At 67.1% G+C, this 57,671-nt stretch carries 50 protein-coding genes, 1 pseudogene and 1 riboswitch (2 of these 52 running past the window's edge); of the genes and pseudogenes, 36 read left to right on the top strand and 15 right to left on the bottom strand.

Going from position 1 to position 57,671, the window contains the following annotated elements:
* The 17 genes from AC20117_RS16035 to AC20117_RS16115 form a co-directional block, all read left to right on the top strand.
* Positions 1–360, top strand: the final stretch of a protein-coding gene (locus AC20117_RS16035; protein WP_236777343.1) for an Ig-like domain-containing protein. The gene continues 5,724 nt to the left of window position 1, outside the view; 360 of the gene's 6,084 nt are visible here — the last part of the coding sequence; the start codon falls outside the window, past its left edge; the stop codon is at positions 358–360.
* Between the two features lie 69 nt (positions 361–429).
* Positions 430–1,404 (top strand): AAA family ATPase, encoded by a 975-nt coding sequence (locus AC20117_RS16040; protein ID WP_074698644.1) that lies wholly within the window; start codon positions 430–432, stop codon positions 1,402–1,404.
* The gene (locus AC20117_RS16045) at positions 1,404–2,747 is read left to right on the top strand and encodes a DUF58 domain-containing protein (protein ID WP_074698642.1); all 1,344 of its coding nucleotides are present in this window, start codon (positions 1,404–1,406) and stop codon (positions 2,745–2,747) included. The genes AC20117_RS16040 and AC20117_RS16045 overlap by 1 nt, the downstream gene beginning before the upstream one ends.
* Positions 2,744–5,362 (top strand): transglutaminase TgpA family protein, encoded by a 2,619-nt coding sequence (locus AC20117_RS16050; RefSeq protein ID WP_074698640.1) that lies wholly within the window; start codon positions 2,744–2,746, stop codon positions 5,360–5,362. Before AC20117_RS16045 ends, AC20117_RS16050 begins: the two co-directional genes overlap by 4 nt.
* A complete protein-coding gene (locus AC20117_RS16055; protein ID WP_101632621.1) occupies positions 5,347–6,693 on the top strand; it encodes an RDD family protein in 1,347 nt (448 codons plus the stop codon). The genes AC20117_RS16050 and AC20117_RS16055 overlap by 16 nt, the downstream gene beginning before the upstream one ends.
* Complete coding sequence (locus AC20117_RS16060; RefSeq protein ID WP_074698634.1) at positions 6,690–7,544, top strand: PP2C family protein-serine/threonine phosphatase; 855 nt, start codon at positions 6,690–6,692, stop codon at positions 7,542–7,544. Before AC20117_RS16055 ends, AC20117_RS16060 begins: the two co-directional genes overlap by 4 nt.
* Positions 7,544–9,106, top strand: coding sequence for an FHA domain-containing protein (locus tag AC20117_RS16065; RefSeq protein WP_074698632.1), 1,563 nt, complete (start codon positions 7,544–7,546; stop codon positions 9,104–9,106). Before AC20117_RS16060 ends, AC20117_RS16065 begins: the two co-directional genes overlap by 1 nt.
* Positions 9,103–10,716, top strand: a complete 1,614-nt coding sequence (locus AC20117_RS16070; RefSeq protein WP_074698630.1) for a serine/threonine-protein kinase — start codon at positions 9,103–9,105, stop codon at positions 10,714–10,716. The genes AC20117_RS16065 and AC20117_RS16070 overlap by 4 nt, the downstream gene beginning before the upstream one ends.
* Before the next feature lie 98 nt (positions 10,717–10,814).
* The gene (locus tag AC20117_RS16075; protein ID WP_074698628.1) at positions 10,815–11,516 is read left to right on the top strand and encodes a hypothetical protein; all 702 of its coding nucleotides are present in this window, start codon (positions 10,815–10,817) and stop codon (positions 11,514–11,516) included.
* A 56-nt stretch (positions 11,517–11,572) separates the two neighbouring features.
* On the top strand, positions 11,573–13,834 hold the full coding sequence (gene ligA / locus AC20117_RS16080) for an NAD-dependent DNA ligase LigA (RefSeq protein WP_236777344.1): 2,262 nt from the start codon (positions 11,573–11,575) through the stop codon (positions 13,832–13,834).
* 69 nt (positions 13,835–13,903) lie between these two features.
* The gene (locus tag AC20117_RS16085; RefSeq protein ID WP_074698624.1) at positions 13,904–14,392 is read left to right on the top strand and encodes a DUF2087 domain-containing protein; all 489 of its coding nucleotides are present in this window, start codon (positions 13,904–13,906) and stop codon (positions 14,390–14,392) included.
* A 71-nt stretch (positions 14,393–14,463) separates the two neighbouring features.
* Positions 14,464–15,165, top strand: a complete 702-nt coding sequence (locus AC20117_RS16090) for a hypothetical protein (RefSeq protein ID WP_074698622.1) — start codon at positions 14,464–14,466, stop codon at positions 15,163–15,165.
* Positions 15,166–15,250: 85 nt separating this feature from the next.
* Positions 15,251–15,745, top strand: a complete 495-nt coding sequence (locus AC20117_RS16095) for a GNAT family N-acetyltransferase (protein WP_074698620.1) — start codon at positions 15,251–15,253, stop codon at positions 15,743–15,745.
* A gap of 59 nt (positions 15,746–15,804) precedes the next feature.
* A complete protein-coding gene (gatC, locus tag AC20117_RS16100) occupies positions 15,805–16,101 on the top strand; it encodes an Asp-tRNA(Asn)/Glu-tRNA(Gln) amidotransferase subunit GatC (protein ID WP_074698618.1) in 297 nt (98 codons plus the stop codon).
* A 4-nt stretch (positions 16,102–16,105) separates the two neighbouring features.
* Entirely contained in the window at positions 16,106–17,635 is a 1,530-nt protein-coding gene (gene gatA, locus AC20117_RS16105) for an Asp-tRNA(Asn)/Glu-tRNA(Gln) amidotransferase subunit GatA (protein WP_101632623.1), read from the top strand.
* Positions 17,635–19,149 (top strand): Asp-tRNA(Asn)/Glu-tRNA(Gln) amidotransferase subunit GatB, encoded by a 1,515-nt coding sequence (gatB, locus tag AC20117_RS16110; RefSeq protein ID WP_074698616.1) that lies wholly within the window; start codon positions 17,635–17,637, stop codon positions 19,147–19,149. The genes gatA and gatB overlap by 1 nt, the downstream gene beginning before the upstream one ends.
* A gap of 90 nt (positions 19,150–19,239) precedes the next feature.
* On the top strand, positions 19,240–20,202 hold the full coding sequence (locus AC20117_RS16115; RefSeq protein ID WP_236777345.1) for an aminoglycoside phosphotransferase family protein: 963 nt from the start codon (positions 19,240–19,242) through the stop codon (positions 20,200–20,202).
* Here the strand turns inward: AC20117_RS16115 and AC20117_RS16120 are convergent.
* From AC20117_RS16120 to AC20117_RS16150, 7 genes are all read right to left on the bottom strand, one after another.
* Positions 20,141–21,196, bottom strand: a complete 1,056-nt coding sequence (locus tag AC20117_RS16120) for a glycosyltransferase family 4 protein (protein WP_074698614.1) — start codon at positions 21,194–21,196, stop codon at positions 20,141–20,143. The genes AC20117_RS16115 and AC20117_RS16120 overlap by 62 nt on opposite strands.
* Before the next feature lie 14 nt (positions 21,197–21,210).
* Entirely contained in the window at positions 21,211–23,367 is a 2,157-nt protein-coding gene (locus AC20117_RS16125; RefSeq protein ID WP_074698612.1) for an amylo-alpha-1,6-glucosidase, read from the bottom strand.
* Between the two features lie 259 nt (positions 23,368–23,626).
* Positions 23,627–24,028, bottom strand: a complete 402-nt coding sequence (locus AC20117_RS16130; RefSeq protein ID WP_074698610.1) for a DUF779 domain-containing protein — start codon at positions 24,026–24,028, stop codon at positions 23,627–23,629.
* Positions 24,029–24,030: 2 nt separating this feature from the next.
* Positions 24,031–25,554, bottom strand: coding sequence for an acetaldehyde dehydrogenase ExaC (gene exaC / locus AC20117_RS16135; RefSeq protein WP_074698608.1), 1,524 nt, complete (start codon positions 25,552–25,554; stop codon positions 24,031–24,033).
* Positions 25,555–25,718: 164 nt separating this feature from the next.
* On the bottom strand, positions 25,719–27,248 hold the full coding sequence (locus tag AC20117_RS16140) for a DHA2 family efflux MFS transporter permease subunit (protein WP_074698606.1): 1,530 nt from the start codon (positions 27,246–27,248) through the stop codon (positions 25,719–25,721).
* Between the two features lie 19 nt (positions 27,249–27,267).
* Positions 27,268–28,614 carry a GAF domain-containing protein gene (locus AC20117_RS16145; protein ID WP_074698604.1) on the bottom strand — a complete coding sequence of 449 codons (1,347 nt, stop codon included), beginning with the start codon at positions 28,612–28,614 and terminating at the stop codon, positions 27,268–27,270.
* 149 nt (positions 28,615–28,763) lie between these two features.
* Positions 28,764–29,972, bottom strand: a complete 1,209-nt coding sequence (locus AC20117_RS16150) for a cytochrome P450 (protein ID WP_236777346.1) — start codon at positions 29,970–29,972, stop codon at positions 28,764–28,766.
* A 272-nt stretch (positions 29,973–30,244) separates the two neighbouring features.
* Here AC20117_RS16150 and tdh point away from each other — a divergent pair, with 272 nt between their 5' ends.
* Genes tdh through AC20117_RS16165 form a run of 3 tightly spaced genes read left to right on the top strand, consistent with a single transcriptional unit; the run spans position 30,245 to position 33,534 of the window.
* Positions 30,245–31,291 (top strand): L-threonine 3-dehydrogenase, encoded by a 1,047-nt coding sequence (gene tdh / locus AC20117_RS16155; RefSeq protein ID WP_074698602.1) that lies wholly within the window; start codon positions 30,245–30,247, stop codon positions 31,289–31,291.
* Between the two features lie 10 nt (positions 31,292–31,301).
* Positions 31,302–32,516 carry a glycine C-acetyltransferase gene (locus tag AC20117_RS16160; RefSeq protein ID WP_074698601.1) on the top strand — a complete coding sequence of 405 codons (1,215 nt, stop codon included), beginning with the start codon at positions 31,302–31,304 and terminating at the stop codon, positions 32,514–32,516.
* A 10-nt stretch (positions 32,517–32,526) separates the two neighbouring features.
* Positions 32,527–33,534 (top strand): DUF695 domain-containing protein, encoded by a 1,008-nt coding sequence (locus AC20117_RS16165; RefSeq protein WP_074702786.1) that lies wholly within the window; start codon positions 32,527–32,529, stop codon positions 33,532–33,534.
* Positions 33,535–33,605: 71 nt separating this feature from the next.
* On the opposite strand, the gene AC20117_RS16170 is transcribed toward AC20117_RS16165, so the two are convergent.
* From AC20117_RS16170 to AC20117_RS16180, 3 genes are all read right to left on the bottom strand, one after another.
* Entirely contained in the window at positions 33,606–34,718 is a 1,113-nt protein-coding gene (locus tag AC20117_RS16170) for a sialate O-acetylesterase (protein WP_074702785.1), read from the bottom strand.
* A 64-nt stretch (positions 34,719–34,782) separates the two neighbouring features.
* Positions 34,783–36,363, bottom strand: a complete 1,581-nt coding sequence (hutH, locus tag AC20117_RS16175; RefSeq protein WP_074702784.1) for a histidine ammonia-lyase — start codon at positions 36,361–36,363, stop codon at positions 34,783–34,785.
* 49 nt (positions 36,364–36,412) lie between these two features.
* Positions 36,413–37,441 carry an ABC transporter substrate-binding protein gene (locus AC20117_RS16180; RefSeq protein WP_074702783.1) on the bottom strand — a complete coding sequence of 343 codons (1,029 nt, stop codon included), beginning with the start codon at positions 37,439–37,441 and terminating at the stop codon, positions 36,413–36,415.
* A 198-nt stretch (positions 37,442–37,639) separates the two neighbouring features.
* On the opposite strand from AC20117_RS16180, the gene AC20117_RS16185 reads away from it, so the two are divergent.
* From AC20117_RS16185 to hutI, 5 genes are all read left to right on the top strand, one after another.
* Positions 37,640–38,347: an IclR family transcriptional regulator gene (locus AC20117_RS16185; RefSeq protein ID WP_074702782.1), complete on the top strand. Its 708-nt coding sequence runs from the start codon at positions 37,640–37,642 to the stop codon at positions 38,345–38,347.
* A gap of 61 nt (positions 38,348–38,408) precedes the next feature.
* Entirely contained in the window at positions 38,409–40,091 is a 1,683-nt protein-coding gene (gene hutU, locus AC20117_RS16190) for a urocanate hydratase (RefSeq protein WP_074702781.1), read from the top strand.
* A gap of 68 nt (positions 40,092–40,159) precedes the next feature.
* Positions 40,160–41,359 carry an allantoate amidohydrolase gene (locus AC20117_RS16195; protein ID WP_074702780.1) on the top strand — a complete coding sequence of 400 codons (1,200 nt, stop codon included), beginning with the start codon at positions 40,160–40,162 and terminating at the stop codon, positions 41,357–41,359.
* Complete coding sequence (locus AC20117_RS16200) at positions 41,356–42,849, top strand: amidohydrolase family protein (protein ID WP_074702779.1); 1,494 nt, start codon at positions 41,356–41,358, stop codon at positions 42,847–42,849. The genes AC20117_RS16195 and AC20117_RS16200 overlap by 4 nt, the downstream gene beginning before the upstream one ends.
* Positions 42,846–44,078, top strand: a complete 1,233-nt coding sequence (gene hutI / locus AC20117_RS16205) for an imidazolonepropionase (RefSeq protein WP_074702778.1) — start codon at positions 42,846–42,848, stop codon at positions 44,076–44,078. The genes AC20117_RS16200 and hutI overlap by 4 nt, the downstream gene beginning before the upstream one ends.
* Positions 44,079–44,138: 60 nt before the next feature.
* Here the strand turns inward: hutI and AC20117_RS16210 are convergent, their stop codons facing one another.
* Positions 44,139–44,738, bottom strand: a complete 600-nt coding sequence (locus AC20117_RS16210; protein WP_074702777.1) for a TIGR03086 family metal-binding protein — start codon at positions 44,736–44,738, stop codon at positions 44,139–44,141.
* 142 nt (positions 44,739–44,880) lie between these two features.
* Between AC20117_RS16210 and AC20117_RS16215 the strand changes: the two genes are divergently transcribed.
* On the top strand, positions 44,881–45,669 hold the full coding sequence (locus AC20117_RS16215) for a CPBP family intramembrane glutamic endopeptidase (protein ID WP_074702776.1): 789 nt from the start codon (positions 44,881–44,883) through the stop codon (positions 45,667–45,669).
* 112 nt (positions 45,670–45,781) lie between these two features.
* Here AC20117_RS16215 and AC20117_RS16220 read toward each other — a convergent pair whose 3' ends face one another.
* Positions 45,782–46,423: a VOC family protein gene (locus tag AC20117_RS16220; protein WP_074702775.1), complete on the bottom strand. Its 642-nt coding sequence runs from the start codon at positions 46,421–46,423 to the stop codon at positions 45,782–45,784.
* Between the two features lie 110 nt (positions 46,424–46,533).
* A riboswitch (SAM riboswitch) is annotated at positions 46,534–46,648 on the top strand.
* Positions 46,649–46,714: 66 nt separating this feature from the next.
* Here AC20117_RS16220 and AC20117_RS16225 point away from each other — a divergent pair.
* Positions 46,715–48,034 (top strand): bifunctional o-acetylhomoserine/o-acetylserine sulfhydrylase, encoded by a 1,320-nt coding sequence (locus AC20117_RS16225; protein ID WP_074702774.1) that lies wholly within the window; start codon positions 46,715–46,717, stop codon positions 48,032–48,034.
* A 33-nt stretch (positions 48,035–48,067) separates the two neighbouring features.
* Positions 48,068–49,195, top strand: a complete 1,128-nt coding sequence (metX, locus tag AC20117_RS16230) for a homoserine O-acetyltransferase MetX (RefSeq protein ID WP_074702773.1) — start codon at positions 48,068–48,070, stop codon at positions 49,193–49,195.
* Positions 49,196–49,207: 12 nt separating this feature from the next.
* Here metX and AC20117_RS16235 read toward each other — a convergent pair whose 3' ends face one another.
* Positions 49,208–50,503: a winged helix DNA-binding domain-containing protein gene (locus AC20117_RS16235; protein ID WP_236777347.1), complete on the bottom strand. Its 1,296-nt coding sequence runs from the start codon at positions 50,501–50,503 to the stop codon at positions 49,208–49,210.
* A 13-nt stretch (positions 50,504–50,516) separates the two neighbouring features.
* Positions 50,517–51,356 (bottom strand): SGNH/GDSL hydrolase family protein, encoded by an 840-nt coding sequence (locus AC20117_RS16240; RefSeq protein WP_074703463.1) that lies wholly within the window; start codon positions 51,354–51,356, stop codon positions 50,517–50,519.
* 88 nt (positions 51,357–51,444) lie between these two features.
* On the opposite strand from AC20117_RS16240, the gene AC20117_RS16245 reads away from it, so the two are divergent.
* A complete protein-coding gene (locus AC20117_RS16245) occupies positions 51,445–52,095 on the top strand; it encodes an alpha/beta hydrolase (RefSeq protein WP_074702772.1) in 651 nt (216 codons plus the stop codon).
* A 184-nt stretch (positions 52,096–52,279) separates the two neighbouring features.
* Here the strand turns inward: AC20117_RS16245 and AC20117_RS16250 are convergent, their stop codons facing one another.
* On the bottom strand, positions 52,280–52,507 hold the full coding sequence (locus AC20117_RS16250; protein WP_074702771.1) for an RNA-binding S4 domain-containing protein: 228 nt from the start codon (positions 52,505–52,507) through the stop codon (positions 52,280–52,282).
* Positions 52,508–52,610: 103 nt separating this feature from the next.
* Here AC20117_RS16250 and AC20117_RS16255 point away from each other — a divergent pair, with 103 nt between their 5' ends.
* From AC20117_RS16255 to AC20117_RS16275, 7 genes and pseudogenes are all read left to right on the top strand, one after another.
* Complete coding sequence (locus AC20117_RS16255) at positions 52,611–53,618, top strand: DMT family transporter (RefSeq protein ID WP_101632624.1); 1,008 nt, start codon at positions 52,611–52,613, stop codon at positions 53,616–53,618.
* Positions 53,615–54,745: a hypothetical protein gene (locus AC20117_RS16260; protein ID WP_074702769.1), complete on the top strand. Its 1,131-nt coding sequence runs from the start codon at positions 53,615–53,617 to the stop codon at positions 54,743–54,745. Before AC20117_RS16255 ends, AC20117_RS16260 begins: the two co-directional genes overlap by 4 nt.
* Before the next feature lie 165 nt (positions 54,746–54,910).
* Positions 54,911–55,876: a hypothetical protein gene (locus AC20117_RS16265; RefSeq protein WP_074702768.1), complete on the top strand. Its 966-nt coding sequence runs from the start codon at positions 54,911–54,913 to the stop codon at positions 55,874–55,876.
* A 56-nt stretch (positions 55,877–55,932) separates the two neighbouring features.
* A pseudogene (locus AC20117_RS24375) lies at positions 55,933–56,025 on the top strand (hypothetical protein); the annotation flags it as partial.
* Positions 56,026–56,094: 69 nt separating this feature from the next.
* Entirely contained in the window at positions 56,095–56,421 is a 327-nt protein-coding gene (locus tag AC20117_RS23745) for a helix-turn-helix domain-containing protein (RefSeq protein ID WP_236777348.1), read from the top strand.
* Positions 56,418–57,272: an IS3 family transposase gene (locus AC20117_RS16270; protein WP_074700308.1), complete on the top strand. Its 855-nt coding sequence runs from the start codon at positions 56,418–56,420 to the stop codon at positions 57,270–57,272. Before AC20117_RS23745 ends, AC20117_RS16270 begins: the two co-directional genes overlap by 4 nt.
* A 61-nt stretch (positions 57,273–57,333) precedes the next feature.
* A protein-coding gene (locus AC20117_RS16275) for an HNH endonuclease signature motif containing protein (protein WP_074702767.1) crosses the window boundary here: on the top strand, positions 57,334–57,671 show its beginning. Its footprint extends 727 nt past the window's final position; only the first 338 of its 1,065 coding nucleotides appear in the window; it begins with the start codon at positions 57,334–57,336; its stop codon lies off the right edge, out of view.

Genomic DNA, 57,671 nt, shown 5'->3' on the forward strand with positions numbered 1-57,671 from the left:
ACCATCACGGTGACCGTGAGCCGGTCCGACGGCAGCAGGAGCTTCAGCCGGACCCAGGTTGTCCCGCCGGCCGAGATCACCGGGATCTACCGCGGCGATAGGGTGAATGTGGACGGGACCTCCGGCTGGCATTACGTGATTGTGGACTACCGGAACTTCCCGCAAGGCACCCGGGATGTCTGGTGCCGGGCAAACGGCAGCAACCTGGATCCGAACTACGGACGGGCACCGATAGGATTTGCCCATAGCGGCAGGGTCCAGACCAAGTGCATCGCGAAAATCGATTCCTCCGAACCAGGTGCCATCACCATGTCCGTGGAAGGACTGGGAGATTTTGCCTTCTCCAACTGGAGCGGCTGACGGCCGGCTCCGCACATTTTGCCCCAACAGATTCATTTCCGCCCTGTACAAGAGAAAGACACAATCCCCATGACGATGACAGCAGAGCAGGCCGAATGGTTCGCCGAAACCTTCGAGAAGCTGGTCGGCAACGTCGGCCAGGCCGTGTTGGGAAAGCCGCACGTGGTCAAGCTGATCCTGACCGCGATGCTCGCCGAAGGGCACGTGTTGCTCGAGGACGCGCCGGGCACGGGCAAGACCATGCTGGCGCGTTCGCTGGCGGCCACGGTGCAGGGCACGAACTCCCGCATCCAGTTCACGCCAGACCTGCTGCCCTCGGACGTCACCGGCATCACCATCTATGACCAGAAGAGGCAGAACTTCGAGTTCCACAAGGGCCCGATCTTCGCGAACGTGGTGCTGGCGGACGAGATCAACCGCGCCTCGCCCAAGACCCAGTCCGCGCTGCTGGAGGTCATGGAGGAATCCCGCGTCACCGTGGACGGCGTCACATACGAGGCCGGCCGGCCGTTCATGGTCATAGCCACCCAGAACCCCATCGAGCAGGCCGGTACCTACCGCCTGCCCGAGGCCCAGCTGGACCGCTTCCTGATCAAGACCTCCATCGGCTACCCGGACCTGGCCTCCACCGTGGAGCTGCTCGGCGGCAGCACCACGCGGGACCGTTCGCTGGCGCTGAAGCCGATCATCACCACCGCGGCCGTGACCGATATGGCGGACCTGGCCACCACCAACCACACCGATACCGCGGTGCTGGAGTACGTCTCGCACCTCTGCGACGCCACCCGCACGGCCGAGGAAACGCGGCTGGGCGTGTCCGTCCGCGGCGCCCTGGCGATGGTCCGCGCGGCCAAGGTGTGGGCCGCCGTCCATGGCCGCAACTACGTGCTGCCGGACGACATCAAGGAACTGGCCCCAGTGGTCTGGACGCACCGTTTCGTGATGGATCCCGAGGCCGAATTCGCCGGCGCCACCCCCGAGGCCGTGCTTAAGCGTGTGCTGGCCGAGGTGGCCGCACCGCAGCAGCGCAGCGTCGCGGTTTAATGTCCGCCACCAAAGCGGGTGCCGGCCGCGTCCGGCTCAAACGCCTGCTGCGCAAGGCCACCCCGGAACGCAGCAGCAAACTGCACCCGGCGTCGTTGCTGAAGCTGGCCAGGGAAACGTCCGCGTTGGCCGGCGAGTTTTTGGCACCGCATTGGCAAAGAACGACGGCGGTGCTCGCCAAATACGTTCAGCCGGCGGTTTCCATCGTCTCGCCGCTGGGCTGGATCGTGCTCGGCACTGCCGTGCTGTTGTTCGGCCTCGGCGCCGCCTACGGCTGGGCGGAGGCCAAGGCCGGCGGGCTGATGGCGGTGCTGCTGCTGCTGATCGCCATCGGCTTTGTGCTCGGGCGCTCCTCCTATGGCGTGAAACTGGACCTCGCCCGCACCCGGGTGGCGGTGGGGGACCACGCCATCGGCAGCGTGGAAGTCACCAACACGGACCCCAAGCCGCTGCTGCCAGCCGCGCTGGAACTGCCGGTGGGCGCCTCCACCGCGGTGTTCCACCTGCCGCGGATGAGGCCGGGCCAGGTGCACGAGGACCTCTTCACCATCCCCACCCAGCGCCGCGCCGTCATCGTCGTGGGCCCGGTGCGCTCCGTGCGGGCGGATCCGCTGGGGCTGCTGCGCCGGCAGATGCTGTGGACCGAGCCGACCGACCTGTTTGTGCACCCGAAGACCACCGCACTGATCGGCTCCGCCTCCGGTTTCATCCGCGACCTGGAGGGGCTGCCCACCAAAGACCTCTCCAGCGCGGACGTGTCCTTCCACGCGCTGCGCGACTACGTTCCCGGCGATGACCGCCGGCATATCCACTGGAAGACCACCGCCCGCACCAACGAGCTGATGGTCCGCCAGTTCGAGGAAACCCGCCGCGCCCATCTGGCCGTCGCCGTTTCCACGAATACCGAGGAGTACACCAGCGAGCATGACTTCGAGCTCGCCGTCTCGGTCGCCGCCTCGATCGGGCTGCAGGCCATCCGGGAGCAGCGCAACCTCTCGGTGCTCACGCAGCAGGGGCCGCTGCGGACCGAGACCGGGCGCAACCTGCTGGACGAAATGACCCGGATCGAAGGCCGGCCCCAGCGCGCGACGGCGGTAGACCTGGCACGGACCGCGGCCGACACGGTACCGAATGCGTCCGTCTTCTTCCTGGTGGTCGGCGAACACGTCACCGCCACGCAGCTGCGCCGTGCCGCGGCAGCCGTCCCGCCCGGCATCCGGGCCTTCGCCATCCGCTGTGCCCACGGACTGGACGCGGGCAAAGCCTCCATCGGGGACCTCACCGTCCTCTCGCTGGGCAACCTGGACGACCTCGCCATCATTCTGCGAAAGGCTGCCGCATGAGCGCCCCCGACAGCCCCGGGAACGAATCCAGGCGCAGCCGCCGCCGGGTTGCATCTGGAGGCCGTGCTGCCTCACGCCGGGAAGGCGCCGCCTTCCGCGGGGAGCGGGCCGCCGCACCCCGGGAACGGGCCGCACCGCGCGACCGCGGGCTGCCCCCGCAGGAGCGCGGGCTGGTGCTGCCGCGTTCCTGGCAGCACCTCGGCATCGATGCCGCCCTGCTCACCTTGCTGCTGGGGATGGGCGTGCTCGGCTTCCACAACGTCTTCGCGGGCGAACCGCGCTATCTGGTCGCCGGGTTCGGCGGCATCGTGGCCGGGCTCGGCCTGGCCCTGGCGTGCGCCTGGTACCGGCTGGGCCTGCTGGCCACCGCGACCGCCGGGCTGCTGACATATGTGCTGCTCGGCAGCGCCTTTGCCGCGCCCACCCAGGCGATTGCCGGCGTCGTGCCTTCGCTGGAATCCCTGCGCACCGTCCTGACCGGGTTCATCTTCGCCTGGAAAGACATCCTCACCGTCGCCGCGCCGGTGGGCGTCAACGGCGGCATGCTGGTGGTCCCGTTCCTGGGCTCGCTTGCCGCGGCGCTGCTCGCCGGCACGCTGGCCTGGCGGGTCAAGACCCCGTACTGGACCGTCCTGCCCGTGACGGCGATGTTCATCCTGGGCATCGCGTTCGGTACCAATGCGCCCACCCTGCCGCTGCTGCGCGGCGTGCTGCTGGTGGCCGGGGCCGTATCGTGGCTGGCCTGGCGCCGGCACATCTCCCGTACCGACAGCACCGCGCACGTCTCCGCCAACCCGCAGGCCGCCGACGCCGCCGCCCACCGGACCGGCGTGCTCCGGCGGCTGGGCCTGGGTGCCGGAGTGCTGCTGCTGGCGACGGCGGTCACCGCGCTGGCCGGCCCCGCGCTCACCGCAGGGGGTGAGCGCAAGGTGCTGCGCGACGTCGTTGTTCCCCCGGTGGAGCTGTACGACTACCCGTCGCCGCTGATGGACTTCCGCCAGTTTGTGAAGGACAAGTCCGAGGACACGCTCTTCACCGTGCAGGGCCTGCCGCCGGGGGAGCGGGTGCGGCTGGCGGCGCTGGATACTTACGACGGCGTGGTCTACAACGTGAACCCGCGAAGCGGCGGCAACTACGCGCCCGTGGGCGATGCGCAGTCGCTGGGCAACGTGGACGGCGACGGCGGAAACCCGAACTCAAACACCGCGCAGATGACGTTCAGCATCGCCGACTACAACGGCGTCTGGCTGCCGGCCGGCGGGCAGCTTAACGGGGTGGCGATGGACGGGCCGCGGGCGGACGAGGTGGCCGGATCCCTCTACTACAACGAGGACTCCGAAACCGCGCTCTCCACCCGGTACATCCGGCCCGGAGACAACTACTCGGTCAACGTGTCCTTCCCGGCCAAGCCCGAGGACGGGCAACTGGCCCAGTACGATTTCGCGCCGCTGAACCTGCCTGAACCGGAGCAGGTGCCCAACATCATCGGGACCAAGGCCAGCGAACTGGTGGGCGATGAAACCGTGCCGATCGAGCAGGTCCGCCAGCTGGAGCGGAGCCTGCACGAGAACGGCTTCTTCTCCAACGGCAAGGAGGACGAGGCGCGCAGCCTCTCCGGGCACAGCGCCAGCCGCATGACCACGCTGCTGGACGCCGAGCAGACGATCGGCGACGACGAGCAGTACGCGGTGGCGATGGCGCTGATGGCCCGGCACCTGGGCATGCCCGCCCGCGTGGTGATGGGTTTCTACCCGGATCCCAGCATCGAGCGCACTGCCGGAGAGCCGGTGGAGATCAAGGGCAAGGACGTCCACGCCTGGGTGGAGATCGCGTTCACCAACGCCGGCTGGGTGGCCTTCGACCCGACGCCGGACAAGGACAACGAGCCGACCCCGCCGCAGCAGCAGCCGAAGTCGACGCCGAAGCCGCAGGTGCTCCAGCCGCCGCCACCGCCGCAGGAACCGGCCGAGCTGCCGCCGGACTCTGCGCCCGAACCGCAGGACGCTGAGCAGAACGAGAAGGGCTTCTGGGAGCAGTGGGGCTGGCTGGTGACGGCCATCGGCGTGGCCATGATTCCGTTGGCCATCCTGCTGATCCCGCTGCTGCTGATCGCCTGGCTGAAGCTGCGCCGCCGCAAGCGCCGCGCCGCCGAAGGCTTGCCCAGCACCCGTGTCAGCGGCGGCTGGAGCGAGGTCATGTCGCTGGCCACGGACATGGGCGCCAGCGCCAATGCCAAGGCCACCCGGCGCGAGCATGCCAGCGAGCTGGCGGACGCGTTCCCCGCGGCCTCCGGCACGACGACGGCGCTGGCGCACCGGGCGGATGCGGCCGTGTTCGGCGGTGTCGAGCCCACTGAGGTGCAGGTGCGCGAGTACTGGGACATGGTGGAGAAATCGCTCGACGAGATCGGCTCGTCGGTGGGCTTCTGGAAGCGCCAGCGGGCGCGGTTCTCGCCCCGCTCGCTGGTGGCCGAGGCACGCTTCAGACTGTCACAAAAGCTCGGCAAGGGCGTTTCCGGCCGGTCCTTTGGCACCGCCGAGAGCACAAACCGTAAAGTAGAGTCACCGACCGAGGAACAACACAAGGGAGTGAGCCATACGTGGCAGCAAGACTGAACCTCGTCAGCGCTTCAGCTGGCAAGCGGGTCGGCGCGTGGCTGATCGACAAACTCCCTCCCGCCGTGCTGGTGGGTATCGGCTACGGGGTCGGCATGGCCGGGCTGCTGGGTGCAGCCGGTGCCGGCACTGAAGAGGCCGTGGCCTCCGCCGCCGCGGGCCTGTTCCTCTGGCTGGGCATCACCTCGCTGCTCGCCGTGGCCTACGGCATCTGGAAGTGGGGCTGGGAAGCGCGGACGGGCAAGACCCCGGGCAACGTCCTGCTGGGGCTGCGGACCTCCAACGAGGACGGCAACGCCCCCGGCTGGGCCGCCATCTTCATCCGCGGACTGATCATCGCCGTGGGCGGACTGGTCCCGGTTGTCGGTGCGGTCATCGTGGTCATTTCCAACCTCTGGGACGCCAACCACCAGCGGCAGGGCTGGCACGACAAGGTAGCCAAGACCCTGGCCCTGGACGTGAATGCCGGGCGCGACCCGCTGACCACCGGCGGCCTCTACGGCCACAGCACCTTCACCCCGGACGGCGGGCAGGCTGGCGTTCCGCAGGCAAGTTATGCCGGGGCAGCCGGTGCAAATGCCCCCGCTGGCGTTCACGGTGCCGGCCTGATGGGAGAGCCGGCCGGCAACGGCGGTAGCCCCGCCGGCGGTCCCGGTCCCGGTTCCGACCAGAGCCCGCAGTGGCCGCCTTTCGACGACAATGCTGCCCGTTCGGGCGGCATCATCTCCGGCATCCCGGGCTTCAGCGGCACTCCCGCAGCCGGCACGAACGCTGGTAACACTGCCGCCGGCGCCACTGCAGATGGATCGGCCGCACCTGCGGATACGTCGGCCGCCCCCGCCGCCGTGGCACCAGCCGCCCCGGACGTATCCGAAAGTCCGCCAGGAGGCTCCGCGCCCACGCAAGCACCGCCGTCGCACGTTGATGACGAGTTCGCGTACACGCGCATCCGCGACGCCGCACCAGCACCCGCGGAGGCAGCCGGCTCCGGGCAGGAACCGGCCGGCATCAACATCCGCTTCGACGACGGCCGCGAAGTCGCCATCGGAACCAGCGCGCTGATCGGCCGGAACCCGGCCGCCGCGGCGGGTGAAGAAGTGGACCAGCTGATCGACTTCGCCGATCTGGACCGCTCCGTTTCCAAGACGCATCTGGAACTGCGCGTCGAGGGCGACACTATCTGGGTCAATGACCGTAATTCAACCAATGGCACCGCCGTGACCGGATCGGACGGCGTGCGCCAGCAGCTTGTCCCCGGTGCTCCGGTAGCGGCCAAGTCAGGAGCAACCGTGGAATTCGGCGACCGAAGCTTCGTCATTGGTCACGCATGACCGGGGACAAACCGAGCCACATCGAGAACATCAGGCTCACCGTCGGAGCGGGCACGGACCGCGGACTGCGGCGTGAGCTGAACGAGGACTCCTTCACCACCGCGTCACCGCTGTTCGCCGTGGCCGACGGCATGGGCGGCCACGAGGCCGGCGAAGTGGCCAGCAGGATTTGTGTGGAGACGATGACGGAGTACGTCCGCCGCCACGAGCTGGGCGCGGCCGAGTTGCAGCAGCTCATTGCGGATGCCGACCGGCGGATCCGGGCCGCTGCGGGCTCGCGCGCCGGCACCACGGTCACCGGCGCGGCGCTGGTTGAGGAACGCGGCGTGCCGTACTGGCTGGTGTTCAACGTGGGGGATTCGCGGACCTACCGGCTGAACCAGGGCATGCTGGAGCAGATCAGCGTTGACCACTCGGAAGTCCAGGAACTGCTGGAGGCCGGCCGGATCACCGCGCAGGAAGCGCTGGTCCATCCGCGCCGGCACGTGGTGACCCGCGCCCTGGGCACCGGCGACGATTCAGAACCGGATTTCTGGATGCTTCCGGTCGAGGCCGGGGACCGCATGCTGATTTGTTCCGACGGACTCACCTCAGAAGTCAGCGACGAGCACATCCACGCCATCCTCAGCTCCACAGTGCGCCCGCAGGATGCTGTCCAGGCGCTGATCCAGGCGGCGCTGTGCTCAGGCGGCCGGGACAACATCACGGCGATCGTCGTCGATGCGGCCGATGTGGCGCAGGACGCCGCGCAGGCAGCGACCGCGCCGCGTACGGAGGACGAAGAGACGGATACGCTGCCGCGGCTGGAGCCCGGCGGATCGGGGCCGGCGGGACAGCAGGGGCAGATCTGATGGCAGCAATTACCTACTGCCCGGGCCCCTGGCTCGGGCTGGTCCGCGGTGGCACCATCGTGCTGCTGGAACAAAGCGCCCGCGAAGACGTGGTCATGGCCGTGTGGGACGTGCTCGGTACGCAACCGGCACCAGAATCCGTGCTCGGTTCCGTGGTGAGCGGCTATGGCATGGACCTGGCTTCAATACCGCAGTTCGCCATCGTGTCCTTCCGGGACAAGCTGCACGCGATCCTGCGCGGCGACGTTGTCCTTAATAGCGACGGCGTGGGGACATCGGCCGAACTTTCCGGCGCGGGTGTGACCACCTGGACGGAGCGGCTGCTGCCTGCCCAGGAGCTGTTTGACCTGGTGATCAATGACGGGCGCGACGGCGAGGGCCGCTGGCTTCCGCTGGCCGAAGGCATCGTCCAGCTGGGCGGCATCCGTGTCGGCGTGGACACAACAGTTGGCGCGGTTGAAGAACCGGAGCCAAAGGCCGAACTCATGCCGGAGCCCGTTACCGCTCCTGTTGCAGAGCCAGCGTCAGCGCCGGAGACAGGGAGCCAGTCAGAACCGGTTGACGCTCCTGCCTCGGACCAACCCGGATCGGCTGAACCTGCCGAACGCATATCGATGCATGAGGAACTCAACGTCCCGGAGGGCATCGAGGTCACCGGTATCTACGATCCCGATGCCCTGGACGAGGTGGGAGACCTCGAAGACACGGTCATCCATACCAAGGCCCGGCGGGCCAACCTGCCGCCATCGGCGGCCGTTCCGCCGGCAGAGAACAACGTGCCTGCGAGTCCGGCCCTGTCTCCGGCAGCTGCGGCGCAGCCGGCAGCCCCCGCTCAGCAAGCCGCCCCGGCACCGCAGTCCGCGCCGGCAAGCCTGATCGATTCCGTGCCGTGGCTGACACCGTCGGCTTCCGCGCGGGCACGGGCGGCGGAATCAGCCGCGGCTGAAGCTGCCCGCGATCTGCGCCCGGTGAAGCCGGTGGACCGAATAACCGAAGCACCCGAGGGCGACCATGACGGGCAGACCCTGCTGCGCCGCGACCTGCCGAAGGCGCCCAAAACCGCGCCCGCTCCCGTGCCGGATCCGGCACAGCGGCCGGCCACCGGCCCGATGGTGCTGGCCCGCGTCTGCCCGCAGGGGCATGCCAACCCGCCCACCAGTTCCAACTGCAGCATCTGCGCCGCCGGGCTGGCCGACGACGCCAGCCAGGTGCAGCGCCCCATCCTGGGCCGCATGCGGCTTTCCACCGGGGAAGTCATCGAGCTTGACCGCGCGGTGATCGTCGGACGCCAGCCGTCGGCCTCGCGCGTGCAGGGCAACGGCATGCCTCGCCTGGTCCAGGTGCGCAGCGTCAGCGGCGACATTTCGCGCTCCCATCTGGAGGTGCGGCTGGAAGGCTGGCACGTCATGCTGCGCGATCTGAAAGCGACCAACGGCACCATGCTGATCCGCGAAGGCCAGCCGCCGCGACGGCTGGGACAGGGCGAATCTATGATCCTGCTCGACGGCGACATCGCGGACCTGGGCGACGGCATCTCGCTGCGGTTCGAGGACCTGCCGTGAGTTCCAAGCGTCCCCCCGCACCACCGCCCGCGATCGAGGGCTACCGGTACGTCAGCCTGCTCGGTTCCGGTGGCTTTTCCGACGTCTATCTCTACGAACAGGACCGGCCTAAGCGCAAGGTCGCCGTCAAGGTCCTCGTCGCCGACCTGAAGACCGAGGGTGCGCGCCGCCGCTTCGAGTCCGAGGCGAACCTGATGGCGCAGCTGTCCACCCATCCGTTCATCGTGACCATCTACGAGGCGGACATCACCGGGGACGGCCACTCCTACCTGGCCATGGAGTACTGCTCGCGCCCGAGTCTGGACGTGCGCTACCGCAGCGGCCCGCTCGGTGTAGATGAAGTGCTCTCGCTCGGCATCCAGGTGGCCTCCGCGGTGGAAACCGCGCACCGGGCCGGGATTGTGCACCGGGACATCAAGCCGGCCAACATCTTGGTCACGGACTACAACCGGCCCGCGCTGACCGACTTCGGCATCTCCGGCACCACGGACAGCATCGACGACGACGCCGGCATGTCCATCCCGTGGTCCCCGCCCGAAGCGTTCCAGGGCGAGGGTGCCGACGGCATCAAGATCGACATTTGGGCTCTCGGCGCCACGCTCTACACCCTGCTGGCCGGCCGTTCGCCCTTCGTCCGGCCCGGCGGGGACAATTCGCAGCGCGAACTGATGAACCGGATCGCCACGTCACCGGTCCCGCCGTTGCGCCGCGCCGACGTGCCCGAATCCCTCGAACAGGCGCTGGCCACGGCCATGGCGAAGGCGCCGTCCTCGAGGTTTCCGACGGCCCACGCCTTCGCGCTGGCGCTGCAGCGGATCCAGGCGGAGCTGAACCTTTCGGTCACACCGTTCGAAGTGCTGGAGGAGGCCCATCCCGGGGATGAACCGCCGCAGGACGACGGCGGGGAAGCCACCCGGGTGCGCCAGGTGGTCTCGATCGATCCGAACGCGACGACCAATTCGCCCACGGTTTTCCGCCCGCGCTTCCCCGAGCGCACCAACACCGCGCAGCAGCCCGATGACCGGACGGTCCTGCGAGCAGCGCACAGCGGGACGGAGCCGACTACCGGCTGGGTTCCGTCGCCGCCGGCTGGCGCGGAAAACACTGCGTACGACGGCGAATCCGCCACCCAGCCCACCGCCGGCTTTGGTGACACTCACTACGAAGGCGGGGACACCGCCGTCGTACCTCGGCGCCGCAAGAATCTGGTCGGGATTATCGGCGGCGCCGCCGCTGTGGTTGTCCTGGCCGTGGCAGCCGTGCTGGTGGTCACTGCGCCGGAACCGGAAGCGGCCGAATCGCAGCCGCCGGTCAGCCAGCCGCCGGCGAACGCCATCGAGGGCCTGTCCGGAAACGTGGTGCCGCCGGAAGAACTGGCGGGCAAGGTGGACGGGGACGATGCCGTCTTCACCTGGACCAATCCGGACAAGCGCGACGGCGACCTGTTCATCTGGACCCCGGTGACCGCGCTGGGCAAGGGCGAGCCGCAGCGGACGCCGGATCCCGGCGTGAGCATCCCGGTGGCCGAGAACGACCGGACCTGCATCGAGGTGGTGGTGTTGCGGGCCAACGGAAAGTCATCGGATCCGGTCCGCGGCTGCGCCGACTAACCTAGAAGCAAACAACATCGTGCCCACGGCCGGCTCAGCGGCTGTTAAACGTTGCACGATCTGCACGATCAAAACGAGCGACCATAGGGGGACCAGCAGTGGCCGAAGTCAGCATCGAGTTCTGCGGTGAATGGTACGACGCCGGGGACGACGACGTATTCAGGATCGGCCGCGAAGGCGACCTGGAAATCGACGACAATCCGTATCTCCACCGGAAGTTCCTGGAGATCTGCCGGTACGAGAACATCTGGTGGCTGGCCAATGTCGGCTCGATGATCTCGGCGACGATCGCGGACACCAGCGGGGGCATGCAGGCCTGGCTGGCGCCGGGGGCGCGGATTCCCATGGTCTTCAGCCAGACCAACGTGGTCTTTACGGCCGGACCGACTACCTATGAGCTCTCGGTGCACGTCAAGACACCGTCCTTCCGGCAGGAAGCCCGGGACCACGACGCGGTGGGGGAGACGACCATCGGCCCGGTGATCTTCACGGATTCGCAGAAGGCACTCATTCTGGCCCTGGCCGAGCCCATGCTCAAGCGGGACGGTACCGGCCTGAGCTCCATCCCCTCCTCCTCGCAGGCCGCTGCCCGGCTGGGGTGGCCGATGACCAAGTTCAACCGCAAGCTGGACAACGTTTGCGACAAGCTGGACCGGGTGGGCGTGGCCGGGCTCCGGGGCGGCGGCGGAAAGGCGGCCACGAACCGGCGCGCGCGGCTGGTGGAACACGCGGTCACCTCGCATCTGGTGACCGCTGCGGACCTGCCGCTGCTGGAGACCCAGCGGGATCCCGAAGACTGACCCGCTTGTCGCGGTGGATCCCGGCCATGGGCCATGCTTTAGGGCAAGATAGTTCCGTGAGCAAAGTGGAAGTGCAGGCCAATGAAATCCCCAGTGACGCCCTCCGGGACGAGTACGAGCAGCTGACGGAGGACGTCCGGCGCTACCGCTACGCGTACTACAACGAGGACGCCCCGCTGGTCTCCGACGCCGAGTTCGACCGGCTCTACCGGCGGCTGGAGGAAATCGAAGCGCTGCACCCGGAGATGGTGGCCAACGATTCGCCCACCCAGGAAGTCGGCGGCGAAGTGTCCGCAGCCTTCACTCCGGTGCAGCACCTGCAGCGGATGTACTCGCTGGAGGACGTGTTCTCCCTCGATGAGCTTCAGGTGTGGATTGACCGGGCGTCGTCGTCGGTCGAAAAGCTGGGCCGCGCGCAGGACCTGAAGTGGTTGACCGAGGTCAAGATCGACGGCCTTGCCGTGAACCTGCTCTACCGCGAGGGCGAACTGGTCCGGGCCGCCACCCGCGGCGACGGCCACACCGGGGAGGACATCACCCACAACGCGCTGACCCTCAAGGACATCCCGCGCCGCCTCAAGGGCAAGAACCTGCCGGCCGAAGTGGAGATCCGGGGCGAGGTCTTTATCCCCTCCAAGGCGTTCCTGGAGCTGAACGAGAAGATGGTGGAGGCCGGCAAGGCGCCCTTCGCCAACCCGCGCAACGCCGCCGCGGGATCCTTGCGGCAGAAGGACCCGGCCCTGACCGCGCAGCGGCCGCTGAGCATGTTTGTCCACGGCATCGGCGCGCGCGAGGGCCTGTCCGCGGGCAGCCAGTCGGAGACCTACACGCTGCTGCAGGAATGGGGCCTGCCCACCAGCCCCTACTTCAAGGTGCTGGACAGCTACCAGGAGGTGCTGGAATTCATCCAGCATTTCGGCGACCACCGGCATGACCTGCTGCACGAGATCGACGGCATTGTCGTCAAGGTCGACAATTTCGGGCTGCAGCGGGGCCTGGGCCACACGTCGCGGGTGCCGCGCTGGGCCGTGGCCTACAAGTATCCGCCGGAGGAAGTGCACACCAAGCTGCTGGACATCCAGGTCAACGTGGGCCGCACCGGCCGGGTCACGCCGTACGGGGTGATGGAACCGGTGAAGGTGGCAGGTTCCACCGTCGAGATGGCAACCCTGCACAACCAGGACGTGGTGAAGGCGAAGGGCGTGCTGATCGGCGACACCGTGGTGCTGCGCAAGGCCGGGGACGTGATTCCGGAAATCGTGGGACCGGTGGTGGCGCTGCGGGACGGCTCCGAACGCGAATTCGTGATGCCCACCGAATGCCCGTCCTGCGGCACGCCGCTGGCGCCGGCCAAGGAAGGCGACGTGGACATCCGCTGCCCCAACGCGCGGTCATGTCCCTCCCAGTTGCGTGAACGCGTGTTCCATCTGGCCGGGCGCGGCGCGTTCGATATCGAGGCGCTCGGCTGGGAAGCGGCGATCGCCCTCACCCAGCCGGCCGAACCGGAGCAGCCGCCGCTGACCACCGAGGCCAACGTCTTCGACCTCACCCCGGAGATGCTGGCGGACGTGAAGATCGCCCGCGAGAAGAAGTCCAAGGGCGTGGCCACCGGCGAGATCGAACTAGTGCCCTACTTCTACACGAAGGGGACGCCCAAGAAGCCCTCAGAGCCGAGCGCCAATACGCGCAAGCTTTTCACCGAGTTGGAGAAGGCCAAAGGCCAGCCGCTGTGGCGGGTCCTCGTGGCCTTGTCCATCCGGCACGTGGGACCCACCGCCTCCCGCGCGCTGGCGACGGCATTCGGGTCCATGGACGCCATCCGGGCGGCATCGGAAGAGCAGCTCGCGGACGTCGACGGCGTCGGACCGATCATCGCCCGCGCCCTCATCGAGTGGTTCGAGGTGGACTGGCACCGCGAGATCGTAGACACCTGGGCAAAGGCCGGCGTGCGGATGGCCGACGAGGTGGACGAGAGCAAACCCCGCACGCTGGAGGGGCTGACCATCGTGGTGACCGGCTCGCTGGAAAACTTCAGCCGGGACGAGGCCAAGGAAGCTATCATCAGCCGCGGCGGCAAGGCCTCCGGCTCCGTGTCGAAGAAGACGGACTACGTGGTCGCGGGGGAAAGCGCCGGGTCCAAACTGGACAAGGCCGAGCAGCTGGGCCTGCACGTGCTCGACGAGGGAGGCTTCGTCAAGCTGCTGGAAAACGGTCCGGATACAGTCGTGGCCGGTCCGGCAGAAACCAGCCCGGCAGGAACCGGCGCAGGGGATGCCGACGCGGCCGAGTCCGGTCCGGAAGGTGCCGGCGAAAGCTGAAGCAACGCGGAGACTGAAGCGACGTGCAAACTGAAGCAATGCGCAGGCTGAGCCGAAAGGAAGGGCGACATGGATCGTGACGGTCAGCCGGATACGCCGGTCAGCTGGCAGGCCATCATGGCCGCGCTGGCAAGTTCCAGGTTGCGCGAGCTCTATGCCGCCTTCGTCCTGGGCCAGCAGCCTGCCCTCTCGGCCAAGGAACGGCAAAAGCTGCTGGACAGTTCCTTGCTGAACGACGACGGCGGACGGCTTGTGGTGAACGAGCACGCCTTCAAGGCGGCGCTGGCCGGTGCCCGCCGTCCCGAGCCCGAAGGCGCGGAGCGCTTCCTCCTGGCGGGCCGGATCGAGGGGCTGCCCAAGCGGGCGACGGACCGCCTGAAGCTGTTCGAGTTCCTGATCCCGCAGATCATCGGCCCTGATGCGACGCTGACGGAGAAGCAGCTGAATGCGAAGCTCGCAGCTTTCACCGATGACGTGCCCCTGCTCCGGCGCGCCCTGGTGGACTACGGCTATCTGGACCGGGAGCGTGACGGCAGCGCCTACCACCGCGCCCGCTGACAGCGCCCGCTGACACCGTCCAGCCATTGAGCGGGCGGAAGCCGGATGGCACGATGGAAGGGTGAGCGGGCATGAATGAGTTTTTTGCCGACTTTCCCTGGTGGTGGGCCATCTGGATCGGAGTCGCGGTCTTCTCCGGTGCGGGCAAGAAAATGTCGCACGTGAAGAAACGCCACCGCCGGAAAAACGAACGCCGGCGCGTCGAAGCGCGGGCGGAGGCCGAACAACGCCGGCAGGCCAAAGCCTGGGAGGCGCAGCGCCTCAGCGACATCGAAGCCCTGATGGCGGACCATGACCGGGTCAACGCCCGCTGGCTGGAATACGAGCTGGACGTCGCCAAGCTGATCGACCACCCGATGATGTCCGACGTGCGCGAGCCCCTGACGGTGGACTTCCTGCGCGCCAAGCGGGTGGCCGACGCGCTGCGGCCCGGCAGCGCCGCCGAAATCACCACCGACGCGCGGCTGCTGGAATACCGCGACGCCGTCCGCGCCTTCGAGCTGGCTTTCGAGATCGCTGAACGCGAGGCCCGGCGGATCAAGGACCAGCACTTCAGTGGACCCGAACGCCAGCGGCTCATGACCGCCCGAAGGCTGCTGACGCTCGCCGTCGACGAGGCGGCCACGGGAGCCGAACGCCAGCTAGCCTACCTGCGGGCCCGCAAGGAGTTGGACGGCCTGCTCGCCCTGCCCGAGGAAGCCATCGCCGCGCTGGAGCAACGCATTGCCCCGCAGCTGGCCCCGCGGGCACAGTGGCCTGAACCACTCCGGTAGCCGGCCACAGCGCGCGGTGAGGCAGAATTGATAGGCGGCCGCCGCCGTCGTACTTCCAATTGACCCTTGAGGACTGCATTACCTGATGAGCATTACCATCCGCCCGGCCACCGCAGCCGATTACGACGACGTTGCCCGGATCACGCGGGAGGCCTACGTCCACGGCGGGCACATTGCCGAGGGCGACGGCTACCTGGACATGCTCGGTGATGTTGCCCACCGCGCCCGGCACGCCGTCGTCTGGGTCGCCGAGCTGGACGGCAAGGTCGCTGGGTCCGTGGCGCTGACCTTCGAGGGGCAGGAGTACTCCGATATTGCGCGGGCCGGGGAGCTGGAGTTCCGCATGCTGGCGGTGGATCCGGCGATCCAGCGCGCCGGGATCGGCCGGGCCATGGTGGAGGCCATCGTCGAGTACGCCCGCACCGTGGAGGGCATCCACGCGGTCAGCCTCACCAGTATCGAAAATATGACCAACGCGCACCGGCTGTATGAATCGCTGGGCTTCGAGCGGATCCGCGAGCGGGACTGGAAGCACGAGGACACCGGGCTGTTCGTGTTCGTCAAGACACTGGAATCCTGAGCACCGGGCCAAGAAGTAGACTGTTTCTAGAAAACCCAATCCATTCGCGTAGGAGACTCATGTCTGAGATCAATCGTGAGGCCGTGGCGCATCTGGCGCGGCTGGCCCACATTGAGATGACCGCAGGAGAGCTGGACAAGATGGCCGGCGAACTCGACGTCATCGTTGACTCGATCAAATCCGTCCAGGAAGCGGCCGGCCCCGATGTGCCTGCCACTTCGCACCCCATCCCGCTGGCCAACGTGTTCCGTGAGGACGTTGTCGGCGAGACCCTGACCCAGGAGCAAGCGCTCTCCGGTGCACCGGATTCGGCCGACGGCCGCTTCAAGGTCCCCGCCATTCTGGACGAGGAGTAAAGACATGAGTGAACTGACCCGACACAGCGCTGCCCGGCTGGCGGAAATGCTGGCCGCCAAGGAAGTCACCTCCGTGGAGGTCACCCAGGCGCACCTGGACCGCATCGCCGAGGTGGACGGCAACATCAACGCCTTCCTGCACGTCAACACCGAGGAAGCGCTGACCGTTGCCGCGGACGTGGACAAGGCCCGCGCCGCCGGCGAGGACCTGCCGGCGCTGGCCGGCGTGCCCATCGCCATCAAGGACCTGATCGTCACCGTCGGCCAGCCCACCACGGCCGGCTCGAAGATGCTCGAGGGCTGGATGAGCCCGTACGACGCCACGGTGATTAAGAAGATCCGCGCCGCCCGGATGCCGATGCTGGGCAAGACCAACCTGGACGAGTTCGCGATGGGTTCCTCCACCGAGCACTCCGCGTACGGCCCCACCCGCAACCCGTGGGACCTGAGCCGCATTCCCGGCGGGTCCGGCGGTGGCTCCGCGGCCGCCGTCGCTGCGTTCGAGGCGCCGCTGGCGCTGGGCACAGACACCGGCGGCTCCATCCGGCAGCCCGCCGCGGTCACCGGTTCCGTAGGCGTGAAGCCGACGTACGGCGGGGTTTCCCGCTACGGCGCCATCGCCATGGCCTCCTCGCTGGACCAGATCGGCCCGGTTTCGCGTACGGTGCTGGACTCGGCGCTGCTGCACGAGGTCATCGGCGGCCACGACCCGCATGACTCCACCTCGCTGACCGATCCGGTGGGCTCGCTGGTCGAGGCCGCGAAGACCGGAAACGTTGCCGGCATGAAGATCGGCGTCATCAAAGAACTGCAGGGCGAAGGCTACGACGAGGGCGTGCTGGCACGCTTCCACGAGTCGCTGGAGCTGCTGCGCGACGCCGGCGCCGAGATCGTCGAGGTCTCCTGCCCGAACTTCAAGTACGCCCTGGGCGCGTACTACCTGATCATGCCCTCGGAGGCTTCCTCCAACCTGGCAAAGTACGACGGCGTCCGGTTCGGTCACCGGGTACTGCCGGCCGAGAGCCCGCTCACCATCGAGCGCGTCATGGGCGCCACCCGTGCCGCCGGTTTCGGCGACGAGGTCAAGCGCCGCATCATCCTGGGTACCTACGCGCTGTCCGCCGGCTACTACGACGCCTACTACGGCTCGGCGCAGAAGGTCCGCACGCTGATCCAGCGCGACTTCGACGCCGCGTTCGCGCAGGCCGACGTGCTGATCTCCCCGACCTCCCCGGTGCCGGCGTTCAAGCTGGGGGAGAAGCTGAACGATCCGCTGGCCATGTACCTGAACGACGTTGCCACCATTCCGGCGAACCTGGCCGGCATCCCGGGCATCTCCATTCCGGGCGGCCTGGCCGACGGCCTGCCGGTGGGCATCCAGTTCCTGGCGCCCGCCCGCGAGGACGCCCGCCTGTACCGCGCCGGCCACGTGCTGGAAACCTTGCTTGAGGAAAAGTGGGGCGGCCCGCTGCTGTCCCAGGCCCCCGACCTTCGCCAGTTCAGCGGCGCCGAAACCACTTCAGGAGCCAAATAATGTCTGCTGTCACGGAAGAGATCCTGTCCTTCGAAGAGGCCATGGAGAAGTACGATCCGGTGCTCGGTTTCGAGGTCCATGTGGAGCTCAACACCAAGACCAAGATGTTCTCCTCGGCACCCAACGTGTTCGGCGATGAGCCCAACACCGCCATCACCCCGGTGGACCTGGGCCTGCCCGGCGTGCTGCCGGTGGTCAACAAGGCCGCCGTGGAGTCCTCCATCAAGATCGGCCTGGCCCTGGGCTGCAAGATCGCCCCGTCCTGCACCTTTGCCCGGAAGCAGTACTTCTACCCGGACACGCCCAAGAACTTCCAGACCTCGCAGTACGAGGACCCGATCGCTTTCGATGGTTCCATCGACATCGAGCTCGAAGACGGCACGGTCTTCACGGTGGAGATCGAGCGCGCCCACATGGAAGAGGACGCCGGCAAGCTGACCCACATGGGCGGCGCCACCGGACGCATCCAGGGCGCGGATTTCTCCCTGGTGGACTACAACCGCGCCGGCGTGCCGCTGGTGGAAATCGTGACCAAGCCGATCGAGGGTGCCGGTTCCCGCGCCCCCGAACTGGCCAAGGCCTATGTCGCCGCTATCCGCGAGATCGTCAAGAACCTGGGCGTTTCCGACGCCAAGATGGAACGCGGCAATGTGCGCTGCGACGCCAACGTCTCGCTCCGCCCGCACGGGCAGGAAAAGTTCGGCACGCGTTCGGAGACTAAGAACGTGAACTCGCTGCGCGCCGTCGAACGTGCCGTGCGCTTCGAGATCCAGCGCCACGCTGCGGTGCTGGACTCCGGCGAGAAGGTTGTCCAGGAGACCCGCCACTGGCACGAGGACACCCGCTCCACCACCTCGGGCCGGCCCAAGTCTGATGCCGATGACTACCGGTACTTCCCGGAGCCGGATCTGCTGCCGGTGGTAACCACCGAGGAGTGGATCGAGGAACTGCGTGCCCAGCTGCCCGAGCCGCCAGCCGAGCGCCGCAAGCGCCTGAAGACGGACTGGGGCTACTCGGACGCCGAGTTCCGCGACGTGGTCAACGCCGGCGTCATGGATGCCATCGAAGAGACCATCGCCGCGGGTGCCTCCGCCGCCGTGGCCCGCAAGTGGTGGATGGGCGAGGTTTCGCGCCGTGCCAAGGAAGCCGAAGTGGATCCCGTGGACGTCGGCGTCACGCCCGAGCTGATCGTGGAACTGGACAAGCTGGTCCAGGCCGGCAAGATCAATGACAAGCTCTCCCGCCAGGTGCTCGACGGCGTCCTCGCCGGCGAGGGCACCCCGGAAGAGGTCATCGAGAAGCGCGGCCTGGCCGTGGTTTCCGACGACGGCCCGCTACTCGAAGCGATCGACGCCGCCCTGGCCGCCCAGCCGGATGTCGCGGAGAAGATCCGCGGCGGCAAGGTCCAGGCAGCCGGCGCGATTGTCGGCGGCGTCATGAAGGCTACCCGCGGCCAGGCCGACGCCGGGCGTGTGCGCGAGCTGATCTTCGAACGCCTCGGCGTCCAAGGCTAGCCCTTCCCCTCACCCGATCGAGTGAGCAGATAACGCCCTTCCGGCACTCCGGAAAGGGCGTTATCTGCTTACTGGATGGAAAATGGTCGAATGGCCCTCATGCCCGCTGCGGACATCGACGTGACCGAGCCGCTGGTCCGGCGCCTGCTCACCGAGCAGTTCCCGGACCTGGCCGGGCTGCCCCTGCGTCTGGCGGCCAGCGGCTGGGACAACACCATCTTCCGCCTCGGCAGCAACCTGGCGGTCCGGCTGCCCAGGCGCGAGGCCGCCGCGCACCTGATCGAGCACGAACAGCGCTGGCTGCCCCAACTCACCGTCGGCCTGGCCATGCTCACACCTACTCCGGTCCGGTGCGGGACGCCGTCGTCATTCTTTCCCTGGCCTTGGTCCGTCACCCCGTGGATTCAAGGTACGACGGCGGCCGCGCAGCCCCTTTCCGCCCGTCGGGCCTGGGCGGCGGAACTGGCCAATTTCGTGGACGGCTTCCAGCAGCCCGCTCCCGCTGACGCACCCGCCAATCCCGTCCGCGGCGTGCCCCTGCGCATGCGGGACGAGCATGTCCGTCGGCGGCTGGCCGGTGGACATGTTCCGCGGGCCCGCGAGGTCGAGAGACTCTGGAGCTCCCTCGAAGCGCTGCCACCGTGGGAAGGTCCCGCAATCTGGCTGCACGGGGACCTGCACCCGGCCAACCTCGTCACGCAGAGCGGGATGCTGGCAGCGGTGATGGACTTCGGCGACCTGACCGCAGGGGATCCCGCCACCGACCTGGCCGCGGCCTGGCTGGTCTTCGATCCAGAGGGCCGGCGGATCTTCAGGGAGCACCTGGACGCCCGCCGCGAGATCGGCACCGCCACCTGGCAGCGGGCCCGCGCTGGGCGCTGGTCATGGCGACGGCGCTGCTGGCACATTCCGATGACAACCAGGCCTTCCGGCGGTTGGGCCACGACGTGCTGGCACAGGTGCTCGACGGCTGATCCCGCCGGAGGCAGCTTCAGACGACCACGATGGGACTGCTGGCGCGGCGGCGCGCGCCCTGGGCGACGATGTCGCTGAAGAACCGCAGATGTTCCTCCGCCATGCGCGCGGCGCTGAAGTATGTCTCGGTGACTTGGCGGCACCGCCGCCTGTCCAAAGTGTCCGCCTGCTGAAGCGCGGCGGCGAGCTGGTGGTTTCCGCGGCGCAGGAAGCCCGTTACGCCGTCCTCGATGATTTCCGGAGCGGAACCTCGCAGCGTGGCGATGACCGGCGTACCCGTGGCCATGGCCTCGATCATGACCATGCCGAAGGGCTCGGGCCATTGGATGGGGTTCAGCAGGGCGATCGAACCGCCCAGCAGTTCATACTTCTCCGGGGCCGTCAGCTCGCCCAGGAACTCGATGGGCGGCTTCAGTTGGGGTCTGATGGCGGCGTCGAAAAAGTCGCGCTCTTCGTTTTCCATCACCCGTGCGGCGATGCGCAGCGGGACGCCGGCTTCGCGGGCTATCCCGATCGCCTGCAGGGGGCCTTTGTCCGGATGCATCCTTCCGAGGAAGCAGGCATAGCCGCCGTCGCCGTAGCCCAGTGGAACCGTTGACGCCTCGATGCCGTGGTGGATGACCTGGCGGACCGATACTTCGGGAGCGGAGACCGCCTGATGGCGGGAGATAGCGATCAGCGGGGTATGGGCCGCGATGGCGCGGTAGACAGTGCGGAATGCTCCCGTGAGGGGGCCGTGGGCTGTGGTGACCAGCGGAACACCCGGCGGCCGGTGGCGCGACAAAGGTCCGGCGAGCGTATGGTCGTGGATTATATCGACGCCGTCCAACGCCTCATGGGCCAGGACCACATGGGTCAGTTCGTCCACGGCGGCCCCTAGGGTGCTGATCTGCCGCGAGGGCAGTCCGCACACTTTCGGTACCGGGCAGCCGCTGTCTTCTGCGGCCACCAGCCTGACCTCGTGCCCGGCGGACATGAACTCCCGGGCCAAGGAATCGATTACGGCCTCGATGCCCCCGTAGCCGCATGGCGGGACAGCGATCCAAGGTGGGGCGACAATTCCGATGCGCATATGGTGCTCCTGCGCTAGTTTCCGGTGTTGCTTGCGTAGACATCCAGTAGATCTGCCAGCGGCTTGCGCGGTTTCCGGTGCAGCTCAATGGACTCCGGAATGCCGTCCACCTGGGTCTGTCCGTCCGCCACGGTTACGGAAATGCGTGCGCCTGCCAGCGGCAGATTGGTGACGCGGAGTGCTCCCAGCTCGGCCGGAATCTGCGGTGCCAGCCAAAGTCCGTTGTGCGTCATGCACGGATCGAACCTCAGCAGCATCCGCATGAGATGTACTGGCGCGGCCGCGGCCCAGGCTTGCGGTGAACAGGATGTTGGATACGGAACAGGCACCGGATACGATTCCCGGTCCAGCCCGCAGAACAGTTCCGGCAGCCGCCCGCCGAACTGTGTTGCCGCATTAAACAGGGCTAGGACAATCCGCTTGGCCTCGTCAATGAAGCCGTAGCGCATCAGTCCGCCGGCAATGAGGGCGTTGTCGTGCGGCCACACTGACCCGTTATGGTAGCTGGCCGGGTTGTAGGCACCCATATCCGAGGCCAGCGTTCGCACGCCCCAGCCGCAGAACATTTCGGGGGACATCAAGCGCTGCGCTACCAGCGGGGCCTTGTCGTTATCCACGATTCCGCTCCACAGGCAGTGCCCCATGTTGGAAGCACAGGAGTCCACCGGGCGTTTGTCGTGGTCCAGGGCGATGGCGAAGTAGCCGCGGTCCTCAAGCCAATACTGCTCGTTGAATGCCCTTTTCAGGTCTGCCGCCCGGGATCCCCAGTGGGCCGCCAGTCTATTGTCGCCGGCAGACTGTGCCATCAAGGCACGGCTGATGTAGGCCGCATAAACGTAGCCCTGGACCTCGCACAAGGCGATCGGGGGCGAGGCCAGTCGTCCATCAGCGAAATTGACGCCGTCCCAGGAATCTTTCCAGCCCTGGTTCAGCAGACCCTTGTCGGTGGCCCTCGCGTACTCTACGAACCCATCGCCGTCGATGTCGCCGTACTGCGTAATCCAATCCAGGGCCTTGTCGACCGCGGGCAGGAGGGAACCTGCGACTTCGGGCCAGAAGCCCCAGCGGGTCAGCTCGCCGGCCAGCGTGACGAACAGCGGCGTCGCGTCCACGGATCCGTAATAGGCGTTGTCGCCGCCCAGCAGCTGGCCGGCGCTGGCTCCGAACCGGACTTCATGGAGGATCTTTCCCGGCTGCTCTTCGCTCCGCGGATCCACCTCTGTGCCTTGCCGCTCGGCCAAGGTCTGTAGTGTGCCGAGGGCCAGTGACGGATCAAGGGGCAGGGTCATGAATGACGTCAGCAGCGAATCCCGCCCGAAGAGCGCCATGAACCACGGCGATCCCGCCGCCACTACTACTCGGCCGGGATGATCCGGGTCGAAAATGCGCAACGACCCAAGGTCAGCCTGGCTCTGTTCGAGCACCTTCTCGAAGTCCTTGTTGTCCATCCGGGCCAGCGGAACGTTCCTGCGCCATTCCATTAGCCGTTCCTCGGGCAGGGTCGAATGCACCTGCACGCGCGGATTGAGGTCGTCCAGCGAACGGCTCCGGTCCAGGTCCGGCAGGGCCGTGAATGATCCCGTCCATTTCTGCTGCGGCGGGATCACTACGCTGTAGCTGATGCGGTTCCCGGCGATCTCGGCGCCCTCGGCGGCGACGACTATCCTGGCGGTGATCGGCAGGCCCTCGGACTCGATGATCAGGTTGTCCGTGTGCCGCTCGGCCGGCTGGGCATGGGCAACCTCCTTCAAGCCGGCTTTCACTTCGAAAAGGTCGGCGAAATCCGCGCCAACGGTCAGCTGAACCTGGCAGGCCGCGGGTTCCCTGGAGTGGTTGGAGACGGTCACATCTTCGTGGACCCCGTGGTTCAGGCTTCGCCGGCGCTCGACCAGCAGATTGCTGTCGGCGAGGCCGTCCGTCCGTTCGGCCCGGCCGATAAAGACGGCGCGGTACGGATCGTAAAGGATGGCTTCCAGCGGCTCGACCGGCCGGCCGTTGACGGACAAGGACCAGTCCGAAATGAACCGCGTGTCGCGGTAGAAGAATCCGTGCGGCCGTTCCGGATTCATATCCCCGTTGGCGAAGGAAATGCAGAAGGACGTTCCCTGCAGGAGGGTCACGGCGCCTTCGCCGGCGGAACCGGCGGTGTTTTCTTCACTCCAGCCGGTCATGACGCGGCCGTTCCGGATACCAGGGCTGTGAAACGTCTATCCACTGCGCTTCGGAGCGTGTCAGCTGAATGAACAATCACGCGCAACTTGCCGTCCACAGCATGCTCCGTCAGGTAGGTTTCCTCTACCCCCACCTAACATGGAAGCACCAAAAGCGACCGGTGGAAAGACCTCTGTCGAAAGTCCGTAGCTCTCCTTCACGAATCGCACGGACGGCGGCCGCGCCGCAAGGCACAGCCGCCGTCCGCTCCGAAATAACTCAGCTCATGGCGTCGATCAGGGTGGACCGGATCAGGAACCGTTTGCCTTCCGGAGCCTCCACCGAGAATCCGCTGCCGCGGCCATCGACCACATCGACGGTGAGGTGGGTGTGCTGCCAGTAGGCGAATTGCTCCCGTGACATCCAGAAGTCAATCGAACCGCACCCGGGCAGTTCAAAGACCCCCAACAGCACATCCGCCTCGGCCGTAATGAACTCGCCGGCCGGATAGCACATCGGTGAGGAGCCGTCGCAGCAGCCGCCGGACTGGTGGAACATCAGCGGTCCGTGGATTCCCCACAGCTTCTGCAGCAGTTCCACCGCGGCCGGTGTCAGCGCTACCCGGGAAAAATCTTCCCCGGGTATCGCTACCGCGGCGTCGAGATTGACGAGGTCGGCCATGTCTAGAAGAAGCCGAGCTTGTTCTCGTTGTAGCTGACCAGCAGGTTCTTGGTCTGCTGGTAGTGGTCGAGCATCATGGCGTGGTTCTCGCGGCCGATGCCGGAGGACTTGTAGCCGCCGAAGGCTGCCCCGGCCGGGTAGGCGTGGTAGTTGTTGACCCACACCCGACCGGCCTGGATTTCGCGGCCGGCGCGGTAGGCCACGTTGCCGTTGCGGGACCATACGCCGGCACCGAGGCCGTAGAGCGTGTCGTTGGCGATCTGAAGCGCCTCGGAGTAGTCATTGAACCGGGCCACGGAGACCACCGGGCCGAAGATCTCCTCCTGGAAGACGCGCATGTCGTTGGTGCCCTCGAAGATGGTCGGCTTGACGTAGTAGCCCTCGGCCAGGTCGCCGTCGAGGATGTTCCGCCCGCCGCCGGTGAGGATCTTCGCGCCTTCCTGCTTGCCGATGTCCATGTAGGAGAGGATCTTTTCCAGCTGGTCGTTGGAGGCCTGCGCGCCGATCTGGGTGGTGGTGTCCAGCGGGTTGCCCTGGATGATCTTCTCCGTGCGGGCCAGCGCGTCCGCCATGAACGAGTCGTAGATCGAGCCCTGGACGAGCGCGCGGGAGGGGCAGGTGCAGACCTCGCCCTGGTTGAAGGCGAAGAGCGCGAAGCCTTCGAGTGCCTTGTCGTAGAACGCGTCGTTTTCGGCCGCGACGTCGGAGAAGAAGATGTTCGGGCTCTTGCCGCCGAGCTCCAGCGTGACCGGAATCAGGTTCTGGCTGGCGTACTGGCTGATCAGGCGGCCGGTGGTGGTCTCGCCAGTGAACGCGATCTTGCGGATCCGCGGGCTGGAGGCCAGCGGTTTGCCGGCCTCGACGCCGAAGCCGTTGACCACGTTGAGCACGCCTGCGGGCAGGATGTCGGCGATCAGTTCCATCAGCACCAGGATGGAGGCAGGGGTCTGCTCCGCAGGCTTAAGGACGACGGCGTTTCCGGCCGCCAGCGCGGGGGCTAGCTTCCACGTGGCCATCAGGATCGGGAAGTTCCAGGGGATGATCTGGCCGACTACGCCGAGCGGCTCGTGGTAGTGGTAGGCGGTGGTGTCGTCGTCGAGCTGGGAGAGCCGGCCCTCCTGCGCGCGGATGGCGGAGGCGAAGTAGCGGAAATGGTCCGCGGCCAGCGGGATGTCGGCGGCGAGGGTCTCGCGCACGGCCTTGCCGTTGTCCCAGGTCTCGGCGACGGCGAGCATCTCCAGGTTGTCTTCGATCCGGTCCGCAATCCGGTTCAGCACGGCGGCGCGCTCCGCCACGGAGGTTTTGCCCCAGCCCGGGGCCGCCTTGTGCGCGGCGTCGAGGGCCAGTTCGATGTCTTCAGCGGTGCCGCGGGCTATTTCACAAAAGGGTTTGCCGGTCACGGGGGAGATGTTCTCGAAGTACTGGCCCTTGGCCGGGGCGACCCATTCGCCGCCGATCCAGTTCTCGTAGCGCGGCTTGAAGCTGACCTTGGAACCATCCTGGCCCGGCTGTGCGTAAACAGTCATTGCTAACTCCTTCAGCGTGGTTTGAGCGCGTCATCGTCGACTCCCGCTCATGCACCACAGCCTAGGCGGCGCAACGTTGCACCAAGGTTGCATGATGGATCGGCGAGGTGACGGGGGAAGCACAGCCACGGCACTCGGTGCCTGTTACCCGCAATCGGAGCCTGTTACCGCTGCCGGCGCGGGGTTCCGGCCCGATGTCCTGCTGCCGAGCCTGGTGTTCCGGATGCAGGTTCTCCCCAGCCGGAGACAGGCTGCGGCCGGGCGAAGAAGAGTGTCACTACGGCACCGGCCAGTGCCACAGCTGCCGGCAGCAGCAGGGACTGGGCCATCGCCGTCGAAAATCCTGCATGCAGGAAGTCCGGCAGGACCGCGGCTCCGGCCTCGGCCTGGGCTCCGGAAACAGTCGCGCCGCGGGGCAGTTCCTCGGCGAGCCGCGCCTGCATCAGGGCTGCGATGGAGGCGCTGCCCAGTACCGCGCCGATCTGGCGGGTGGTGTTGTAGACACCGGAACCGGCTCCGGCGTCGGCCGGCTGCAGGTTCCTCGTGGCGGTGGTGGACAGCGGGCCCCAGACACAGGCGTTGGCCAGCCCCAGCACCGCCGCGGGCAGCAGAAGCAGGGCCACCGCCGTCGTCGGTGTCATGAGCAGGGCGTACCAGCCCAGGCCGCCGGCCATCAGCACCAGCCCCGCCGTGGCGAAGAATTTCGGATTGACCTTGTCGATGGTCCGGCCGACCAACGGTGCCAGTACAGCGGAGATGATGGCGGTGGGCGCGAGCATGAGCGCCGACTGGGTGGGGGTGAGGCCGCGGACGCTCTGGAAGAAGAAGATCAACGGCAGGGACATGCAGGTGACGGCGAAACCCACCGTGGTGATGCCGCCGTTGGCCAGCGAGAAATTGCGGTCCCGGAAAATCTTCAGCGGCAGCAGCGGTTCCTTCCGGTTCCGGGACTGCCACACGACGAACCCGGCCAGGATCAGGAGCCCGGCGAGGATGAGGCTCCAGACCGTGACCGGCCCGGCGATCGTTGACCAGTGGTAGGTTTCGCCCTGCTGGATGCCGAAAACGAGCAGGAACATTCCGGCGGCGCTGAGCAGCACGCCGGCGAGATCAAAGGTGTGCGAATGGGTGGGCAGGGCAGGGACAAAGCGCCAGGCCATCAGGAAGCCCAGCAGGCCCACCGGGATGTTGACGAAGAAAATCCATTCCCAGCCCAGCGAGTCCACCAGCAATCCGCCGAGGATAGGACCGGTCAGCGCTGCCAGTCCGGCTACCGCGCCCCACAGCCCCATTGCGGCCCCTCGCCGGTCCGGTGGGAAGATCCGCGTGATGACGGACATCGTCTGCGGCGTCATCATGGACGCCCCCAGCCCTTGGAAGACCCGCGCCAGGATCAGCATCTGGATGTCATTGGCGAAACCGCACCAAGCCGAGGCCGCCGTGAACAGCACGAGTCCGGTCAGGTACAGGTTTTTCGGCCCGAAACGGTCGCCCAGCCGGCCGGTGATCAGCAGCGGCACGGCATAGGCCAGCAGGTAGGCACTGGTCGCCCAGATGACCGAGTTGATATCGGTCTGCAGGCCGCGCATGATCGCGGGGTTGGCCACCGAGACAATCGTCGTGTCCACGAGGATCATGAAGAACCCGATGACCAGTGACCAGAGTGCGGGCCAGGGGCGGCTGACGTTATCCACCGCTGGAACTTACCACGGCTCAGCGCAGTTCGGCCTCGAGCCGTTCAAGATGGGCGACGACGGCGGTGCGCCTCGGCGAACGTGCCGGGAGGACGCGCAGGGCCCTGAGCCAGGCCTCGGCGTCGTACTCTGTTTCCGGCAGCTGCAGGTAACGCAGCAGTGTTTCCGCCGAGGCATCGCTGAGCACGGCTTCGCGAAGGTTGGCACTGACCTCCTCGCGGAAGCGGACGATGCCGGGGGCCTCCGAATTGGGCAGCAGCGCACCCTGGTAAATGTTCAGCGCCAGGCGGTGGGCACCGCGCTGCAGGTAGTTGAGCACCTGGCGGGCGTCGAGGATCAGCTCCTGCGGCAGCCGGTACGGGCGGGACTGCGGAACTGCATCCGGGTTGGCCGAACCGATGAGTTTGCGCAGCCGGACCATTTCGGCCCGCAGAGTGGTGCTCTGGGCATCCGGATAGAGCAGGTCGGCGAGCGCGTCCGCGGTCAGGCCGCGCGGATGCAGGGCGAGCAGCGTGAGGATCTCCGTATGGCGCAGGGACAAATCCAGCACATGGCCCTCCAGGCTCAGCTGGCCCTGGTCCCGGCCGGTGATGGACAGCGTGTTGCTGTAGAGCCGGGGCCGCGGAGTCCGGCCCGCGGCCTGCACCTTGCGCAGCGGTTTGGCTGTGGCTGTGGGCTGTGCCTGTCCGCGCTGCAGGCGTTCAATGCGCAGCTGTGCCTCCGCTGCGGCCACGGTGGCCTGGACCAGGGAGAGAGTGTGCGGGGCGACCGCTTCTTCGCGGCCGGTGATGTCCACGACGCCGAGCACGGCGCCCGAATCAGGATCACGCACCGGGACGGCGGTGCAGCTCCAGGGATGGACAATGCGGCTGAAGTGCTCGGCCCCGGAGATCTGCACGCCTCGGCCCAGCGCGAGCGCGGTGCCCGGGGCGCTGGTGCCCACGGTGCCTTCGGACCAGTCGGCGCCGGCAATGAAGGTCATTTTTTCGGCCTGGCTTTTCAGCCGGGCATCCCCGTCCACCCAGAGCAGCCGGCCGTTCTCGTCGCCGACCGCCACCAGCATGCCGGTGTCATGGCTGGGCAGCACCAACAGGCGGTGGATGACGGGCATGATCGCCGCCAGCGGGTGGCTCAGCCGGTACTCCTCCAGCTCTTCGTCCACCAGGTCCACGCGTGCCAGCGCGTCCTCCGGATCCGGGACCAGGCTCATGGAGCGTTCCCAGGATTCGCGCACTACCTGCCGTAAGCCGGACAATGTGGCTGTGCCGGCGCGGGGCATGGTGCGGACCGCGTCGTCGAGGAGTTCGTGGGCAGCGTAGGCCCGTTGCTGGACAGGCCCGAAGGCCGATCGGACGTGGGAATGCACCGTTGCTCCGCTCGCTGAGGTCAGCCACCAGGTCTGGAGGAGAAGTAGTGGCGTGCCTCACAGTCTACCCAGCAGCGCAAGGTAAGGCGCCGCCGTCGTTCGCTGTCTCCAGTGCCACGGTAAACAAGCCCGCCGCGGCCTCCGCTTGCTCATGCCGGGATGAGCCGCAGCGGGAGGGAATCCCAGCCCTTGAGCGTGTTATGCAGGTAAGGGACCGGTTCGCCGGCCGGCTCCAGGCGCTCGACGTGCTCGGCGAGCCAGCCGAGCACCACTTCCATTTCCAGCCGCGTGAGGGGTTGGCCGACGCAGCGGTGGATGCCGTTGCCGAAGGCGATCATGCTGGCGGCATCGCGCTCGATGCGGAATTCACCGGCGTCCGGCCCGAACTGCGCCGTGTCCCGGTTGGCGGATCCGAGGAAGAGCACAATCTTCGTATCCGCCGGAATCGGGATGCCGCGGAACACCGTACCGGCGCCGGTGGTGCGGAAAAAGGACTGGAACGGCGAGTCGTACCGGAGCACCTCGTCGATGGCGAACTTCACCAGCCGCGGATTCTGCCGGAGCTTGGCCCACTCGTCCGGGTGTTCGGCCAGGAGCTTCAGCGCGTTCCCGAGCCCGATCACGGTGGTATCCAGCCCCGCGGAGAGCAGCGCCCGGACCAGCAGCGGCGCCGCTTCCGCACTGATGTCCCCGGCATCGGCGCGGTCCCATAGCTGTGCGCCGAGCCCGCCGGGTGCCAGCTTGGCGCGTGCGGTATGATCCATGACCCATTCGAAGGTGCCCGCGCCCTGTTCGATGAAGTGCTGCTGGCGTTCGTCCTCCGGGCCGAAGTAGCTGAAACTCATGGCGCCCTGGCTGATCAGGTTTTCCGCCCGGCCCTCGCCCGGAATGCCCACCGCGTCGCCGAAAACCCGAAGAGGGTAGACCTGGGCCAGGTCCTTAACGCCGTCGATCTCCCCGCGTGCCAGCAGTTGCGGCAGCAGTTGCGCGGCGAAGTCCTCGAACCCGGCGCGCAACGCACGTGTGCCCTTGGGTGAGATGACCGAGGCCATGGCCTTGCGCAGCTGGGTGTGGACGGGCGGGTCCGAATCCAGGATGCCCTGCGGTTTCCAGGACGGCTCCTTGTGCAGGTTCTTCGGACCCACGCCGGCGCCGTTGATGAACGTCTGGTGGTCTGCCAGGATGTCCCGGCATTCCTCGTAGCGGGCGAATGCGAGCACGTTGTATTTCTGCAGGTAGACCGCCGGCCCGGCCGCACGCATCCGCTCGAACAGCGGGTACGGATCCGCCAGGTTGTGGTCCGAATACGGGTCATCGCCCAGCACCTGGACACCGGGGTACGCCAGCACTTCGGTCACATCGGCCTCACTTTCTCTGCAGTCCTGCTGACAAGTTATCGCCCAAACGCCCCGATCACTAGCCGCAACCGCCCCATGTTGATAACTAACGACGGCGGCCGCCACCCGCCGTCGTTAGCTTGCCGCCGTTCAACACCGCGACGGGATTCAATGTCCCAACTGTCCTACCCCTTAAGTAGAGTGGTTCCATTGCGTGTCCGCGGTCACGTGAGGGTGCCGGCGATCCCGGTCCGCCCGCGGGCCGCGGCGATCCGAATCGGAAGGAAGTGTCAGTGAAGGCGCTGTTCAAGTCCGGGCCGCAGGCCGGCTTCGAGCTCGTTGACCGTCCCGAGCCGCGAACCGGCGAGGGCGACGTCAAGATCAAAGTGATGACGACCGGAATCTGCGGGACTGACCTGCACATCCAGGCGTGGGATCCGTGGGCGCAGGAGAACATTCCCACGCCGCTGATCCCCGGGCACGAGTTCTACGGCGAGGTGGTGGAAACCGGCAGCCTGGTCCGGGATGTCCAGGTGGGGGACCGGGTCTCCGGCGAGGGGCACATTGTCTGCGGCACCTGCCGAAACTGCCGCGCCGGGCGGCGCCAGATGTGCATCCGGACCGTCAGCGTCGGGATCCAGCGGGACGGGGCCTTCGCCGAGTATGTGGTGATTCCGGAGACCAACGTCTGGGTGCACCGCGATCCATCCATCACGCCTGAGCTCGGCGCGATATTCGATCCGTTCGGCAATGCCGTCCACACCGCCCTGAGCTTCCCGCTGGTCGGCGAGGACGTGCTGATCACCGGGGCCGGGCCGATCGGGCTGATGGCGATCGCCGTCGCCCGCCACGCCGGGGCCCGCAACATCGCTATTACCGACATCTCCGCCTCCCGGCTGGACCTTGCCAAGCGGATGGGCGCGGACATGACCATCGACGTCAGCCATGAACGGATGGCCGAGGCCCAGGAGCAGCTGCGCCTGACCGAGGGCTTCGACGTCGGGCTGGAGATGTCCGGCCGGGCCAGCGCGCTGCGGGAAATGATTGACAATATGACCCACGGCGGGCGGATCGCGCTGCTGGGCCTGCCCACCGAAGACATCGCCATCAACTGGGGCAAGGTGGTCACGCACATGCTCACGCTCAAGGGCATCTACGGGCGGGAAATGTTCGAAACCTGGTACGCGATGAGCGCCATGCTGCAGTCGAACCCGGTGCTGCACGAGGCCATTTCGGGAGTCATCACGGACGTGCTGCCGGCCGCCGAGTGGGAACGGGGCTTCGAATCCGCCCGCCACGGTACCGGCGGCAAGGTTGTCCTCGACTGGAGAAGGATCTAAGGAGCTTCGCATGTACTCTGCCCTCAAGGACCAGCTGGCCGCGGAACTGGAGGAAATCCGCGCCGCTGGGCTGTTCAAAGCCGAACGCCGGATCAGCTCTCCGCAGTCCAGCCACATCACTGCCGGCAGCCTGGACGGCCCGGCCCGCCAGGTGCTCAACTTCTGCGCCAACAACTACCTCGGGCTGGCCGACCACCCGGACATGATCGTCGCGGCCAAATCGGCGCTGGACGAGCGGGGCTTCGGCATGGCCAGCGTGCGCTTCATCTGCGGTACCCAGGACCTGCACCTGGAGCTTGAACGCCGGGTCTCGGAATTCCTCGGCACGCAGGACACCATCCTGTTCTCCTCCTGCTTCGACGCAAACGGAGGCGTCTTCGAGTCCCTGTTCGGACCGGAAGACGCCATCATTTCGGACGCGCTGAACCATGCGTCCATCATCGACGGCATCCGGCTGTCCAAGGCGGCCAGGTTCCGCTACGCCAACCGGGACATGGCAGAGCTGGAAGCCAGGCTCCAGGAAACCGCGGCAATGAACGACGGCGGCGGGTCACGTCGTAAGATCATCGTCACCGACGGCGTCTTCTCCATGGACGGCTTCCTCGCCCCGCTGCAGGACATCTGCACGCTGGCCGAAAAATACGATGCACTGGTCATGGTGGATGACTCGCACGCCGTGGGGTTCATGGGCGCCACCGGTGCCGGTACGCCCGAACACGCCGGAGTGTCGGACCGGGTGGACATCTATACCGGGACCTTCGGCAAAGCCCTGGGCGGCGCCTCCGGCGGATACGTTTCGGGGCGCGCGGAGATCGTGGCGATGCTCCGGCAGCGGGCCAGGCCCTACCTGTTCTCCAACTCGGTGGCCCCGGCCATTGTCGCCGCCACGCTCCGGGCGCTGGAGCTGGTCCGCGAATCCGGTGAACTGCGCTCCCGGCTGCAGGAGAACGCGGCCCTTTTCCGCCGCCGCATGGCCGAGGAAGGTTTCGAGCTGTTGCCCGGCGAGCACGCGATCATCCCGGTGATGTTCCACGACGCCGTGCTGGCCGGCAAAGTGGCGGACCAGATGCTCGCCCACGGTGTCTACGTGACGGCCTTCAGCTACCCGGTGGTTCCCCAAGGTGCCGCCCGGATCCGCGTGCAGCTGTCCGCCGCCCACAGCCCGGACGACGTCGAAGCTTGCGTGCGCGCGTTCGTCGCCTCGCGGGACGCGGTAGGCCGGTAGGACAGGGAGCATGGACGTAGATGCCGTAGGGGAGTTCTGGGCCTGGTGGGAAGCGGATGCCGCCGGGCGCATTGCGCAGGGCGCAGAGGGCTACGCCGAAAACTACGTCAAGCAGCTGGGCCAGCGGATCGGGAGGATCGATCCGGGCCTGGCCTGGGAGCTCGGTCCCGGAACGACGGCGGAACACGAACTGGTCATCTTCCCCGAGAGTCCCGAGCACGCGGCCCTCGCCCGGCGTGTGCTCAAGGCGGCTCCGGCACCGGACCGGCACTGGGAATACACGGATGCCCGCCAGGCGGCCGCGCGTTTCGAGGACCTGACGCTGGGGGTCGGCGGCGAGGAGTTCGCCGGCGAGGACTTCCGGGTGGGCCTGATGCGCAACCGGTATTCGGCGGATATTTCGGTCTACCACCCGAAGCTGGGTCGGCTCCCCGAAGACAAGCGGCTGGTCCCGGTGGCCATCATGCTGGACCATGCCATCGGCCAGCAGGACGTGAATGCGTGGATCGGCATCATCGAACCGGTGCTGCAGCCGCATCCGGGGGACATCCCGCTGAGTGACCTGCCGGCCGTCGTGCAGCAATTGCGCGCCGGCGCGTTCGACGGGCACGGCGAGCCCATCTGGGAAGAGCTGCACGGCCGCTCCGTCGAGGACCGCCCCATCACCGCCTACGTGCAGGTTCCGCTGGTACCGGCGTTCTGGCCCGATTTCGACCAACATATTGCCGTGCAGCTCGGCTACGCCCAGATCCTCGACGACGGGCTCCCGGGCGAGGAATCGGGTCGCCGGCTGCAGGCGATGGAACAGGCGCTCGCCGAAGCGCTCAACGGCAACGGGCGCCTGGTTGCGGCCGAAACCACGGACGGCCGCAGGATCCTGCACTTCTACGTGGATTCGACCACCTCCGCCGGCTGGGACCTGGAAGCGGCCGCGGCGGCCTGGAAAGAGGGACAGACCGGCGTCGGTGCGGAACTTGATCCCGGCTGGTCCGGCGTCAACCACCTGAGGATCAGATAGGGATAGGGCGGTGAGACCATCGCGGCCCTCAGCCCCCGCCGTCGTGCGCTTCGACGACGTTTCGCGGCGCGTCAGCTGGCGGCCATGCCGGAGAACGTCCGGTAGTAGCGCAGGCCGAGCTCGCGGGCGCCGGCAGCGTTGAAATGGATGCCGTCGCTGGCACCGTTGGCGCCGGCAGGTCCCTCGACGAAGGCGGTTTGCGGCCGGTGGGAGGGAATGGAACGATGCGCCGCGTCGATGCGGCCGCGGATCTTCTTGTCCGCGGCGATCCACTCGGGCACCATGCCACCAATGAGGAACGGGACCGGACCCAGCTCTGCGCGGTACAGGTCGATGATCTGCAGCAGCTTGCGCCGGTACCAGTCCTCGCGCACTTTGGGCAGCGCGTCCGATTCGCCCTGGTGCCACAGGATGGCCACCAGCCGGTGCGAGGGGTTGAGGGCGAGGGCGCGGAGGCACGCATCCAGTCCCCGGCGGGCCAGGTTCACGGAGGCGGTGGTGTTGTCCGGGTCCCAGACATAGTCCGCGTTGCCGGTGATCGAGGTGCCGCCGAGGGCCGCCGGCACCAGCAGCACCTTGCGGTCCGCCGCTTGGTTGAGCCAGAGCTGCCGGGCGAACTCCATTCCGGGACCGATAGTGGGGGCACCGTCGCGCAGGTTCTGGGTGACGTGGAACAACGCGTCCGCGGCCGGAATCACGGTCCCGGCATGTGGGCCCGAGCCGGCGAACTGGTCAATGCCCTCCAGCCTGATGTCAATGGCCGGATCATGGGGCAGCCCCGAGCCTTGCATGTTGGATTGCCCCAGCAAGAGAACGACGTCGGCACCGGACTTTCGCGGGTCGGTGCGGCCGTTGCTTGCGGCGGCTCCGGCGACATTCTCGGCGCTCTGGATGCCCTGCCCGCCGGCCGGCTGGGCGGGGTTAAGCAGGTTGGCCAGCGCCCGATGCGTGGCTGATTCGGGATCGGCGATCAGCCGGGCGATGTCCTCGTCGGAGGGCAGCCCCAGGCCCGGCAGCGGACTGCCCGGGCGGGCGGCCGCATGGGCCGCTCCAGCTCCGAGGGCCCCGGAACCAAGGCCGACCGCGATGATGGGGGCGGCGCGGCGGAACAGCGTCCGGCGGCTGGGAGTGGCAGGGCTTTCAGAGCCGGATTGTTGCGCGTTGGCAGGCTCGTCCGTGCCCATGCTCGTGTCCCCCTCCAGGCCGGGCGCCGGCGGGCTCACCCGCCGGCTGGCAAAATCACTCCGATCAGTTTAGCGCCGACCCGAGCTTCTGCTGGACGGCCTCGATCAGCACGCCGCTGTCCACCAGAATGTACACCGCTTCGATCTCGGGGGAGAGGTAGCGGTCCGTTCCCGGGCCTTCGACCACCTTGCGGATTTCGCGCCGGACCGCGGTGACGGCGGGGGCGCTCCGGGAGGAGTCCAGGCCGCCGTCGCGCATGTCCAGGGCCCGGGCGCTGGTGAGCAGTTCGATGGCCAGCACCCGCGTCAGGCCATCCAGCGCCCGGCGCAGCTTCAGCCCGGCGGACCAGCCCATGGAGACGTGGTCTTCCTGCATGGCGGAAGACGGGATGGAGTCCACCGAGGCCGGGTTGGCCAGCCGCTTGAGTTCGGAGACGATGCCCGCCTGGGTGTACTGGGCGATCATGTGGCCGGAGTCCACGCCGGGGTCGTCGGCCAGGAACGCGTTGAGCCCGTGGCTGCGGGCCTTGTCCAAGAAACGGTCCGTCCGCCGCTCGCTCATCGAGGCCAAATCCGCCACGGCGATGGCGAGGAAGTCCAGGGCGTAGCCGACCGGCGCGCCATGGAAGTTTCCGTTGGACTCGACCCGGCCGTCCTGGGTGACCACCGGGTTGTCGATGGCGGAGGACAGCTCGTAGCCAGCCACGGATTCCACATGCGCGAGCGTGGCCCTTGCGGCACCGTGCACCTGCGGGGCGCAGCGCAGCGAGTAGGCGTCCTGCACGCGGGTGAAGCGGTGGCCGTCGCCATTATCGGACGACTTCTGCTCGGCGATCAGTGGCGAGCCGTCCAGAATCCGGCGCATGTTGGCCGCGGCGGCGATCTGCCCGGGGTGCGGGCGCAGCGCGTGCAGGTCTTCGGCCAGCACCGAGTCGGTGCCCAGCAGGCCCTCGATGCTCATGGCGGCAGCCAGATCCGCCGTCTTAAGTAGCAGGTGCAGGTCCGCCGAGGCCATGATGAGCATGCCCAGCATCCCGTCCGTGCCGTTGATCAGCGCCAGGCCTTCCTTCTCCCGCAGTTCCACCGGCTCGAGCCCGGCGGCAGCCAGCGCTTCGGCGGCAGGCACCAGGGCGCCGTCGTTATTCCGTACTTCGCCCTCGCCCATAAGCGCCAGGGCGCAGTGTGCCAGCGGTGCCAGGTCCCCCGAGCAGCCGAGCGAGCCGTACTCGCCGACCACCGGAGTGATGCCGGCGTTGAGCATGGCGGCATAGCCCTGCGCCACCATCGGGCGGACCCCTGTGCGGCCCGTGGCCATTGTGGAGAGCCGGTTGAGCATCAGGCCGCGGACCACCTCGCGGTCCACTTCGGTGCCGGAGGAGGCAGCGTGGCTGCGGATCAGGCTGCGCTGGAGCTGGGTGCGCAGCTCGATGGGGATCTGCTTGGTGGCGAGGGCGCCGAAGCCCGTCGAAACGCCGTAGTGCGGTTTGTCATCGGTGACCAGCGCGTCGATCACCGCGCGGGACTCCGCCATGGCTGACAGGGACTCGGCGCTGAGCTCGATCGGTGCGCCGTGGCGCGCGACGGCGATGACTTCCTCCGGCATGAGCGGGCCGGTGGAGATGGTGACGGGCTGAAGCTGGGACATGGTGCCTTTCATCGAAGGTGCGGTGGCGTGGGAGGCTGGGCGGATCTGGCTACTTGGCAATCAGGGCATCATAGTCCGGCTCGTTTTCCAACACTCCGTACTTCTGGGCCGCGGTGCCCAGTTTCTGCAGTCCGTCCATGTTGACCTCGGGATACCACTTGGACATTTCCACGGTCTCGGCCAGTTCCGGCGTGATCTTGGCGTAGTCCTGGATGATGGTGCGGACCTCGTCCTCGTTTTCCATCGCGAAGGCGAAGGACTTCTCCAGCGCACGCGTGAAGCGTTCCACCAGCTCCGGGTTTTCCTGCAGGGTCTGCTCGGAAGTGAAGTAGAAGGCCGAATCGAAGTTCTCGGTCAGGTCCGTCATGGGGCTGGCCACGATCTCGCCGCCGGCCTCCAGGATCTGCGTGCGGAACGGTTCGGTGGTCCAGGCCGCGTCCACGTCCCCGCGCTCCAGTGCCGCCGGCATATTGGGATAGGGCATCTCGACAAAGTTCACGTCCTGCGGATCCCCGCCGGCTTCCTCGATGGAGTTGCGGATGGTCACGTCGGCGAAGTTGTTCAGGGCGTTGACCGCCACCGTCTTGCCCACGAGGTCCGCAGCGGAATCAATGCCGCTGTCGGGCATGGCTGCCACCTCGGTGACATCCTCGCCCGGCACGTTGGTGGAGCTCGAGCCGTTGGAGACGACCTTCACCGGCAGCTTTTTGTCCTGGGCGATCAGGAGCGAGACGACGTTGGAGTAGCCGAACTGGTATTCACCGGTCATCACGGCCGGCACGATCGCCGCGCCGCCCTGGGCGAGCTGGACGGAGAGCTGGATGCCTTCGTCCTCGAAGTAGCCCTCCTGCATGCCCAGATAGATGGGGGCGACGTCGGTGATGGGGATGAGCCCGACGCTCACCTGGTCCAGGCCCTCCTTGGGCGCGGCGCCATTGGAATTCGGGGCGTTCTCCGGAGCCGACGGGCTGCCTGATCCGCAGCCGGTCAGCGCCAGCAGACCCGTGAGGGCGGCGGCGGACGCGCCCGTCATGAACGTACGGCGCTTGGTAGTGGATCCGCGGAAGAGCTTTTCCATGGGAATTTCTCCAGTTCTGCCGCTGAATGGCAAGGCCATTTCAGACAGTAAAATTTATGGGCTAATAGGGAAAAGGTACAGAGCGATCGCCCTGCCGTCAATGGTGGAGTGAAAAAAGGGGCATTGCCACTAGATGAAATTGATGTTTTACTAAGTGCAACGTCGATGAAACGACGATCCCGACGGAAAGGCACTGGCATGGTGGACACCACTACAGACACCGCTGCGGCGCCGGACGCCACTACCCGTGCCGCCGACCGCGCCCTGGGTCTGCTGCGCGTTGTCTGCGAGAACGACGGCGTCAAACTCGCCGATGCGGCCAAGGCAGCAGACCTTTCGGCGAGCACGGCGCTTCGCCTGCTGAGGACGCTGGAAGCCAACGGCTTCGCAGCCAAACGCGAGGACGGGCTGTACCGGCCGGGATTCCGCATGGTCCAGCTGGGCGTCCAGGCCTTGAGCCACGAATCGCTGGTCGCGACCAGCCAGGATGCCTTGCGCTCACTGGTTTCCCGGACGGGCGAATCCGCCTACCTCAGCGTGGCCGCAGGCAGCACCGACGGGCTGTACCTGGCCATCGAGGAAGGCACGCACACCGTGCGCCACATCAATTGGGTGGGCCGTACGTTCCCGATGGTCGGCAGCGCCGCCGGGGAAGCCCTGCAGGGCAAGGTGGCGCCCGGGTCCTTCGCCGTCGTGGCCGAAGGCGTCGAGCCCGACATCACCGCCGTGGCCGCCCCGGTAATGGCCGGTTCCAAGGTGGTCGCCGCCCTGAGCATTGTTGCGCCGAGCTACCGCACCACCGCCGAAGCCGCCCAAACCTTCGGCGCCCTGCTGGCTGCCGAAGCAGGCCGCGTCTTTGCCGCCCCAGGCGGGGATGCCGCCGTCGTTAGTCCCCGGACTTCCTAACCTGTTCCTAGCCTGACAGCCGGATAACTACCCGCTTCCATCAGAGAAAGAGCCTTCAGAAATGACCTTCACGCAACATGATTCCTCCCGTACCGTCCGCGCCGCCCGCGGCACCGAGCTGACGGCCAAGAGCTGGCAGACCGAGGCGCCGCTGCGGATGCTGATGAACAACCTGGATCCCGAGGTCGCCGAGCGCCCCGAGGATCTGGTGGTCTACGGCGGGACGGGCCGCGCGGCCCGCAGTTGGGAAGCTTACGACGCGATTGTGCGCACGCTGGCCACCCTTGAGAAGGACGAGACTTTGCTGGTCCAGTCCGGCAAGCCGGTGGGCGTTTTCCGCACCAATGAATGGGCGCCGCGGGTGCTGATCGCCAACTCGAACTTGGTGGGGGACTGGGCCAACTGGCCCGAGTTCCGCCGGCTCGAGGCCGAAGGGCTGATGATGTACGGCCAGATGACCGCGGGGTCCTGGATCTACATCGGCACCCAGGGCATCCTGCAGGGCACCTACGAAACCTTCGCCGCCGTCGCCGACAAGCGGTTCAATGGCACGCTGGCCGGAACGCTGACCCTGACCGGCGGCTGCGGCGGCATGGGCGGCGCGCAGCCGCTGGCCGTGACGCTGAACCAGGGAGCGTGCCTGATAGTCGACGTCGACGAGACGCGCCTGCGCCGCCGTGCCGGCAAGCGGTACCTGGACGAGGTGGAAACGGATCTTGACGCCGCGCTGGCCAAGGTCATGCGCGCCAAGGCGGAGAAGCGGCCGCTGTCCGTGGGCTACGTGGGCAATGCCGCCGCGGTGTTCCCCGAGTTGCTGCGCCGCCACCACACCGGCGAGATCAGCGTGGACATCGTCACCGACCAGACCTCGGCGCACGACCCGCTGAGCTACCTGCCGCTGGAGTACTCGGTGGAGCAATGGGACGCCGAGGCCAAGGCCGACCCCGCGGGCTTCACCAAGAAGGCGCAGGAATCCATGGCCCGCCACGTGCAGGCAATGGTGGAGTTCCAGGACGCCGGCGCCGAGGTGTTCGACTACGGCAACTCCATCCGCGACGAGGCACGTCTGGGCGGCTATGACCGGGCCTTCGAGTTCCCCGGCTTCGTGCCTGCCTACATCCGTCCCTTGTTCTGTGAAGGGCTCGGCCCGTTCCGCTGGGTCGCTCTGTCCGGCGATCCGGAGGACATCCGCGTCACCGACGAGGCGATCAAGGAGCTATTCCCCGAGAACGAACACCTGCACCGCTGGATCGACGCCGCGCAGGAGCATGTCGAGTTCGAAGGTCTACCGGCACGCATCTGCTGGCTGGGCTACGGAGAGCGGCAGAAGGCCGGGCTGCTGTTCAACCGGCTGGTGGCCGAGGGCAAGGTCTCTGCGCCGATCGTGATCGGCCGCGACCACCTGGACTCCGGTTCCGTGGCTTCCCCGTACCGCGAGACCGAATCTATGGCGGACGGTTCCGACGCGATTGCCGACTGGCCGCTGCTGAATGCGCTGGTCAACACGTCCTCCGGCGCCACCTGGGTGTCCATCCACCACGGCGGCGGCGTCGGCATCGGCCGCTCCATCCACGCCGGCCAGGTCTCCGTTGCCGACGGCACCGAATTGGCGGCGCAGAAGCTGGAACGGCTGCTGACCAACGATCCGGGCATGGGAGTGATCCGGCACGTGGATGCGGGTTACGATCGGGCCGTTGAGGTTGCTGCCGAGCGCGGGGTGCGGGTACCGATGACCGAGTCCTGATCCCGCCCCGTCCCACCCGTTCGTCTTTCCCCGTTCTCCTGTCCGCCCGTCCCATCCGGAGGTCCTCCTTGGAAACCGTTTCCCAGCTGCTCGAGTCAATCAGCGACGTCGGCCGTGATACTGTCCGCGGCGGATACTCGCGTCCGGTGTATTCGACGGCGGAGCTGGACCTGCGCGGGTGGTTCGTCGAACAGGCCGGGCGGCGCGGGCTGGAGGTCGAGACGGACCGCAACGGCATCATCTGGGCCTGGTGGGGCGCACCCGAAAAAGGTGCGCTGGTCACCGGCAGCCACCTGGACTCGGTCCCCGGCGGGGGCGCGTTCGATGGTCCGCTCGGTGTTGCTTCGGCACTCGCCGCCGTCGACGTCCTGCGGCAGCGCGGGGTGCAGCCCAACCGGTCCCTCGCCATCACGGTCTTCCCCGAGGAGGAGGGCTCACGCTTCGGCGTGGCCTGCCTCGGCTCGCGGCTGCTAACCGGCGCCATCGATCCGGACAAGGCCCGGAACCTGCGCGACGCGGACGGCAATACCTTTGCGGACGTCTCGCGGGGGAACGCGCTGGACCCGGAGCACTTCGGGCGGGACGAGGAAGCGCTGGCCCGGATCGGCGACTTCGTCGAACTGCATGTTGAGCAGGGCCGCGGCCTCGGCGAGGAGGGGCCGGCGATCGCCGTCGGCAGTTCCATCCTGGGCCACGGACGCTGGAAGCTGACGGTCAGCGGCCAGGGCAACCACGCCGGAACCACCCTGATGCAGGACCGGGCGGATCCCATGGTGGCGGCAGCGCAGATCATTCTTGCCGTGCAGAAAACGGCCGCCGCCCAGCCGGACGCCCGCGCCACGGTGGGGCGGCTGGAACCGATCCCCGGCGGCACCAACGTGATCGCCTCGCGGGTCCAATTGTGGCTCGACGTCCGGCATCCGGAAGACGCCGTGACCGCCGCCCTCGTGGAGGCGATCCACGGCAAGGCACAGAAGATCGCCGCGTTCGAGGGCTGTTCCGTGACGCTGACGGAGGAGTCCTATTCCGGCACGGTCCACTTCGACGCGGCACTGCAGCGGCAGCTCGAAAATGCGCTGCCCGGGGCGCCGGTGCTCGCCACAGGTGCTGGCCATGACGCCGGTGTGTTGGCCGGCTATGTGCCCTCCGGCATGATCTTCGTGCGCAACCCGACCGGCATCTCCCACTCGCCGGAAGAACACGTTGAGGACGACGACGCCGACGCGGGCGCGGGTGCGTTGGCCGACGTACTGGAGGGGCTGCTGTGAGCGTCTGGTGCGAAGCCGCCTGGATCCGCGGGCGCGGCGTCGTGTCCGGCGTGCGCGTGGAGGTGGACGAATCCGGAATTGTGACCCGGCTTGAGCTGGGCGCGGAGCGGAAGGCCTCGGACCTGCCCGTCTCCGGCGTAGCCTTTCCGGCTGCTTCCAACGCCCACTCGCATGCCTTCCACCGGGTCCTGCGGGGCCGCACGCATGACATGGGCGTGGGCAGTTTCTGGACCTGGCGGGAGCAGATGTACCGTGCGGCCGGGGCGTTGAGCCCGGCGTTGTATGAGCAGCTGGCCACAGCCGTCTTTGCCGAAATGGTGGTGACGGGCTGGACCAGCGTGGCCGAATTCCACTACGTCCACCACCGTCCCGACGGCACGCCGTACGGGAGCACAGGCAATGGTGGCAGCCCGGGGAGTGCCCGGAGCGAGGCCAGCGCCGGCAGCACAGACCCGTACGGCAGCGCGGACGGCAGCGGTAGCGCAGCCTCGAACGGAGCCGACGGCCCCCATGCCATGGAGCTCGCCTTGGCCAGGGCGGCGGTCAACGCCAGGATCAGGCTGACGCTGCTGGACACCTGCTATCTCGCCGGCGGGATCGGGCAGGAGCTCTCGCCGGAACAGCTGCGGTTCGGCGATCCGGATGTCCACGCGTGGTTGTCGCGGCTGGAGTCCCTGCGCGAAGCCATTTCACGGGAATTCAGTCCGGACCAGGTCACTGTTGGTGCCGCCCTGCATTCGGTGCGCGGGGTGCCCGCCGACGTGCTGCCGGTCATTGCCGAGAAGCTGCCGCCGGAGATTCCGCTGCACATCCACCTTTCCGAACAGCCCGCCGAAAACGAAGCCTGCCTGCAGGCCACCGGGCTGACCCCGACGGCGCTGCTGCGCCGGAGCGGCCTGCTCACCCGCCGGCTTTCGGCCGTCCACGCCACCCACCTGACGGAGCAGGACATCGCCATGCTCGGCGCCGCCCATGCCACCGTGGTGATGTGCCCGACTACCGAGGCGGACCTGGCGGACGGCATCGGTCCGGCAGCGGCACTGCGCGACGCCGGGGCGCGCATCGCGCTCGGCACGGACCAGCACGCCGTCGTCGATCCCTGGCTGGAAATGCGGGCCCTCGAACATGGCGAACGGCTCCGGTCCGGCCAGCGCGGCTGGTTCCCGCCCGAAGCCTTGCACGAGGCGGCCTCGGACGCCGGCGCCCGCTCGCAGGGCAGAAGGCTGCCCGGGTTCGAACGGGGGAAGTACTGCGATCTGATGGCGGTGGACCCCGGCAGCCTGCGCACCATCGGCTCGCAGCCGGACCAGCTGGCACTTTCCGCCACCGCGCAGGACGTCAGGACCGTCGTCGTCGGCGGTCGCCTCGCCGCCCGCCAAGGCATCCACGCGACGCTGGGCGATCCCGCCCGGCTGCTCGCGGCAGCCATCACCGACGTCGACGCCGCAGCAACCGGCGACACCGCAGCCAAGGGAGCCCTCCAAAAATGACCGCTAGCAAGTCCACGCTGATCACCAACATCGGCGAGCTCATGACCCAGGACCCGGCACGCGGGGCCGGCTCAGTGCTGCGCGACGCCGCCGTCGTTATTGAGGGTGAGCGGATCAGCTGGATCGGACCCGCTGGCCAGGCGCCGCAAACCGATGAAATGTACGACGCCGAAGGCCGCGCGCTGCTGCCGGGCTGGGTTGATTCGCACACCCACCTGGTGTTCGCCGGGGACCGGACTGCTGAGTTCGAGGCGCGGATGGCGGGGGAAAGCTATGCGGCCGGCGGGATCGCCGTGACCACCGGGGCCACCCGGGCCGCGGACGATTTCGACCTGACCCGGCTGCTGATGGGCCGTGTCGCCGAGGCCGTCGCCGGCGGAACAACGTATTTGGAGACGAAGACCGGTTACGGGCTGGATGTGGAGCACGAGGCGCGGTCCGCGCGCATCGCCTCCACGGTGGCGGACCAGGTGACCTATCTGGGTGCCCATCTGGTTCCGGACGGGATGGACGCGGATGCCTACACGGAGCTGGTCTGCGGCGAGATGCTTGAGGCGGTCCGGCCATACGTGCAGTGGGCTGACGTGTTCTGCGAGCGCGGCGCCTTCAACGAGGAGCAGTCGCGTCGTGTGCTGGCAGCGTGCCGCGATGCCGGGCTCGGACTCCGCGTGCACGGCAACCAACTGGGCGAGGGGCCGGGCGTGCAGCTCGCCGTCGAGTTCGGCGCCGCCAGTGTGGACCACGTCAACTATCTGGCGGACACCGATGTGAAAGCGCTGGCCGACAGCTGGTCCGGGTGGGACCGCGCGGCCGGGACGGGGGAGCGCGGCACCGTGGCCACCTGCCTGCCGGCCTGCGATCTCTCGACCAGGCAGCCCTTGGCACCGGGACGGCAACTGCTCGATGCCGGCGTCGAAATCGCCCTGGCCTCCAACTGCAATCCGGGCACTTCCTACACAAGCTCGATGAACTACTGCGTGACCACGGCGGTCCTGCAGATGGGACTGAGCGTCCAGGAGGCAGTCCGGGCGGCGACGTTTGCGGGCGCCCTTGCCCTGGGCAAGCACGTTGGCGCCGACGTCGACGGTCAGCGGGCGGTGGGCTCGATCGCCGTCGGACACCGGGCCGACCTGCATCTGCTTAACGCGCCCTCGGCCACGCATCTGGCCTACCGGCCCGGCATGCCGCTGACCGCCGCGGTCTGGCGCGCGGGCGTGCAAGTGCGCTGATTTTCGCCGCTGATTGCCTGCCGCTCCCATGGGTACGCTGACCCGGGATGCCGGCTGCCGCTACTTCGCGGTCCAGCCGGGATTTCGTCCCGTCAGCCCCAGCAAACGGTCCAGCAGCGGTGCATCGGCGGGAATCTCGATGACCGGGCCGAACAAGCCCTCGCGGGCTTCGCCTTCCTGAGCAGAAAGCTCGGCAAATTCGTAGGCCGCCTGCAGGTTGGCGGTGTCGGCGTCGAACGACTGGCCCGTGGCCGCGGCCAAATCCCAGCCGTGCACCACCAACTCGTTGGTAGCCACCAGGCCCATGAGCTCGGCCGGCATGGTCACGCCGCCGGCCTGCGCCATACCTTGCCAGGCGGACGGATGTTGCCAGGCAGCCGCCAGGTCATCCAGGCGCTGGGGGAGGAGGTTCCGCCAATCCGGGTCCAGATTCGCAGCCGAGGGACGATTGTCCGGGGCGTCGGGCGGCACAGAGTCATAGCCCGGCTCCATCGATGCTTTGGTCGCCGCGTCCCTGAACGCGACGGTCAGGCCCATGAAGTGATCGAGCAGGTCCCCGACACTGTAGTACTCGCAGGGCGTTGGCCCGGCCAGCTGACCGTCCCCGATGCCCTTGACAATTTCCGCCACCTGCCGCGCGGCTGGTTCCAGATTGAGCACGCCGGGCCTCCCTCTCCTTCGGCTGTTTATTTGTCTTTTGACCTTCGCACGCGGGTTCCCCGGCGTCCAGAGCCAGGCCGCGGGATTGCGCCGATCCGTCCTTGTTGAGCACGCTCCCAGCAGGAGTTGGCAAGATAGACCCATGCAGAGCCAGACCGCAGCCACCGACACCGTGCCCCGCACCCGCCGTTACTACCGCGCCGAAGTGCTGATAGTTCTGGGGCTCTCCCTGGGTCAGTCTGCCGTCTACGCCATTGTGAACCTGCTGGAAAAGATGACGCGGGCGCCGCTCGGGTCGCAGACCACGGCGCTGAATCCTGTCCTGAACGAGCGGGAGCTGTTCGACCTGCTCTACCAGCTGCTGGCAATCTTCTTTGCCCTGGTCCCCGTGGCGCTGGTGCTGTTCCTGCTGACGGCACCGGGCGAACGCGCCCGCGAGGCCTTCCGGAAGATCGGGTTTACCTTCTGCCGGCCGGGCGTGGACTTTGGACTGGGCTTCGGTTTGGCCCTGCTGATCGGTGCGGGCACCTTAGGTGTCTATGCGGGCGGACGCGCCCTGGGCATTACGACGGCAATAGTCCCGGCTGCACTGGACGAATACTGGTGGACTGTCCCGGTCCTGGTTCTGTCCGCCTTGCGCCACTCGGTGCTGGAAGAAGTCGTTGTGGTCGGCTACCTCTTCAACAGGCTGGCCAAGCTGGGCTGGGGCACCTGGACCATCATTTTCACCAGCGCCGTGATCCGAGGCAGCTACCACCTGTACCAGGGGATCGGGCCTGGCATCGGCAACTTCCTGATGGGCCTCGTCTTTGGCTATGCCTACACCCGCACCAAACGCGTGATGCCGCTTGTGATAGCCCATGCCGTGCTCGACATCGCAGGGTTCGTTGGCTACGCCCTCTTCGGCTCCGCCATCGGCATCGGCGAATAACTTCTCCCGCCGCGGCGTCTTCCCAGTGTCCGGCAAATGAAATGCTCCGCTTTGGATACTGGCTCAGTAGAGCCAATACCAAAGCGGAGCGAAAGCCTCCGAAAAGGTGCAGTTAGAGTTCGACGATGCCCTTGTCGGTCTCGAACCGTACGGACATGATGCCCGGGGTGCCGTTCGGCGCCGTCCAGGCAACCTTGACATCATCCAGCAACGCGTCGATCGGTGTTCCCAGCCAGTCCGCCACACGCGTGGAGGAGCCGCCGATGGTCAACCCGATCAGCTTCGCCGTCGCAGGATACGCCTTCGACGGGTGCAGCTCCTCGGTGCCCTCGTCCCAGCGCAGCATGTACGGAACCTGCGGGTCCGCGATAAGGCCCTTAATGCCGATCTGCTGCCAGGTCAGTTCGCGGCCGTCCGGGAACTTGCGGCCGCCCGGCACCGCATGGCGGCCCAGCCGCTCCTCGAACGGAGCCAGATCGTCAACCTCGACGCACCAGCCCATCCAACCGCCGCCTGCTTCGGAGCGGGCACGTACGGCCTGGCCGAACGGCGCCTTGTCCGACGCGGGGTGGTTCAGCACCTCGACGACCTCAAGATAATGATGGTCCGTCAGGGGGAAAATCATGTTGCGGGTTCCAAAGCGGGGATGGACGCCGCCCTTGACGGCTTCGATACCCAGGGCTGCCGAAATCCGTTCGGTTGTAGCCGCCAGGCCATCGGGTTCACAGGCATATGAGACATGATCGAAACGCATGCCTCATTTTGGCATTTTGTGATGTGCCTCTCGACTAAGGGTGTCCTAACTGACATTCACACGCCGTCACATACTTGCTGAAAAAGTGCCCGTCGCCGAACCTAGATACAGGTCATGAGTGCCAGCAACAAGCCCCGGCTAGCTGGCCGGCAACCCTCCAACCGCGGTGGGGTGCCCCGGGTGAGGACCAGGCTCCCGCCATCAGGCGGGACGCAAGCGCGGGTCACCCGAGGAAAAATGCCGGAAATCCGGTTCCCGGGCAGACCCCTTTGAGACAAGAGGGAGTTCCACATGTCAAACGACTGGTCATTCGAAACCCGCCAGATCCATGTAGGCCAGGAGCCGGACACCGCAACAGGCGCGCGTGCCCTGCCCATCTACCAGACGACGTCGTTCGTCTTCCCGAGTGCCGAAAGCGCGGCCAACCGTTTCGCGCTGGCCGAGCTGGCGCCCATCTACACGCGGATCGGCAACCCGACCACCGAGGCCGTGGAGAACCGGATTGCGAACCTGGAAGGCGGCGTCGGAGCACTGCTGCTGTCCTCCGGCCAGGCGGCGTCCACGTTCTCCATCCTGAACGTCGCCGAGGCGGGCGACCACGTCGTCGCCAGCCCGAGCCTCTACGGCGGCACGTACAACCTGCTCAAGAACACCTTGAAGAAGTTCGCCATCGAGGTGACCTTCGTCGAGGATCCGGACAACCTGGACCAGTGGCGCGCGGCCGTCAAGCCGAACACCAAGGCGTTCTTCGGCGAGGCCGTGTCCAACCCGCGCCAGGACGTGCTCGACGTCGAAGGCATCAGCGCCATCGCCCACGAAGCAGGCGTGCCGCTGATCGTGGACAACACGCTGGCCACCCCGTACCTGATCCGCCCGATCGAGTGGGGCGCCGACATCGTGGTCCATTCGGCCACCAAGTACCTCGGCGGCCACGGCAGCGCCATCGCCGGCGTGATCGTGGATTCGGGCAACTTTGACTTTGCCAAGGATCCGGAGAAGTTCCCCGGTTTCAACACGCCGGACGAGAGCTACAACGGCCTGGTCTTCGCCCGCGACCTCGGCGTCGGTGGCGCGCTCGGCGCGAACCTGGCCTACATCCTCAAGGCCCGCGTCCAGCTGTTGCGTGACCTCGGCTCCTCCGCCGCTCCGTTCAATGCGTTCCTGATTGCCCAGGGCCTGGAGACACTGAGCCTGCGCGTGGAGCGGCATGTGGAGAATGCGCAGAAGGTGGCCGAATGGCTTGAAAAGCACGACGCCGTTGCCTCCGTTGCCTACGCCGGCCTGCCTTCCAGTCCCTGGTACGAGCGCGGCCGTAAGTACGGGCCCAAGGGTACCGGCGCCATCATCGCGTTCGAGATCGCCGGCGGGCTCGAGGCCGGCAAGCGCTTTGTCGACGGACTGGAACTGCACTCCCATGTGGCCAATGTCGGCGACGTCCGCTCGCTGGTCATCCACCCGGCGTCGACCACCCATGCCCAGCTGTCCCCGGAGGCGCAGGCCGCCGCCGGTGTCACGCCGGGACTGGTCCGGCTGGCCGTTGGCATCGAGCACATCGACGACATTCTCGCGGACCTCGAAGCCGGTTTCCGCGCATCCAAGGGTGCCGCCTGAGCGCGGCCTCATGAAGGAATCACAGGCATAGCATTGACAACTCTGCAACCACAGGAGCTGCTGGACACGGTGGCGGACGGCATTTTGCGTTACGCGTCCATCGGAGCCCTCGAGCTGGAAACGGGCGGTTTTCTGCCCGAGACCGTTCTGGGCTACGAAACCTGGGGCACTCTCAACGAGGATGCCTCCAACGCCGTGCTCATTGCGCATGCCTTGACCGGCAGCACCCATGTGGCGCGCGGAGATACGGATGAGGCGGGCTGGTGGGATGCGCTGGTGGGGCCCGGCGCCACGATCGATACCAACGAGTACTTCGTGGTGGCGGCCAATATGGTCGGCGGCTGCTACGGCTCCACCGGCCCGTCCTCCCCGGCGCCTGACGGCAAGCCCTGGGGCTCGCGCTTCCCGCTGGTGACCATCCGCGATTCGGTCCACGCCGAGGCGCGGCTGGCCGACCAGCTGGGGATCCAGCGCTGGCATGCAGTTCTCGGCGGCTCCATGGGCGGTGCCCGCGCGCTGGAATGGGCCGCAACCTACCCGGAGCGGACCGCCCGCTGTGCGGTGATAGCCTGCGGTGCGGCAAGCACTGCTGAGCAGATCGCCTTCGCACAGGCGCAGGTGCTGGCCATCCGGCTCGATCCGAACTTCAACGGGGGCGACTACTACCAAGGGAATGCGCCCGACGCCGGCCTCGGCATCGCGCGCAGGATCGCGCACATCAACTACCGGTCCGAGCCCGAATTCGAGTACCGCTTCGGCCGCAATGCCCAGGGGACCGAGCAGCCCTTCGGCAGCGCCAACCCGGCAGAGCGCGGGCGGTATGCCGTGGAAAGCTACCTGGACCACCAGGCCAACAAACTGGCGGGCCGGTTCGATGCAAACAGTTACATCCTGATGACCGAAGCCCTGATGAGCCACGACGTCGCGCGCGGCCGCGGCTCGGTGCAGCAGGCCTTGGCAGACGTCGACACGGACTTCTTCATCGCCGCGGTGGACTCCGACCGGCTGTACTTCCCGGAGCAGTCGCGCCAGCTGGCCGAAGCGCTGCCCACACCGCCCAAGGTGCACATGATCGAGGTGCCCACCGGCCACGACGGCTTCCTGACGGACATCCACCAGCTGCACAACGAGCTGGTTGCCCAGTTCTTCCCGCGCAGCTGATCCGGGCAAAATTCAGTCAAGCAGGTCCACCGTGACAGGGCGGCCTAGGAAAGTCTCATACCGGGCGATGGCGGCATCCAGTGCGCACTGCTGCGACGGCCCCAGCGTCCGGTGCAGCAAGATACTAACGACGGCGGACTCCGGCTTCAGCGTGTGCTGCCAGTTTCCGATCATGCGCCCGTCCAACAGGACCACGTGACTGGGCTGCTTGCTCGCGACTGAGGCCGGGGCCGTCCCACCCAGGTAGTGTCTGGTCGGTGTGTACCCCATGACGTATTCGTCGTAGCACTGGATCAAGTCGATCCGAGGGGCTGCCGGCGCAGCGCTGGGTGGTGCGAGGCCAACGTCTGATCCGGCGGTGGCCGCTTCCGTGGCAGAGTGTGCGGGGCCGGAGGCCATGATGAAGTGGTAGCCGTCGGCGCTGAACGACTGCATTTGGGAGCGGTCGCCCGGCCGTACGTCTTCTTGACTGCCTGCAGCGAGCACAGCCAGCCCGCGCCGGATGTCTGCCTGTGTCAGGCCGGACCAGACGGCGCAGTCTTTGACCGTGGTGGGTCCGCGGCTGGAAAAGTAGCGCCGGGTAAGTTCGGCAAGTGCTTGGTCGCGGTCGTAGTCCGTTGCCAGGGCCGGCACCCGTTCGTCGAAGAGCGCGTAGGTCTGGCGGACCGCGCCGCTTTCGCTGATCCGAGGTACGCCGCTGACCAGCACCTGGTCCATTTCCGCATGGAAGACCAGATGGCCCAGGCGCTGCCCGCGCAGGGGTGCCCCGTTGAGCCGTTCGCCGGTATCCGCCAGCAGACCCGCCCGTTCGAGTTCCGCGGCCAGTTCGTCGCGGGTCAGGTGCCGGCCACCGTCTACGGCCGCGCCGAGGACGTCGTTGCTGCGGCCGACGATCTCCGCGTCGAGCCCGAGCTGCCGGTCCCGGGTCTTATTGCCGGTCCTGAGCCTCGGGCCGGACAAAGTCATCAGCCAGCGCAGATCCTCCGCAAGGACAAAGTGCCAGGTCGGCCGGAGCACATGGGTCCGCAGGATAGTGCCCGCTGACAACGCCGCATCCACGGCTGCCGCGTTGTCCCTGGCCTGGCCACGGCACCGTTGCGCCAATGTCCACCGGGCATACGCATGCTCCTGCGCCTGTACGGCGAGCAATGAGCGCAAGGAGGCCCCGGCGTCGTACGCTCCTTCTCCCCACAGCTGCTGCGCGAGCAGCCGGTGCCGGACAATCCCCGCTGCGATCGCAGACTCTTCATTGAGCCCACCAGCACCGGAAGTCTTCTGATCGCCCAGCGCGCTGTCCGCGGAATCCACGCTCAGCCAGCCTTTATCCGGCCGCGCCGGGCGGCATGCCGGGGCCGAACATCGGACCGGCCGTCGGGCGCTTGGGGGAGACCCCGTCGCCCAGTGACTGGTGGCGCAGAGCCCGCACGACCCAGGGGAACAGGTGCTGGCGGGCCCAGACCAGATCCTCGGCGCGGGCGGTGCGCCAGTTCTTCGGCGGCAGCGGCTTGGGGATTTCGGGTTGCAGGCTGTGCTCCACGTTCAACGCGTCCAGCACCATGGCGGCGATGGTGTGGTGGCCCAGGGGCGAGAAATGCAACCGGTCAGGCGCCCACATCCGCGGATCCTTCAGCTCCCGCAAGGCCCACATGTCGGCGATGACCGCATCATGCCGGGTAGCCACGGTGCGTAGGTTTTCGTTATAGATAGCCGCCCTGCCGCGGACACTGCCGATCAGCGGTGTATCGCCGACATCCGGGGCAGTGAACAGGACAATGGTCGCCCCCGATGCCGCCAGCGTTTCGATGGCAACATCGATTTTCTCGGCCAGGGCGTCCGGATCCGAGCCCGGCCGGAGGACGTCGTTTCCTCCCGCGCAGAAGCTGATCAGGTCCGGTGCGAGCTCCACCGCCGGGCCGACCTGCTCATCGATGATTTGCTGCAGCAGCCGTCCGCGGATGGCGAGATTGGCGTAGGCGAAATCCGGGTGGTCACGCGCCAGCTCCTCGGCGACGCGGTCGGCCCAGCCGCGGTTACCGCCGGGGCTGTCCGGATCCGGATCGCCGATCCCCTCCGTGAACGAGTCTCCGATGGCAACAAAGCGGCTCCAGGGATGGCGGGCGCTTTCGAGCGGTCGCGAAGCGGCCTCAGGCAAGTTACTCACAAGTTCATCCTGCTCCAGCGGCTCTTCATTGGCAAAGACCCCGCGTCTCAACTTGAAGCTTCAAGTATCACTGTGTCAGAATGGCAGCATGACCGAAACTACTTATAAGCCCGTCGTCGTCTGGTCCAAGCCTGAAGCCGAGCGGGCCGGCACTCCCTTGCTGGTGCTCTTCCACGGCTACCTCTCCAACGAAGAGGACCTGATGGGCCTGGTTCCGGGGCTGCCCGAAGACTTCACCGTTGCCGCCGTCCGCGCGCCCGTCGCCCTGGGACCGGGTTTCTCCTGGTTCCCGCTGATGCACGAGCCGGATTTCTCCGTGGACAAGGTCACCAAGTCCGCCGCTGACGTGTGGTCCTGGCTGGACACCGTCAAGGACCAGCACAGCAGCGTTTCCGTCCTCGGGTTCTCCATGGGCATGGCCGTTGCCACGTCCATCATGCGCCACCGCCCCGAGGAAATCGCCGCAGTCATCGGCCTCTCCGGCTTCGTGATCCCTGCCGACGGCGACCCGTTCTTTAACGACGAGGCGGTCAAGTCGCTCAAGCCCGCAGTGTTCTGGGGCCGCGACCAGGAAGACCAGGTCATCACGCCGGACAAGATCGAGTACAGCCATGCCTGGCTCAACGAGCACGTCGACCTGACCAAGGTGCTCTATGCCAATATCGGCCACGGCATCAACGCACAGGAACTCGCCCACGTGAAGGAATTCCTGACGTACAAGGTGCTCAACGCGAAGTAAACTCCCGCACGCAAACCCGTGCCGCCGTCGTCGTTATTTGGTTGTCAAGCTCCTGCGCTGCTGCCGAAGAACGACGGCGGCGCTTGGCTTTTTACAGCGACGGCGCGGCTTGCCCGGCAGCCAGGCCGCTTGCAAGCACTGCCGCCCGGCTGAATGCAGCGCCCCGTTGAATGCAGCGCCCGGCCTACTCGTGAACGACGCGAACGGTTTCGCCGTTGACGGTGACCGTGTCCCCGGCGTGCAGTTGGCGGCCGCGGCGGGTCTCGATCTCCCCGTTGACCTGCACCATGCCGTGCTCGACGAACTCCTTGGCCTCGTTCCCGTCCTCGGCGAGGTTCGCCAGCTTGAGCAGTTGTCCCAGCCGGATCATGTCGTCGCGGATGGAAATGTCATTGATATCGTCAGGGGCCATAGGTACATTCTGCCTGACGCGGCGGCCATGGTGCTCGCCACATTGCGTTGGGGCTGGGTGCGTTGTGCCCGTCGCGGCCGTGCCCCTGACGTAGGGTGAAACCGTGCCCCACGTTCCCAGAATGCCGCTTGCGCTCGGCCTGCCGCTGGCCGTGGTGACCGGTCTCTGCATGCCTGTGCAGGGCCGGATCAACGGGGCGCTCGGAGAAGTGCTTGACGACGGGCTCGCGACCGCGGTGGTGAGTTTCGGCACCGGGCTGTTCCTCATGATCCTGATCTGTTTGCTGGTGCCCAGCGGCCGCGCCGGAGTGCGGCGCATTGCACCGGCCATCCGGCAGAAAAAGTTCCCCCGCTGGTACCTGCTGGCCGGCCTCAGCGGCGCCTTCCTGGTGGTGAGCCAGGGCATAACCATCTCGTTGATCGGCGTCGCCCTCTTCACCGTCGCGGCCGTTACAGGGCAGTCCCTGAGCGGCCTGCTGGTAGACCGGCTTGGCTTGGGCCCTGCCGGCAAGAAACCGGTCACGATCATGCGGGTGCTCAGCGCGCTGCTGACGGTGGCCGCGGTGGCCTGGGCCGTTTCGCCGAAATTCGCAGCCGGTTCCGACCTGAGCGACTGGCTGATCCCGGTGCTGCTGCCCTTGGCCGCCGGATTCATGCAGAGCTTCCAGCAGGCCTTCAACGGCACGCAGACGCTGCATTTCGGCTCGCCGCTGCCCGCCACCTTGGTCAACCTCGCCGTCGGGATGGTGCTGCTGGTCGCCGCCTGGCTCGTGAAACTGGCCGTCGCCGGCGTCGGCAATCCCTTGCCGGACGAATGGTGGTACTACCTTGGCGGCCCGATCGGTTGCCTCTTCCTTGCCCTCGCTGCTGTGCTGGTCCGATCCTTGGGCGTGCTGCTGACGGGTCTTGGCATGATCGCCGGGCAGGTGCTCGGATCCCTGCTGCTGGATGTGGTGTTTCCCGCGCCCGGCACCATTATTACGACGGCGACCGTGCTGGGTACCCTGCTGACTCTCGTGGCGATGGTGCTCGCCACGCTGCCCTGGCCGCGGACGGCGTTTAGTCCGTTGCGCCGCAAAGCCCTCGTTGGAGCACGGGAGAGGAACCGATGACGACGGCGGATGGCGACTTCATGTCCTTGAGTCCCCATTTGGTGAACCTGCGGAACGGCCGGTTGGCCGCCGGCGGCCTGGCCTCGACCACGGCCGAGGAAGTGGACCGGATTTTCGAGGTCCACCTGCCCCGGTTCATCGCCGAGCATCCCGGCAGCCCTGTGCCGCTAATGTTCTGGGCGCATGGCGGTCTGGTGCCGGAGCGGACCGGCCTGGCGGCCGCGGCACATCACGTTCCCTGGTGGCTGGCCAACGGCGTCTACCCGGTCTATTTCGTCTGGGAAACAGGGCTGCTCGAAGCCCTCGGCACCAGGATTCGGAGCGGCATCGATCGGCTCCGGCCGGCGGTGCCCGTCGAAGAGGCCGCCGACAAGTTCGTCGAGTGGATCGCCAGGCATGCCGGTGGTCAGGCGATCTGGGCCGACCTCAAAGCCAGCGCAGCCCGGTCCGTTGACCACGCCGATGGCCCAAGTCCTATTGCTAACGACGGCGGCATCGGCGTCGATGAGGGCGGAGCGCGATATGTGGCGCGGAAGCTGGCGGAGTTCCTCCGGCAGAACCCTGGTGCGGTCACGCTGCACGCCGTCGGTCATAGCGCCGGGGCCATCTTCCACTCGTATTTCCTACGTGCGGCGTTCGAGGAAGGAGTGCCGGCGTTTGAGTCCTTTATTTTCCTTGACCCGGCCATCCTGATCGAGGAGTTCAAACGGGACATTGTGCCTCGCATCGGCATCGGCAACGGCAACGGCAACGGCATCGGTGCTCTGTCTACTTTTGCCCTGGGTAAACAGCGGGCGTTGGATGACGAGTGCAAGTTGCTCAACATCACCTTCTATAACAAGTCCCTCCTATGCCTGGTTCATCACGCACTGGAAGACGAAGAGGACGCGCCGTTGCTTGGACTGCAGGAAAACGTGGAAGCAGACCCCATACTGCGTGAAATGTTCGGCGGGGCGGATCCTCGGGTCCAGGCGATCTGGTCGCCACAGTTGCACGGCCCTTTGGATAGCCGTTCAGATGCAAGGGAACACGCTGGCATCGACAGCGAGCCTGTGACCATGGAGAGCGTTGCCCGTCGCATCACCGGCCAGGAAAATATCGAAAGCTTCCCCGGCATCCTGCCCTGATCCCGCCGGCAGGGCGGCAGCTTGGCTGCATGGTTGCTGCCGGAGTCCTTCCCGGAGGGCTCGGAAAAACCTGTGCGGAAAAAGGATTTGAATAATTTTCATGGATCCCGTCAGACGGTGTGAATACGCGTTTGTATTGTCAGAGCCGGATGATGGACTGAGGTTATGGCAGCGGAAGAGCAGTCGGCACCGGTTTCCGGTTCCCCGGGCCCCGGACAGGAGTCCGCGGGGATGGAGGCCGGGGCGCAGGGGCTTGTGGAGCACGGGTTCTCGCTGCGCTGCCTGCAGGAGGGCCGGCCCACGACTGCCGGGCAGCGGCAGGAGGCCCTGCGGAAGGCCTTGGAGCGCCTGGATCTGCATGCTGCGCAGGACCGCAAGCGCGGCCTGGCGCACGCCCGCGAATACATTGCGGCCGGTAAACCGGCGAAGCATGCCACGATGGCCGGTTACATGGAGGAGATTTATGCCGAGGCCCGCGGCCCGGTGCTGGATCCGCCGACGCTGGAGTCCTACGGCGAGGACCCGCTGGCCGGGCAGGAGGTCCCCGGCCGGGTCGGGGAGCCGGAGCATCTCGGTGCCTCCGCCGGGATCGATGATTTCGCGGCCTGGGAGCGCGAGGAATCCTGGGCCTGCTGGCCGCCGTCCGGCCCGTTCCCCGCCAGTTGGGGCCCGGCCGAGGATCTCGAGGGGCTGCCCGGGGAGCTGTTCACCGAAACCCACGGGGAGTACTACGCCGAACGCCTGGCCCGGGTCACCGCCGGTACCCCCTCCGACTGGTTCAAACTCTTCCGCGCCACCGCAAACGCCAGCAACACCAACCCCGCTGATGCGGCTGATGCGGCCGACGGCGGTGATGCGGCCGGCACGAGAGTTCCCAGTTACAGTGCGTTGGATTACCGGTCGGCGGTGGAGCAGCTGGCCGCGGGCAAGAGGCTGGCGGCGTGGCTGGACGCGGGCCTGGTGCGCCTGACGCACCGGATCGGGCAGACCGCGATCGAGGAGCTGCCGCCGCGGGAGCCGGGCACGCCGCCGGCCAGCCGGGCCGGGCTGGAGGAGCTGGCGGAGCAGTCCGTGGTGAAGGAACTGGCCTGCCTGTACCGGATCACCGAGAAGCAGGCCCGCGGCCGGTGAACTGCTCCCCAGAAGTTGGACTGATAAATCAGATCCGATTTCTGGGGAGCAGTTTCATGTACGCAAGCAGTTCATTATCCGAGGCCCGGCGCGCAGAAGCGGTAGCGTTGTTTGATGCAGGGTATGGGTATAAAGCCGTGGCATCACAGCTGCAGGCAAGCCATAGGGCGATCAAGAATTTGTATCATCGGTGGCGGATTCGTGGGAGTGGAGCGCTGGTGACCAAGCCGACCAAGAGAACCTTTTCGTTCGAGTTCAAACGCGACATCGTGCGGCGCGTCCTGGCGGGCGAATCGAAGCTCGGGTTGGCGCAGGAGTTCGATCTGTCCTCGCCCCGGCTCATCGAGAATTGGCTGATCATCTACCGCACCGAGGGTGAAGACGGGCTCCGGCCCAAGCCCAAGGGACGCCCACGAGGGACTCCCGCGAGTCCGGAGCGTCAGGAATCCGAGCTGACTAAGCTGCGCCGGGAGAATGAGCGGTTGCGGGCGGAGAACGCCTACCTGGGAAAATTGCGGGCCTTGAGGGAGCAAGGACGACGGTGAAGGTCCAAGCCGTTGTCGCCCTCAAGGCCGCGCACCCGTTGGACGTGCTGCTCGACGTCGCCGGACTCGCCCGCTCGACCTTCTTCTACCATCAGGGCCGGCTGGCCCTGCCGGATCCGCAGGCCGGGCTGAAGACCGTGATTCGGGACGCCGTCAAGGAAGCGAAAGGCCGGTACGGCTACCGCCGTATCCATGGCGAACTGGTGAAATCCGGCTGGCAGGTCGCGAAGAAGACCGTGCTGAAGCTCATGCGCCAGCTGGGCCTTCTCAGCCATGTCCGCCGGCGCCGGCGCTACAACTCATTCAAGGGCGAAGCAGGGCAGATCGCGCCGAACCTGCTGGACCGTGACTTCGACGCGGAGGAGCCGAACGAGAAATGGGTCACCGACGTGACCGAGTTCCGCGTCGGCGAGTCCAAGGTCTACCTCTCCCCGATAATGGACCTCTTCGACCGCTCCATCGTCGCATACACATGGGGAACGTCGCCCGCACTGCAGCTGACGAACACGTCCCTGCAAGAGGCGCTGTCCACGCTCCGGCCCGGCGAGCATCCGCTGGTCCATTCAGACCAAGGATTCCAGTACCAACACGTCTCCTGGCGGAACCTGCTCGCAGGAGCCGGGGCGACGCAGTCGATGTCCCGAAAGGGAACCTGCCTGGACAACGCGGTCATCGAAGGATTCTTCGGCCACCTCAAGGAAGAGATGTTCCACCACACCCGATATACCACCATCGACGCGTTCACCGCCGAGCTGGATGACTACATTCACTGGTACAACAACGTCAGGACCCACTCACGACTCGAGGGCTTGAGCCCGGTCGAATACCGGACCCAAGCCCTCGCAGCATAAGGTTTTAGTTTACGAGTCCAACTTTCGGGGACCAGTTCACCGGTACGAGACCGCGCAGGATTTGTGCGAGCACTACCCGGGGACGCTGGCCGCGCTCACCGCCGGGGACCTGGACCTGGAGCACGCGGGGGTGATCACCCGGCAGGGCGACACCCTCCCGGACGACGCGAAACCCGGCTTCGAGCAGGCCCTGCTCGGGGAGGCGCCGGATAAAACGCCGGGCGAGCTGCTGTACGCCGCGCGGAAGCAGCGGGAGAAATGCAACCCGGAAACCATCGAGGTGCGCCGCGAACGCCAGGTAAAGTGCCGTGGGGTGTATGTGGAGCCGGCGGATGACGGGATGGCGTTCCTGGGCGCGTACGTGACGGCCGAGGAAGCCTACGCCGCGTATGACCGGCT

This window comes from Arthrobacter crystallopoietes, from assembly GCF_002849715.1.
GTDB lineage: Bacteria > Actinomycetota > Actinomycetes > Actinomycetales > Micrococcaceae > Crystallibacter > Crystallibacter crystallopoietes.

Excerpts from the sequence above, each read along its gene's own strand:
- AC20117_RS16040 (WP_074698644.1), top strand. The coding sequence starts at position 430 with ATGACGATGACAGCAGAGCAGGCCGAATGGTTCGCCGAAACCTTCGAG.
- AC20117_RS16045 (WP_074698642.1), top strand. The coding sequence starts at position 1,404 with ATGTCCGCCACCAAAGCGGGTGCCGGCCGCGTCCGGCTCAAACGCCTG.
- AC20117_RS16050 (WP_074698640.1), top strand. The coding sequence starts at position 2,744 with ATGAGCGCCCCCGACAGCCCCGGGAACGAATCCAGGCGCAGCCGCCGC.
- AC20117_RS16060 (WP_074698634.1), top strand. The coding sequence starts at position 6,690 with ATGACCGGGGACAAACCGAGCCACATCGAGAACATCAGGCTCACCGTC.
- AC20117_RS16065 (WP_074698632.1), top strand. The coding sequence starts at position 7,544 with ATGGCAGCAATTACCTACTGCCCGGGCCCCTGGCTCGGGCTGGTCCGC.
- AC20117_RS16085 (WP_074698624.1), top strand. The coding sequence starts at position 13,904 with ATGGATCGTGACGGTCAGCCGGATACGCCGGTCAGCTGGCAGGCCATC.
- AC20117_RS16090 (WP_074698622.1), top strand. The coding sequence starts at position 14,464 with ATGAATGAGTTTTTTGCCGACTTTCCCTGGTGGTGGGCCATCTGGATC.
- AC20117_RS16095 (WP_074698620.1), top strand. The coding sequence starts at position 15,251 with ATGAGCATTACCATCCGCCCGGCCACCGCAGCCGATTACGACGACGTT.
- gatC (WP_074698618.1), top strand. The coding sequence starts at position 15,805 with ATGTCTGAGATCAATCGTGAGGCCGTGGCGCATCTGGCGCGGCTGGCC.
- gatA (WP_101632623.1), top strand. The coding sequence starts at position 16,106 with ATGAGTGAACTGACCCGACACAGCGCTGCCCGGCTGGCGGAAATGCTG.
- gatB (WP_074698616.1), top strand. The coding sequence starts at position 17,635 with ATGTCTGCTGTCACGGAAGAGATCCTGTCCTTCGAAGAGGCCATGGAG.
- AC20117_RS16115 (WP_236777345.1), top strand. The coding sequence starts at position 19,240 with ATGGCCCTCATGCCCGCTGCGGACATCGACGTGACCGAGCCGCTGGTC.
- AC20117_RS16120 (WP_074698614.1), bottom strand. The coding sequence starts at position 21,196 with ATGCGCATCGGAATTGTCGCCCCACCTTGGATCGCTGTCCCGCCATGC.
- AC20117_RS16125 (WP_074698612.1), bottom strand. The coding sequence starts at position 23,367 with ATGACCGGCTGGAGTGAAGAAAACACCGCCGGTTCCGCCGGCGAAGGC.
- AC20117_RS16130 (WP_074698610.1), bottom strand. The coding sequence starts at position 24,028 with ATGGCCGACCTCGTCAATCTCGACGCCGCGGTAGCGATACCCGGGGAA.
- exaC (WP_074698608.1), bottom strand. The coding sequence starts at position 25,554 with ATGACTGTTTACGCACAGCCGGGCCAGGATGGTTCCAAGGTCAGCTTC.
- AC20117_RS16160 (WP_074698601.1), top strand. The coding sequence starts at position 31,302 with ATGTACTCTGCCCTCAAGGACCAGCTGGCCGCGGAACTGGAGGAAATC.
- AC20117_RS16165 (WP_074702786.1), top strand. The coding sequence starts at position 32,527 with ATGGACGTAGATGCCGTAGGGGAGTTCTGGGCCTGGTGGGAAGCGGAT.
- AC20117_RS16170 (WP_074702785.1), bottom strand. The coding sequence starts at position 34,718 with ATGGGCACGGACGAGCCTGCCAACGCGCAACAATCCGGCTCTGAAAGC.
- hutH (WP_074702784.1), bottom strand. The coding sequence starts at position 36,363 with ATGTCCCAGCTTCAGCCCGTCACCATCTCCACCGGCCCGCTCATGCCG.
- AC20117_RS16180 (WP_074702783.1), bottom strand. The coding sequence starts at position 37,441 with ATGGAAAAGCTCTTCCGCGGATCCACTACCAAGCGCCGTACGTTCATG.
- AC20117_RS16185 (WP_074702782.1), top strand. The coding sequence starts at position 37,640 with ATGGTGGACACCACTACAGACACCGCTGCGGCGCCGGACGCCACTACC.
- hutU (WP_074702781.1), top strand. The coding sequence starts at position 38,409 with ATGACCTTCACGCAACATGATTCCTCCCGTACCGTCCGCGCCGCCCGC.
- hutI (WP_074702778.1), top strand. The coding sequence starts at position 42,846 with ATGACCGCTAGCAAGTCCACGCTGATCACCAACATCGGCGAGCTCATG.
- AC20117_RS16215 (WP_074702776.1), top strand. The coding sequence starts at position 44,881 with ATGCAGAGCCAGACCGCAGCCACCGACACCGTGCCCCGCACCCGCCGT.
- AC20117_RS16220 (WP_074702775.1), bottom strand. The coding sequence starts at position 46,423 with ATGCGTTTCGATCATGTCTCATATGCCTGTGAACCCGATGGCCTGGCG.
- AC20117_RS16225 (WP_074702774.1), top strand. The coding sequence starts at position 46,715 with ATGTCAAACGACTGGTCATTCGAAACCCGCCAGATCCATGTAGGCCAG.
- AC20117_RS16245 (WP_074702772.1), top strand. The coding sequence starts at position 51,445 with ATGACCGAAACTACTTATAAGCCCGTCGTCGTCTGGTCCAAGCCTGAA.
- AC20117_RS16250 (WP_074702771.1), bottom strand. The coding sequence starts at position 52,507 with ATGGCCCCTGACGATATCAATGACATTTCCATCCGCGACGACATGATC.
- AC20117_RS16260 (WP_074702769.1), top strand. The coding sequence starts at position 53,615 with ATGACGACGGCGGATGGCGACTTCATGTCCTTGAGTCCCCATTTGGTG.
- AC20117_RS16265 (WP_074702768.1), top strand. The coding sequence starts at position 54,911 with ATGGCAGCGGAAGAGCAGTCGGCACCGGTTTCCGGTTCCCCGGGCCCC.